Below are 57465 nucleotides of genomic sequence, written 5' to 3'. Positions count from 1 at the left end.
TGGCTTTCGATCCGATCTTCCAGGGCACGCCCGAGCATGCGCGCGAACGCCTGGTATCGCGCTTCTCGCTGGATACGACGCAGGAAGCGTACGCGCTCGGCTACGATTTCGACATCGTGCTGCGCGGCCCTAACGAAACCCCGATGGAGCGCTAAGTCATGACGACACTCAAGCAAACGCCGTCGCAAACGGTTGGACCGTATTTCGCGTATGGGCTGTGCCCGGAACAATACAACTTCGACTTCAAGAGCCTCTTCACGCCTGCAGTTGCCGACCATGAAGCAGCCGGCGACCACATCACGATTGTGGGCCAGGTATTCGATGGCGACGGCAAGGTAATCGGCGATGCAATGCTGGAGGTGTCGCAGGTGGATAGCCAGGGGCGGTATCCAGCCTCGCGGGCGGAAGTTGAAGCGAGCGGCTTCCGTGGATTCGCGCGGGTTGGCACCGGGACTGATCCGCACAAGCGCTTTGTCGTCGAGACGGTGAAGCCGGGACGTGCCGCTCCGAACGAGGCACCACATCTGAATGTGATCGTGACGATGCGCGGGATGTTGCTGCATACGTTCACGCGGATTTACTTCGATGACGAGACTGCGGCGAATGAAAGCGATCCGGTACTCGCTTTAGTGCCCGCGGATCGCCGTGCCACGCTGATCGCACGGCGCGAGCCCGGTACGAGCAAGACCGTGTACCGGTTCGATATTCGCATGCAAGGCGAGCAGGAAACCGTGTTCTTTGATTTGTAAGCTTTCACGCCGCCTTCACAATCGCGCGATAGGATCGCGGCTCGCGACTTCGATTGCGAAACTCCGAGTATTTTTAGGCCCGCGTCATGCGGGCCTTTTTTCGTCCTGGCGAGTCTTTAGCCGTCAGTCGAAACCGTGACGACCTCCCAGGCACGGATCTCCTCTTCCAGCGCCGACAACTTGTCCCTCACGAGCCCGAGTGCGTCGCTACCGAGCAAAAGATGCGCGGGTGGGTGGTCCGCAGCGATTGCGGCGAGCATCGCGCGCGCCGCCTTTTTGGGGTCCCCCAATTGCTTGCCGCTTTTCTCCTCACGGGCTTTGCGCACGGGGTCGAAAACAGGATCGTAGTCCGCAATCGAACGGGGCGTGCGCGTCATCGAGCGGCCCGCCCAGTCGGTGCGGAACGAGCCTGGCGCAACGGCTGTCACGGCGATGCCGAGCGGCTTGACCTCTTTACCCAGCGCCTCGGAGATACCCTCCAGCGCGAATTTGCTTCCGCAGTAATAGGCGATGCCCGGCATGGTGATATAGCCGCCCATCGACGTGATGTTCAGAATGTGGCCACGCCGGCGCTCACGCATGAAGGGCAAGACGGCCTTCATCATGGCGACTGCTCCGAACACATTCACATCGAACTGTCTGCGCATCTCGGACAAAGGCGATTCTTCCATGACGCCTTCATGCCCATAGCCGGCATTGTTGACCAGAACATCGATGGGTCCGACGGTCGTCTCAATCTCCGCCACGATGTCGTCGATGGCATCGAAGTCGGTCACGTCAAGCACGCGCGCAAATGCGGCATTCGCGGACAAAGACTCAAACTCGCGCTTTGCCTGCGCACTTCTCACCGTTCCGACGACTTTGTGACCCGAGGCTAGCGCCTCTTGTGCCAGCGCGCGGCCAAAGCCGCTGCTGACGCCCGTAATGAGCAGAATTTTGCTAGATGCCATTTAAGCTTCTCCCGAACGTGAACTTGAGAGTGCATACTAGTCTGAAGAGCGGGGCTGATTAAGCCGGATTTCGCTATCTTTCTTGCCTAAAACTATGAGTACGAAGCGAGCCTCTACCTATCATCCTGATCTCTCGCCGCGCAGCCAGAAGCGCATGATTGCGCTGCTTCGCGCACTGGCGCCCGAGGAGGGCTACAACCTCACGGCGCTGTCGAGCGTGCGCATCCTGCGTTCGAACCGGGCACTGTCACGCACGCCGGTTCTGTACGATCCCGGCATCGTGATTGTTTGCCAGGGTCGCAAGCGAGGTTACTTCGGCGACCAGCTTTACCTGTATGACGAACATCACTACCTGGCGGTGTCCGTGCCCGTTCCGTTCAGCATGGAGACCGATGCAACCCAGGAGCGCCCGTTGCTCGCCCTGTACCTCCACCTCGATTTCACCTTGGCCGCGGAACTGGCCGTGCAGATCGATCGGGCAGGCGCCAAGGAACACGTGCAAGCGCCTCAAAGCATGATGTCGACGCCAATGGACGACGCGATGCAGGCCTCCGTATTGCGCTTCCTCGAGGCGATGCATGCGCCGCTCGAAGCCGCTGTATTGGGCCCGGGCCTGCTGCGTGAACTTTACTTCCGTGTGCTCACCGGAGCGCAAGGAAGTTCGATGCGTGAGGCGTTGGCGATGAGAGGGCAATTCGGCCGGATAGGCAGATCGCTACGCCTTATCCATGCCGGCTACGCGCAACCGCTGGATGTGATGCAGTTGGCCGAGGAAGCGGGAATGAGCATTCCGAGCTTCCACTGCCACTTCAAGGCGATAACACAGGTTTCTCCGATGCAATACGTCAAGTCTACGCGGTTGCATCAGGCTCGTCTGCTTATGGTCCGCGAGGACCTGACCGCGGAGGCGGCGAGCTACGCAGTGGGCTACACGAGCGCATCCCAGTTCAGCAGAGAGTTCAAGAGACTCTTTGGCTTGACGCCGGCAGCGGAGACGAGGCGCATGCGCGCAAGCTTTGCCGTCCCGGCACCGTTTGATGATGCGATGTATGTGTCGTCTCATTGAGCTTGGCACGTTTTGTTTGAGGGCGGCGTCAAGGCGTCGCTAAGCCTCGATTGTTTCAGCGTGGTGAAAAATTTTCGCAACGATCATCCAGCGTCCGTCGAACTTCAGCAGGTTGAGGTTATCGATGAAGACTTTCTCGAAGATGCGGACACGAACCTGCGCGAACGCTATCTCCGACGACAGCATGGCAATCTGAAGAACCGCATCAATACGTGGCTGTGACACGCTCTTAGGCGGTGTACGCGCCGCAATCTCCGAGCGATATTGAGCAAACGGACGAACGTTTAGCTCACCGCTCCTCATTGTGAAAAGAGAACTTGTTGGGTGAAATATGAGGTCAAATTTTTCCAGATCGCATTCATACATGACGTCGAAATAGATTTGCAAAGCATGGGAGACATCGGTGATTTCCATACTGTATTAACTCCATGGCCGGTGAAATTCGGTTATTGGTAACCGCCGCGAACTACGTCGTGTACGAACTCATAGGTGACGGAAGCTGATACGACTATAGGTTTGACTGGCACTTTCAGAAAGGGTATGTTTTTATAAAAACATAGGGCCAGTTTATGGTTAACGCTCTCGCCGGTTTGTTCGATTTCAAAGTTGACCCGCAAAGCGGCGTTGCTCTCACACGGCAGCTATGCGATCAGCTAAGGCACGCCATTGCGGCGGGAACGCTTGCAAGCGGGAGGCGTCTGCCTTCCAGCCGGGAACTTGCGCTCCACCTGAGCGTGTCGAGAAACACCGTCTCTGCGGTGATCGAGCAACTCGCCATGGAGGGTTATCTCGACGTCTCACGCGGGCGCCGCCCTGTCGTAGCGCCAATGCCGTCGGCAAGCCTGATCGCGATTGAACCGCATACGCCTGCTTCAGACAGCGTTACAGGGATGTCCCAATGGGCGCAACAGATCGGCCGGAGCGGCTGGCCATTCACTGGGGATGGACGCCCGAAGCCATTTGCGCCCTGCGTGGCCGATGCACGGGAGTTTCCGCACGCGATGTGGGGGCGATGTCTGCGCACGGCCACACGCCATGCGCTCGCTCGACGAAGCATGGCCTGCAACCGGCCCGAGTTGCAGAAGGCACTGCTGCATCACCTTGTCGAATACCGCGGCGTCAACGCAGACGCGCAACAGGTTTTCTTGATGCCCACCGCACAGGCTGCCATCACGCTCATCGCCCGGATGGTGCTGGACCCGGGCGATGTCGCGTGGATCGAGAGCCCGGGCTACAGCGGCGCGCGCGTCGCTTTCGAAGCTGCGGGTGCAACGGTGCGAGGCATCGCGCTTGATCGAAGCGGTATGGCCTTCGAAGGATCGACGGACACGCCACGCCTGGTATTTGTCACACCCGCGCACCAGCATCCAACGGGATTGCTGATGCCGGCTCCTCGTCGACAGGCACTGCTGCGATTTGCTGCTCGAGTGGGCGCCCAGATTATCGAAGACGACTACGACAGTGAATTTCACTACGAGGGGCGTCCCGTAGCCGCACTACAGGGTTCCGACAAAGCAGACAGTGTGTTTTACGTCGGCACGTTTTCGAAGTCGCTGCACGCAGACATTCGGGTGGGTTACGTCGTCGTGCCCAGGCGTTTTGTGGAAGTATTTGCCAATGCACAAAGACACACCGGTCAGGTTGTCAGCATGACGTTACAGGACGCCTTGTCCGATTTCATTGGTGAGGGGCATTACGCCGCTCACATTCGCAAGATGACGCGTGTCTATCACGCGCGACGCGATTACCTGTGTCATGCACTGAAGAGCATCGGCACCGACTTGACCGTATCGTTACCGGACGGCGGTATGCAAGTGGTAGCCCAACTCGGACCACTGCACCGCGATCATGAAGTATGCAACCGCTTGGCCGAGGTGGGTGTGATAGTGCGCCCGCTGTCGCGGCATTACTTCGCCGAAACCAGCGCGCAAGGATTGTTCCTCGGCTTCGCAGCCTGGAACGAGAGCGAGATCGATGCAGGTATTCAGATTCTCGCCGACGTGATGCGCGAACAGGCGCGATCGAGTTAGCCGATCGCCGCATGTGGCGCGCTCAACTAGATGGCATCGGCACTAGCAATAAGGCTATCGCCTACGATCAGCGGGGCTTTGGCGAAACCTGCGCAGACGCGGAGGATTTTTCGGCCGTCGCGGACTTGATGGCGGTGATTGACGGCTTGTGATTTACGGTGACCTCGACCTTCCTAGCATTCAGGAACGAAGCCGTCATGTCGCAACTACGGTGCAGAACGGGTCGTACCATGAATTGTCCGGCGCCGCTCATCTGCCTAGCCTGGAGAGGCCCGAGGAAATCACGGGTCTGGTCGCGGAATTTATCGATCGTCTGAAGTAGCGCAAGCCTGCAGGCAACATTTGGGCAGAGTTCAACAGCCCGTAATGATTTATGGCGCCTCAAATAGTAGACGCGAAGGCCGACGCACGTAGGAATCTAGTCGCTGGAATCGGGAATCACTGCGTGCGAGGCCCGATGCGTTTCAATCTGGTCGAGATGATCCACGACCCACATTGCAAGCTGCATCAGCGGCAAGGAAAGTGACCCGCCAAGTTCGGTCAGCGCGTACTCGACTTGCGGCGGGACAGTTGGATAGACGGTACGCGTCACCATCCCGTCGCGTTCCAACGCCTTCAATGTGCGGGTCAGCATTTGCTGGGAAATTCCGCCAATCAGGCGTTTTAGCTCGTTAAAGCGCCGCGGCTTCTGCGCCAGCATGGTGATCGTGAGAATGGTCCACTTGTCACCCATGCGGCCAAGAATCTGGTTGACCTTCTGGCACGACTGGTTCGTGCCGGGTTGGCTCGGAGCGGTAGCAGGCATACGCATGTGACTAGGCCTCGAAGCTATGCGTTCTTGTGAGCATCTAGTCTATCAAGCATAGTTGGTCATTGAAACATACCACCCCCATGGAGTACTCAATGACTAGCAAGAAAACCATCGCTCTGTTCGGCGCCGGCACCGGTCTCGGCACTTCACTTGCACAGCGTTTCGGGCGCGCCGGGTATCGCGTCGCACTCGTCGCGCGCCGTGCCGCGCCGCTAGAAGAACGAGTCGCCGAACTCGCAGCCGCCGGTATCGAGGCGGTCGCCTTTCCGGCCGATCTCACCGATCTCGGAGGCATTCCCGCGCTCGTCCGTTCGGTCGAGGATCGGCTCGGCCCCATCGATGTAGCCGTCTATGCACCGGTCCCCTCCGATGTGAGCTTTGTCCCGGCAGTAGATCTGGATGCGTCGACACTTCAGTCCATGGCGAACATCTTCACGTTCTCGCCTGTCGAGCTATCGCATGCCTTGCTTCCAGGCATGCTTGCCCGCGGCGACGGCGCGATCGTGATCGTCGGCGGCTTGACGGCCGTGGTGACGATGCCAGGCATGAGCGGTGTGGGCCCCCTGATGGCGGCCACGCGTAACTATGTGCTCACGCTCAATGCCGAGGTAGGGTCCAGAGGAGTTTATGCCGGCACGGTGAACATCGGCGCGTTCATTGATCGCTCGGCGGGCCTGCGTGCCATGACCGCCAGCGGCGCACCGCTCGCCCCGAATATTCCGGTCATCGACCCGGACACGATTGCTGAAGAAATTCAGATCCTCATCGCGAGACGCGATCGAGCCGAGTCGATTCTTCCGCCCTTGTCACAGTCGTGATCTGGGGGGCGCCATGCTGAGAATCGTGTTTGGGGAGCGTGTAGCGATCAACAGTGGCCGTAGCGAAGACGAAGTCGCGTACTCGCTGCAAGAAGCTGCGAGGTTAATAGCGAACAACCCGATCTCTCATACAGGGGTCATTCACCGCCACGCGAATTAGCCAGCTTCCGCTTCCGCTTCTCGCGGTACATAGCCGCGTCTGCCAGCTCTAACGCCTGATCGACAGACACGAGCCTGACGGCGATCACACCAGCGCTCACGCCGGCGTAATCAATGGTCCTGCCAGCGAGCGCGTAGATGCCACGAGTCGCCTCGGAAGCGCGCCGCTGCAATTGATCCGCTACGCTGTGCGCCTGCTCTGCATCGACCGGGGCAGGCGCCACCAAAGCGAATTCATCACCCCCGACCCGCGCCAGCATATCCGTGTCGCGCACGATTCCAGCGAGGCGTTTTGCGCACTCGCGCAAGAAGTGATCGCCGACCACGTGGCCATACGAGTCGTTAATCCCCTTGAAGTCGTCGAGATCGATGATTCCAGCAATGACATAAGATCCGTCCCTCGCCGCTCGCGCCAATAGCCTGCCGAGTTCGCCATGGAGAGCCCGCCTGTTGGGTAAGCCGGTCAGGGAATCGGTCAAAGCGAAGTTCGCGAGATATTCGTTTGACTGCCTCAAATCCTTAAGCAATCGTTCCCGCTCAACATACTGCGCAATCAGCTTCGGGAATATGTTCAAGGCGCTAAACGCCTGCGGACCGATCGGCTGGCTGCTCTTGCTTGCCCCGCACAGCGTACCGATAACGGAGCCGTTACTTCCGCGAATGGGCGCGCTGGCGTATGTCTCGATCCCGAGCTCCCTCGCAGCCTGCGAGTCGCCCCAAATCTCGCTCGCGTTGGACGTAAAACGGCGGCCTTCTTCAAGGCAACGCTTGCACAGCGTGTCGGACCATGGGACAGACAGTCCCTCTGGGATAAAAAGTTCGCCAGCGTTTCTTACATAGTCGACGGACTGCAGACCCGCTTCTTCGTCGATCGAAGTCAGGTACAAGGACTCAAGGCCGGTGATCAGTTCGAGCATTTCGAGCAACGGCCTCGCGAGCTGCTCCAGACTTTCCGCTGAAGCAACCGACTCCGATAGCCGCTCAAGCATCAACTCCATGTGGACCTCTTCGTGTCTGTATTACATTTTTTGATTCAGGCTCGCTGGGGGCACCATCGGTCCAATTCTTCGGACGAAACTTCTCCGCCGGCTGACTGCGCGGCGGCAGCTTAGTATATTTGACTGCGAGTATTCCACAACACGCCAATTGCGACGACGCGGGTGGCGGGGTGTATCGTCTCAAACTGGCCGGAGACGGTTCTCAACCTCATCCCGCGTTCGGACGAACCAGCGGCCGATGGCCTCCTCCAGTCCATCTAAACCGCTCTCCTCACCAACCCACGCAACACAGGCATCGGGACGGATCAGCATCGAAGGTCCTGTGTCGACAGCGACGCAGCGTATCCTCCGCGCGGTAGCGGCAACAAGTCTGGAAGCCGCCCGCTCGCTTGAAGCGTCGAGAAAAACGCCCATGCCATCCTGCATGACATCGTAGAGCGAAGCACCGGCATCGCCATCGCTCACCGGCTTGTCGCCAATCAGCCTTCCAACGTCCCCCAACTCCGACCCGAGATCGTAACGGTTGGACAGACCGCTCATCATCTCGCCGATGAAGCGGTTGACCTCGTCGAGTTGCATGAGGTTCGCCACGATATCCCGCATCGCACCGGCTTGTGGATCGGGTCGCATGATGGCGACTTGGGCAAGGGTGTTGGCCAGCACGGCTTCGGCAACGGGCCGCCGCTCGGCCGTATAGGTGTCGAGCAGGCCTTCGGGCATCTCGCCGCGAATGACCGCAGCGAGTTTCCAGCCGAGATTGGCAGCGTCCACGAGTCCAAGGCTCAGGCCCTGCCCACCGAACGGCGAATGGATATGCGCCGCATCGCCGGCAAGCAGCACCCTACCCAGGCGGTAGGTATTCACAAGCCGCGTGTTGTCCGTCCATCGGCTCGCGCTTTCGAGCGCCTTCACACGGACGTCCGTCCCGCTGATGCGGCGCAGAGCGGCCTCGATCTCCTCACGCGTAACCGGAGCCTGCCGATCTTCCGGTGGACCGGTAAAGTCCAGCATGAACAATCGACCGGGAAACGGTCCATAGGCGAACACCCCACCCGATGCGCGGCGCCAGCCGATGGGCAGCAGCCGTTCGGGATGGTCGATCTCGGCGACCGCCTGATACATTGTCATGGTTGGAGGCGTGCCGGGGAAGTCAAAACCAGCCATCTTGCGGACCGCGCTGCGCCCTCCGTCGCAGCCAACAAGGTAGGAGCAGCGCATACGCTCCTCGCCGGCTTGAGAAGCCCACTCCACCTCGACGCCGCCTTCCCGCTGGACGAAGCCGGTAACCTCGCAGCCGCGGCGCACCTCGATCCCAAGCGCGCGTGCCCGCTCGGCCAGCATGGTTTCGACAGCCTGCTGATCCACCAGGCGGGCATGCCGTTCCGGCTCTCTCTGCGCATCCTTACGGATGAGGGACAAGCCACCGAAATGGCCGCTGAATCTGGACCCTCGACCGCGCAGGTTCGGGCCGCCCTTCCCAGTGAACTGCTCTATCACCGAGAAGGTGCGCGCCTCGGCGGCTGCGATGGCTTCGGTCATGCCGCGACGGCGCAACGCTTCGCTTCCAAGCGGTCCGATCCCCAACGCCTTTGTCACCGTGCTCGGCGCAGTCAGGCGCTCCAGCACAAGGACTCGCACGCCTGCCAAAGCCAACTCAATCGCGCTCAGGAGTCCGACCGGTCCAGCTCCGACCACCACCACATCAATTGCATTTCTCATATACCAAATCCAAATGTGTACTCAGTACATAAAATATGCGATAAAATAGCAGCATGTCAACACCATCAACCGACCGCCGCTCCCGTAAGCGCCTCGCCACGCGAGAAAGCATCTCCAATGCAGCCACGCGCCTGTTCCTCGAACGGGGCTTCGATCATGTAACGGTGGATGAAATCGCGGAAGCCGCCGACGTCGGGCGGATGACAGTGTTCAATCACTTCCCCCGCAAGGAGGACATGTTCTTCGATCGCGACGAAGAGGGCCGTGAGATCCTGCGCGAAGCTTTGCGGCAGCGCGATCCCGGCGTTACTCCGCTAGAGGCGCTACGCCTGCTCGCTCATAGGCTGGTTGCGGAACGAAGCCCGTTCGTCGAATTTTCTGGGAAGAGCCAGGGCTTCATAGAGACAATCGAAGGCAGTGAAACCCTCAAGGCTCGGGCAAGAGCCATACGCGACGAGCTCGCGCAAGTCGTCACAGTGGCGTTATCCGAATGCGCGGGACAAAAGCCTGGTGACCCGAACGCCCATCTGGCGGCGGATCTGCTTTTGGCGACGTGGAGCGTGGCCTTCATTCAGGCTCACCGGACGTTTCGACAGAGGCGAAACACAGAGGAAGCGAAAGCCGCCTTTCTCGCTATTGTCGACAAGGGAACCATGGGCCTGAAAGCGGCAATGGCGGGCACACCTTACGCCTGAGCAATCAACGCAAGGTCAATACTTCGGTATCCGGAACAAACAGAAGCTCGCTCCAGGTCTCTTCACCCCAACGGCCGAACCCCGATCCACCAGCCATGCAGCCAGAACGCAAACACCACCCAGGCCACCGCTCCACCCACTACCGCTATCCCGTCCCTAGCCAGCGTGCCGGCCGGATAAACCAGGCCTAGAGCCGTATCCCGCCCGCGAGCGGCGCGATAGGCCAGCACAGCCCAAACGAAGAAAGCCGCGAACAGGACAACCGCGTTCAACGTGCCATTCGCCAGCAAATGCGCGAATGCCCACAACGCCGCGCTGAGAGCCAACGGATGCCTGACCCAGGCTTTGAAGTGGTTACCGGGGATGTAAGCGGCCAGAAAGAGAATGAAGGCAATCAGCGTCAGCAGTGCCGTAAGGTGGGGCGCCCAAACCGGAGGCGCCCATAGCACGACAGGATCACGCCGCGCGATCCCGTAGCCCCAGATGATCAGCGCCAACCCCAGGGCGGAGGCCACCCCATACGCGCCCTTCCAGGGTTTCTCCCCCATCCGGGCAATCTGCCGTGCACGCCACGACTCGGCAAAGATTCGCACCGAATGCACGCCCAGAAAAATCACCAACCCCAGTACCAGTACCGACATGGCAGACTCCTCGCGACGGGTGTCGACAGATCGCCGCGATTGTCGCTCAAGATGCCGATCCTGCCAATGGCGGATTCAACTTCCTCGCGTGGTCACTCCGTGGCAGGAATCCATGCCGCATTTGCCGCGTCGCTCGAGCGGAAGGCCGGGAATTTAGCGCCCAGTTCGGCAATCGTCTTGATGTCGTTCTTCACCAGATCGTCACGCGTGATGAGAGTCGGCTTCACCACGATCCGATGCCCCGGATCCTGGCCCGCCACCTCCAACGCCGCCGCGCGCACCGAGACTGCGCCCACCACGGCCGGATTGGTGGCGGCAGTCGCGACCCAGGCACTATTGGGCGCGCGAATGGCCTCGATGTCCGCGGTCGAAATATCCGCGCTGTAAATGCGCAGCTTCGAGCCGAGGTTAGCCTCGTCCGCAGCGAGCTTGGCGCCCCGCGCGAATTCGTCGTAAGGCGCAAACACCACGCGAATCTCGGGATGCGCACGGTATGCAGCGGCCGCCTGATTCGCGACCGATTGTGCGATCGGATTGTCCACCGTACCCCAGCGTGCTTTCTCCTGCACCTGCGGATGAGCAGCCTTAAAGTCGCGCCACACGGCATCGCGGCGATCGAGCGGTGCGAAGCCCGCCACGTACACATACCCAGCCGCAAACGAGTCGCCGTTATCCTTCAAGGCCTGATTCAGAAGCAACGTGGCCAGATCATGATCGCTCTGCTCGATCTGCGGCACCTTCGGATTGTTCAGATCCACATCGAATGCAACTACCTTGATGCCCTTGTCGAGCGCGCGCTGCACCACGTCCTTCAGCGATTCCGGCAAGCCATGATTCACAATGATCGCCGACACGCCGAGGCTGATTGCCTGCTGAATCTGCTCGCGCTGTTCGGCCGCGTCTTGCCGTCCTTCGTATATACGCAGATCGATGCCGAGTGCTTTCGCCTGCTTCTGCGCACCCGCCTCGTAGGCCTGGAAGAAATCCCCTGTCGAGAGGTAATTGACCAACGCAATCTTCACACCGCCCTTGTCGAACGGCGCAGGGGCACCCGCGAGCGGTGCGGCGTGCGTGGTTTGACCCAGCAACACGCTCGCGGAAAGCAAAGTCAACGCGCCAATCATGCGGCGCACCTGGGATGTGTGACGGAACAACGATTTCATGAATGCTCCCCAGCTTGTCGTTAAGGTCGAATGGAACAATGTGTTATTTATTCGGTGGCTGCGGTATGACGTGCGCGGTACCGTGCACCAGGATGCGGTTCCGCGAGACGAGGGCCGACGCCGTGCAGCTTCTCGCGCAGCGAGCCCGGCGCATATTCGGTCTTGTACACGCCGCGACGCTGCAACTCCGGCACGACCAGCTCAACGAAATCGCTAAACGTCTCGTGCGTCAGCGCATACGCCAGGTTGAAACCGTCGACGTCCGTCTCCTCGACCCACGACTGCAGCTCATCGGCAATCTCTTGCGGGTCGCCAACCGACAGCGGCCCCAGGCCACCTATGCCGCCCCACTTCGCGATCTCACGCACGGTCCACACCCGCGTCGGATCGGCGCTCGACAGCGCCTCCACTGCGGATTGCACGGCGTTGCTCTCCACGTGGCGCAACGGTTCATCCAGATCGTATTTCGACAGGTCGATTCCCGTCCAACCGGACATCAAGGCGAGCGCGCCTTCATCGCTGGCGTAGCGGCGATAGTCCGCATGCTTGGCATGCGCTTCAGCCGACGTCTTGCCGGTAATCACGGTATGCAGATTGAAGATCAGCACGTCGTGCGGATCGCGCCCGAACGACTTCACACGAGCGCGAATGTCGGCCACAAACTGCTTCAGAATCGTGCGCGACGGCGCGGCAATGAAAATGCATTCGGCGTGCTGCGCGGCGAAGTCCTTACCGCGTTTCGACGCCCCGGCCTGATACAGCACCGGCGTGCGTTGCGGCGACGGCTCGCACAGGTGAATACCCGGCACATCGAAGTACTGTCCATGATGTTCAATCGGATGCACCTTGGATGGTTCCGTGAAAACCTGGCGTGCCGCATCGCGCACCACCGCGTCGTCTTCCCATGACGACTCCCACAGCTTGTAGCAGACGTCGAGATACTCTTCGGCCAGTGCGTAGCGTTCGTCGTGATTCGCCTGGCTCGGCAGGCCCACATTGCGCGCCGCGCTATCCAGATACGATGTGACGATGTTCCAGCCCACCCGTCCGTTGGTCAGATGATCGAGCGTCGACATGCGTCTCGCGAACGGATAAGGATGCTCGTACGAGAGCGAGCACGTCACGCCAAAGCCAAGATGCTCGGTCACGCCCGCCATCGCCGAAACCAGCAGGATTGGATCATTCACCGGCACCTGGGCGGCCTGGCGGATCGCGGCCTCGCCGTTACCCTTGAACACGTCATAAATGCCGAGCACATCGGCGATAAACAGGCCGTCGAATTTGCCACGTTCGAGCAGCTTCGCAAGCTCGGTCCAGTAGTCGAGGTGCTTGTAACGCCAGGAGGTATCGCGCGGATGCGCCCACAACCCCGGCGACTGATGCCCGACGCAGTTCATGTCGAATGCGTTGAGACGAATCTGTCTGGCCATAATCGGATTCACTTAGGTGAGGCCTGGATGATGCACAGCGAGCGCGTCAGAGCGCGCCGTGGCGCGGCGGCAGCACATCGTTCAGGTAGTAGTTGCCGACCGCAATGTATTTCCAGCGCACCGGGTCGTGCAGCGTATGAGTGCGCGCGTTACGCCAGTGCCGGTCGAGGTTGTGTTCGGCAAGCGTCGCCTGCGTGCCCGCCAGCTCGATCAGCCGCGTCGAAGCCTGCAAGGCAATCTCCGTGGTTGCCGCGCGGGCCTCGGCCACCGCGATCGAGGCCGCGGCGACCGTCTGTTCGTTCGACGCCTTGACCGCGTCGTCGACGCGGCGGCCCGCACGCTCGACCAGCGCCTCAGCGCCGTGCAACTGCAGCGTGAGCTTGCCGAACAGTTCGAGCGTCAGCGGATCATCACTCGCGCGCTCCACCCCGCTGTCGATCCACGGACGTGACCGTTCCCGCACGAAGCGACGCGCATCGGCAAGCGCCGCGCGCGCGATCCCAAGGTCGACGGCAGCGTGAATCAGTTGCCCAATCGGGCCCACCGTTGTAGGCCGGGCGGCGAACGCGGAACTGTATGGCACGACTGCGGAGGCTTCGACGTAGATGTTGTCGAGCGTGGTCGTGCCGCTGCCGGTTGTCTTTTGACCAAAACCCGACCAGTCGTCCACGACGCTCAAGCCGGGTGTCTGCGCACTCGCAAACGCCACATACAGGGTTTCGTCGGCCGCTTTGGCGACAATCGGAATCCATTGCGCAAACAATGCACCGGTCGAATAGAACTTGGTGCCGTTGATCCGAAAGCCTTCACCTTCCGGCGCAAGCGTGGTCCGGTAGTCGCTTACATTCTTCGTGCCACGCTCGGAAAGCGCATTGCCAAACCGTTCGCCCGCCAGCGCCCGCTCGAAGTAGAAGGCCTGCTGAGCATGTGTGCCGTTTACACGCAGCACATCGAGCATGAAAAAGTGATTCTGCGGAATCTGTCCGAGTGCCGGATCGGCCTCCGAAATGATCGCAGTGACCTCCGCAAGCGTGGCGTACGACACCGCCGCGCCACCGAACTCGCGCGGCACGGCAATGCCCCAGAGGCCGCTCGCCGAATAGGCTTCGATCTCGGCATACGGCAAACGACGCTCACGATCGCGCTGCGACGCGCCTTCGGCCAACGTGGGCGCCAACGCGCGGGCCACTTCTAGTGCGTCCTCGTCGTTCTCGATACGCGCGGCCTGCTGCGCCCCACGGGCGACGGATTCTGTCAAAGCATTCATGGCGTCAATTCCACGGATGGCGGGCCGGTTTAACGCCGTTCAGATAGAAGTTGCCGACGAGATGATATTTCCAGCGCACCGGATCGTGCAGCGTGTGGGTGCGGGCATTGCGCCAGTGACGGTCGAGGTTATGCTCGGCGAGCGTCGCCTGGGTGCCGGCCAGTTCAAAGAGCTTTTCGCTCGCCAGCAATGCGATTTCGGTGGTTAGTACTTTGGCCTCTCCCACCGCGACCGAGGCCCGTGCGACATCGTCCTCACTGGTTTCTCCCTGCGCGGCGATCACATCCAGTGTGCGCGCCGCACGCTCCAGCAGTGCCTCGGCCGCATGCAACTGGATATGCAAGTGGCCGATTTCGCGCACCGTCAGCGGGTCGTCGCTGGCACGCTCGACACTGCTGTCAATCCACGGTCGGGAGCGCGTGCGAACAAACGTGAGCGTGTCTTCCACCGCTGCCTTCGCAATCCCCGCGTCGATCGCAGCCTGAATGATCTGTGAGACCGGGCCGTTCAGTGTCGGGAAGTCGGAGACGCGGTGCGCAGGAAAGACATGCGATGCGGGTACGCGCACGCCTTCGAGCACCACTGTGCCGCTTGCCGTGGTGCGCTGCCCGAAACCCGACCAGTCGTCGATCACGTTCAGACCCGGCGTTCCCTTCGGGATATAGGCAAGCCAGCCTTTGCGGTCGTCGTCGAGTCCCAGCACCGGCACAAAGTGTGCAAACAACGCACCCGTCGAATAGAACTTGGTGCCGTCCACCACGTAGTCGTCGCCGTCTTGCCGCACGCGCGTTTTCAGATCGAGCACATGCTTGGTGCCTTTTTCGGAGAAGCCATTGCCGAAGCGCTTGCCGCTTAATATCTGGGAAAAGAAGTAGCGCTTCTGTTCTTCAGTGCCCGTGAGTGAAATCACATCCACGAGGCCGAAGTGGTTCTGCGGCAACTGTCCCAATGAAGGATCGGCCGCCGCGATGATCTTGATCACTTCGGTCAGCGTGACGAACGACACACCCGCGCCGCCATAGGTTTTCGGCACAGTGATCGCCCATAACCCAGACTGTGAGAACCATTCGATCTCGTCATGCGGCAAACGACGCTCGCGGTCACGCACAGCCGCATCTCGCGCGAGACGCCCCGCCAGCTCGTGTGCCACGGCAATAGCCTGGGCGTCGTCCTGAATGATGCGCACGGCATGTTGGTCCGCATCGCTCGTATGCGATGAGGTCGCTTCGTAAAGCTCGGCCATACGAATCTCCGCTTGAGTGACTGTTCGCACAATCTATCAGCGGGTACGAGACACGCAAACTGAACGATTCTGAAATGGATATTCCTTCGGATGGCAAACGAACTCATGTTAAATCGCACATAAGCACTTCGCCGTATAGCTGATAAAGATAGTTTGATTTGATGGTTTCATGCGCAGCGGGTTGTTGATTAGAGTCGTCGCAAGCTGGACACCTTTGCCTCTTTGATTTGGACACCATGAAACGCTTGCACACCACTCTCTCTTCGTTGTTGGCCGCGACCGTCTTCAGCATGACCGGCGGCATTCTTACTCACGCTTACGCCCAAGGCACGGCGGCCACGGCCGATGCAGCCGCCGGTGGCGACAACGCGGCGGCCGTGCCGTCACTCAAAGGCAAACGTATCGGCATCACAGCGGCAGGCACGGATCACTACTGGGACCTGAAGGCTTACCAGGGCGCAGTGGATGAAGTGAAACGGCTCGGCGGCACGCCAATCGCACTTGACGCCGGCCGCAACGACAACCGCCAGATCGCGCAGATCCAGACACTGATCGCGCAGAAGCCCGACGCCATCGTCGAACAATTGGGCACTGCAACGGTGCTGGAGCCGTGGTTGCAGAAAATCCGCCAGGCCAACATCCCGTTGTTCACGATCGACACCGCATCGCCGTCGAGCATCAACGACACCACGTCGGACAATTTCTTCATCGGCGAGCAGCTCGCGCTTAAGCTCGTCAACGACATTCACGGTGAAGGCAACATCCTCGTCTTCAATGGCTTCTACGGCGTGCCGGTGTGCGCAATCCGTTACGACCAGCTCAAGGCGGTGCTCAAGTACTACCCGAAGGTGCATATCATCCAGCCCGAGCTGCGCGATGTGATTCCGAACACGGTGCAGAGCGCCTATGCACAGGTGAGCCAGTTGCTCGCGAAGTACCCGAAGGGACAGATTGCCGCGATCTGGGCCGCATGGGACGTGCCGCAGGTCGGCGCCACCCAGGCCGTGGACGCCGCGCACCGCGACGAGATCAAGACCTACGCGGTCGATGGCAGCCCGGACGTCGTTACGCTCGTGAAGGATCCGAAGTCGAGCGCCGCCGCGGTGGTCGCGCAGCAGCCCGCGTTGATCGGCAAGACCGCAGTGGATAACGTCGCGAGATATCTTGCGGGTGATCGCACGCTGGCGCCATATACATATGTACCGTCGATTCTGGTCACCAAGGACAACGCCGGCACGATCCAGCAGACTCTCGGCCAACTCAGTGCAAAATGAGTTCCGCAACCCCACCTGCCGCGCTCGAACTGCGTGAGCTCGTCAAGCATTTCGACGGCGTGCCCGCGCTGCGCGGCGCCTCGCTGACGGTTCCGCGCGGCAGCGTGCATGGCCTGATTGGACAAAACGGCGCGGGCAAGTCGACGCTCATCAAGATACTCGCTGGCATTTACACGGCCGACTCCGGCACCATCACTGTCGACGGTGTCGCACAGGCGCTCAACACCTCACCTCACGGCGATGCCTCGGGGATCGGGTTCATTCACCAGGAACGCTTGCTGCCCGCCACGTTCACCGTGGCCGAAGCGCTGTGGCTAGGCAACGAACGAACCGTCGGCCCGCGTGTGGCAGGCGGCTTCCGCTTGCTCGACGTGCGGCGCATGCAGCGCGACGCTCGCGATGCGTTGCACACTCACTTCGGCGTCGAGATAGCGCCGAACCGGCTCATCGGCGATCTGAGCGTCGCCGAGCAGCAGATCGTACAGATTACCCGCGCACTGATCCGCGAGCCGCGCATTCTGGTGTTCGATGAGCCAACCGCAGCGCTGGTCAGCCGCGAAGTGGAGCGTTTGTTGCAGACCATCGAGCGACTGCGGCAACGCGGCCTGACGATCCTCTACGTGTCGCACTATCTCAACGAGATCGCCGCCATCTGCGATCATGTCACCGTGCTGCGCGATGGCGTAGACGTCGCGCACGTCGACGCGCGCTCGACGCCGACCGAAGCGCTGGTCACGGCGATGATCGGCACGCAGGCTGAGGTGCGAACCCAGGCGGCGGCACGCACGCCGGGAAACGTCGTCCTGAACGTGCAGAAGCTGAGCGCTCCTGGCCGCTTCGAAGACGTATCGTTCGCGGTGCGGCGCGGCGAGATCGTCGGCATCACCGGCTTGCTGGGTTCCGGCGGCAAGCCCGTGGTGCGCAGCCTGTTCGGACTCGAACGCGGCGTGCAAGGCGGCATCGAAATCGAAGGCAAGGCGGTGCGTCTGCGCCGTCCGCAAGACGCCGTGCGCCAGCAGATTGCGTTCGTGCCGGAGGACCGGCGCGCGCATGGGGTCGCACCCGCGCTCTCGGTGCGCGAGAACACGACGCTCGCGAGCCTTGCTCGCTTTAGCCGCTTCGGCCTGCTCGCGCGACGCCGCGAAACCAGCACCGTTCAACGCCTGATCGAAGAACTGGCCGTGCGCACTTCCAGTACGGAAACGCCCGTGCGGCATCTCTCAGGAGGCAACCAGCAGAAGGTCGCGCTCGCCAAGTGGTTGAGCCGCACATCCTCGCTCTATCTGCTCGACGAACCTACAGTGGGCGTCGACGTTGGCGCCAAGACCGAGATCTATCGGCTGCTCGACCGGCTGGCCCGCGACGGCGCCGGCGTCCTGCTGTTCTCCAGCGATCTGATCGAACTGCTCGGCGTCACCGACCGCGTACTCGTGATGGCCCGCGGCCGTATTGTGCGTGAACTCGTCTCGCGCGAAGCGGATAGCCAGGAAGTGCTGGCATGGGCCACCGGAGCGCGCGGCACGCACGATTCGACCGCACAACAGGAGATCGCTGCATGAGCAAGGTCCTGGATGCTGCACCGCGTAGCGGAAAACTCGAACTGCCCGAGCGGTTGTTCGGCGCCCAATGGTGGTTGAGAAGCGGCGCGGCGCTCGCCTTCGCGGTGGTGTTTATCGGCTTCGCCGTGAGTTCGCCGCTGTTCTTCACGCTCGCGAATCTCGCGAACGTGTTGCAGCAATCGGTCGTGGTCGGGATTCTCGGCTTCGGACTGACGGTTGTGCTTATCGGCGGCGGTGCTGATCCGCTTAGAGGGGGCCTCGATCTTTCGGTGGCGGCCAACCTCGGACTCTGCGCGGCTGTTTATGCCGTTGCGCAGCGCGATGGCGCAGCACCCGGAACGGCCGTGCTGTTGACGCTTGCCGCGGGCGCAACGGTGGGCGTACTTAACGCGATTGCTGTCATCGTCTTGCGCATCTTTCCTTTGCTTGCGACCCTGACCACGATGAACCTCTGCGCCGGCTTTGAACTGGTGCTGACGCAAAACACCTCCGTGCCGGCAAGCGGCGCGCTGCTCAGTTTTCTGCTCGATAACGGCGCATTCGGCGTGCCGCATCTCGCCTATGCGCTGCTCCTCGTTGCAGCGCTGTTCACCGTGCTGGTCCACTACACCCCATTCGGGCTGCGACTGCGCGCCACCGGCGCACATCGGGATGCGGCCCAGGCCGCCGGCATACGGACGAACCGCTACGTCGCGGCAAGTTACGTCCTGAGCGGAATTGCCGCAGCGCTCGCCGCGCTGGCGTCCAGCGCGCTACTCAGCGGCAGCTCGCCCGGCGCGGGTGAGAATCTGCTTGCCACCGTCGCCGCGGCGCTTTTGGGGGTGGTGTTTTCGAGGCGGCTCGTACCGACCATTCCAGGCACCCTGCTCGCGGTCCTCTTCATTGGCGTTATCAGTAACGGCTTTCAGCTCGATAACGTGTCGAGCTACTGGGTCAACGGCGTGGAAGGCGCGCTGATCCTGTTCGTCGTCGCCACTACGGCGCTGGTGCGCCGCCATGCCGGAAATCACGCTCATGATTGAACAGATAGGCCGCTTGCAGCGCTTCGCGCTGGTCGGGGCACTGCTTGCAGTGATCGCATTTTTTGCGGCGTTCGCGCCGGGTTTTGCACGGGCGGACAATCTTGCCGATGTACTGTTGAACAACTTCGCGCTGCTGGCGATCGCCGCGCTTGGCATGACGCTCGCGTTGTCGTTCGGCGCCATCGATCTGTCGCTCGGCACCTCCATCGATGTCGCCAGCCTCGTCTTCGTGCTGCTGAGCGCGCATCACGTTGGCGTGGCACCGGCTGCGCTTGGCGGCCTTGCTGCGGCGTTCGTCGTCGGTGCGTTCAACGGCGTACTGACCGGGTGGCTCGGAATCGCGCCGTTTCTCGCGACGCTGGGCACACTCTTCATCGGCCAGACGGTCCAGCAGCTCGCCACTGATGGCGGCCAGCCGGTGTATCTGCTCAACATCGCTTTGCCACCGCTGTTCAGCGCACTGGCACACGGCACGGTCGCGGGCTTGCCCGTGCCGCTATGGATCGTTGCAGTGCTCGCGCTCGCCGTGCACGTCACGCTCGCGCACGCCAGGCTGGGGCGGCAACTCACCGCGCTTGGCGCACAGCCGGGCGTGGCCCGCTATTCAGGTCTGCCGGTAGCTGCCATTACGGCCGTGACCTTTATCGCCAGCGCGTTGATTTACGGTGTGGTCGGTCTGCTGCTGTCGTCGACCGTCAAGGCCTACGTCCCGCAGGCGGGCAACGGTTATCTGCTCAATGCGATTGGCGCAACCTTTATTGGCACCACGCTGTCGCCGACGCGCCGCCCAGGCGTCATCGGCACACTGCTGGGCGTTTTGCTATTGAGCCTCGTCGCCAACGGCCTGTTGTTGATCGGCTGGAATTTCTATTGGCAGCAGGTGGCAACCGGCGCGCTGATCTTCGCCGTGCTGGCCATCAGCTTCGCGCAGCGGCGTGGCCGCTATGCATGAGACTCTGTGCCACGCCCCACGCTAAACGTGAAGGCCAGCGCACCCACCAGCAACACACCTTTGATGAAATCCTGCATGTAGTACGGCGCATTCAGCATCGTCAATCCGTTGAGCAACACGCCCACAAACACCGCACCGACGACCGTGCCGAATACGTTAGGGCGCTTCGCGGCCCAGACCGCGTAGCCGACCAGCGCGGCGGCCACCGCATCGAGCAGCATCGAATGGCCGGCGCTGACATCGCCACGTCCCACGCGCGCAGCAATCAGCACGCCGCCGAGCGAGGCGATCGCGCCCGAAGCGACATACGCGGCGACGCGGTATCGCGCGGTCGGCGCACCGGCGAGGCGCGCCGCGGTTTCGTTGCCGCCGATCGCGTAGATAACCCGCCCCCAACGCGTGGTTTCCATCACGATGCAGGCTACCAGCGTCAGAACTGCCAGCACGACAACCGGCAACGGCACAACGTCGAATAGCCGCAAGCGTCCGAGCGCGAGAAACGCGTCCGGAAACACGCCGGTGGTTTCGGTGCCGTCGGGCAAGATCGTACCCGTTGCGAGCGAGCGGCCGCCGGTCGGAATCAGTTGCAGACCGGCCAGCAGAAACAGCGTACCGAGCGTCGCCAACTGGTCCGGTACGCGCAGGCGCGTAATCAGCACGCCGTTGAACAGCCCCGCCGCCACACCCAGAGCGAGGCATGCCGCAACCGCTTCGAACGTGTTGCCATGCCAGACGATCAGCACATAGCTCGCCGCCATCTGCGCCGATGCAGCCACGCTGCCCACCGAAAGATCGAAGCCACCGGCGGCAAGCGTCACCGTCACGCCAATACCGAGCAGCGCCACAATCGACACCGCCTGCAAAATGCTAAAGAGGTTGTCGATATTCAGGAAGGCCGGCTGATTGACCGCGAACACGATGACGAGGATCGCCAGCACGACGAACATGCCGGTGCGTTCGAGATGGCCCCGCAGCGCATGCAGCCGGTTGCGCCGGATAGCCGGTGCGTGGGGCGCCGTTTTGCTTTCAGACGCGATTTCAGACGTAATTTCAGACGCCACTGCGGAGGCCCCCTCGGACGTGATCGAAGGACTGGTTTTCATAAGCGAGCGAAAGAGGTGAGGTCAGAGTGGGAAGCAGGGTCGAGCGTCGAACGGTCAAAGCGCACGACGCGATCTGCGATCTCGAACGCCTCTTCGAGATCGCTAACAAAAACGAGGGTGGCGCGCTCCGGTGCGTGACGCCGCAGCGTATCGACGATATCGGCGCGCGCACCGGCATCGACGCCCTGAAACGGTTCGTCCAGCAGCAGCAGGCGCGCCGCTTGCGCATGCCAGCGCGCCAGCACCACTTTCTGCTGATTGCCGCCGGAAAGGCGCTCAAGGCGGTCGTCGGGTCCCGTACAGCGAATTCCGAAGCGTGCGATCGCGTCGAGCGCGACACGCCGCTCGCGCCCCCGCCGGACCGCGCCATACTTGAACCAGCGCGACAGAAACGGAAAACTGAGCGTGCCGGCAATCGAGGCGAACGGCACGCTGCCCGGAAACAGCGAGGTTCGCCAACGGTCTTCGCCTGCGAGAAACACGCTGGCGCGAATCGCCTCGGCGGGTGAGCGCGGGCGCCACGGTTTGCCGTCGAGCGTCATCGTGCCTGATGCGGCCCGCGCAGCGCCGAAAATCGTGCGCGCAAAGCGTGACTTGCCACCGCCAACCGGGCCCGCAATTGCGACGATTTCGCCACGCTGTACGTCGAGATCGAACGGAATGCTGCCAGGTGTCAACTGCAGGTCCCGCACGCTAAAGCAAGGCACATGCGTAGCGGCCGCCGCAGTTGCCACGCCGAATGCAGTACGGCTGCGCAAGGGACGCCCGATCATTGTTTCGACCGCGGCGTCGAAATCGATCGGCGCGTGCAGATCGGCCACGATGCGACCGTCGCGCATCACGGCCACACGTCCGGCAATCCGCCGCAGGTCTCCCAGCCGGTGCGACACCAGCAGGATCGCAACACCTTCGTCACGTAAGCGCTCGATAAGGCCGAACAGACGCTCGGCTTCCGGCGCCGACAGGCTTGCGGTAGGCTCGTCGAGAATCAGCAGGGCGGGCCGCGTTGCCAACGCGCGTGCGAGCGTGACGAGTTGCTGCGCCGCGAGCGACAGTGAAGCAAGCGGCGCAGCCAGATCCGCGTCGAGCCCCACCCTCGCAGCCAGCGGCGCCGCAGCCTGAACCCGGGCGGCCGACGGTACTCGCCAGGCTGAGCTCGAGTCGCACAAACGGTCGAGCAGCAGATTGTCTGCAATCGAAAGCGTGGGCACCACCGCATCTGCAATGGATTGATGCACCGTCGCAATCCCCAACTGTTTGGCATCGTGAGGCGAAGCGGGGTGGAACGGCTGTCCTCGCAGCGACAGCTCGCCGCCATCGGACCGATAGACGCCGCTCAGTATCTTCACGAGGGTCGACTTGCCCGTGCCGTTCGCACCCATGAGCGCAACAACCTCGCCCGCATGGATCGACAGATCGACGCGATCGAGTGCAGCGGTAGGACCAAAGCGTTTGGAAAGCGCGTTAGCGCTCAGAATGGGAGAGGTCATCGAAGAAGAGGCGCTACGCTCGTGCCGGATGACCGACCATCCTAGCCACCCGTTAAGGGTGTGCCAACGAAGCGTTGCTCATATCGATAGCATTGTCTGGGGGTGACAAGGCCTTTGCCTCGACGAGGAGACAGCGAGAAATAACGCACCCCATACGGTGCGTAGTCAGCATTCGCCTAAAAAACGATTCAGCGGGGATTTAAACCCGGAAATGATCGATATTCTGTCCGGCGTAAATCGCCCGCGCCAGCCAATCCGGTTTATCGCCCTGGCCGTCCCACGTGTTGCCGTAGGCGTCACGGTACATCACGGCTCGCTTCGCATTAGCGTCGGCTTCAATCGCCCCGGCCAATGCTTCCAGCGTAATGCCGTATTCTTCCATGCGGCGACGTATCCACAGGACAAGGCGCTCGCGCGCGTTCCCGTCGAGGTCGAACATCCGTTGTTCTTCTCGCTCTTTCATAACGTACCGATGCCGCGGCTGAAATTGCGCGCGTTTTGAAAAATAAAAGGCTTCGCTGAAAAACGCGAAGCCTATACATGATTCGGGTGAGCCGAACGCCGTTCGACCGCACGTGGCTTGACTGCACGTGTGTGCGCCCCCGGAAATGATGCCCGACCAATCTATTGTTCAGGAAATCCGTTCGGCAAGCGGCTCGAATCGTCGCCCGTCTGGCCCTTTACCCGCAAGGGCTGCTTCAGCGTCTATAAGACAATTTTAGCACCCATTTTTTCTGCCGCGCACAGCTATATATCGCATCCGACGGCGAAATTTCCAATGGCCCGGCAAGCGGCGTGCTATTTTTATGCACTCGGCTTTCTTTCATCGACCCGCAAAGGACGAAGCAACCATGTCACCGTCAGCCGCCGTCTTCACCATTCTCACTGCGCTTCTGATTGGCGCGATGAGCCCTGGACCGAGTTTCGTCATCGTCGCACGCAATGCGATCGGCCTGTCGCGCCGCGACGGCCTGGCTACCGCGCTAGGCATGGGGATCGGCGGCGTGTTCTTTAGCGGTATCGCATTGCTTGGGCTCTATACGCTGCTTGCCGCCGTCACCTGGCTCTATGTGAGCCTCAAGGTAGCGGGTGGCCTTTACCTCATTTATCTGGCCTCGAAGATCTGGCGCGGCGCCAGCCGCCCGCTCGCCTTCACTCAGGACAACGCGAATGCCGGCAGTACTCCGCGTAAATCATTCTGGATTGGCTTGAGCACCCAACTCAGCAATCCGAAAACCGCTATCTATTACGGCAGTATTTTCGCGGCACTCCTGCCGCAGCATCCGCCGCTCTGGTGTTATCTCGCGCTGCCGCCGGCAATTTTCTCCATCGAAGCCGGCTGGTATACGGTGGTCGCCGTGTGCTTTTCCAGCAAGCGGCCACGTGAAATGTACCTGCGGGCAAAGACGTGGGTTGACCGCGTTGCAGCCGGTGCGATCACCGCACTCGGCCTGCGCCTGATCTTCGCGGCACATCGAGTCGGCCTGTGATTCGCCACCGCAAAACTGAACGCGCAGGCCTTGCCGCGATTCCTTCAATGTCACGCCGGGCAAGGCGAACGGGGAATCGCGGCGTGCCGTTTTCGTAAGGGGGCCTGACCGTTTCTCGCGGCTCTGCATTGCGCGTGTCGCCACGCCTGACGAAAGCGTTACAAGAAAGTGCTTGACTGAAACGGCCCCGAACCGTTATCGTGCCTGCCGAAGTTCAAGAAGTTCGATTGCTGTTCATCAATTGCTCGCTCCCCCCTCAGCGGTATTCGTTGTCCTCTCCCTCCTTGATGCTTTCCGTGCTCCCTCCGGAGCGATCTTTTACTATTTCTATCTCAAGGATTCTTTATGGATACCGGTACCGTTAAGTGGTTTAACGACAGCAAAGGCTTTGGCTTCATTACCCCGGACAAGGGCGGCGACGACCTGTTCGCTCACTTCTCGGAAATCAGCGGCAACGGCTTCAAGACGCTGGCTGAAAACCAGAAGGTGAGCTTCGAAACGAAGCAAGGCCCCAAGGGTCTGCAAGCGGCTAACATCAAGCCGCTGTAAAGTTTGACGGGTCCGGTATCCGGGTGACGGATACCGGACTGCAGCGACATCTTCGCGGAGTTCGTTCTCCCACAGTTGGCGTAATCGCTTAGCAGTCTTCGTTGCGCCAAACGCCTCGCTTGCCCCCTCACACTCCCTGGCTGGACCGGCTTTAACGCCCTTCCCATACGCGTTCGCCCTGCATTCGCCCGGCATTCGCTTCGGCTCGATCTGGCTCGTCCTGATCGCCGTGCTCGCGTACGAATATTTAAAATTAAAAATGCAAACTAAACACATTCATCATTACAACGGCTATGCCGTTCAACCTTCGGCACATCGTTTGCCTGACGGTACATTTTCATCCAATCTGCTGCTCGAGCGCGCCGGCAGTCAATCTGCTGAAGCGCGCTATCAGTTCTACTCGCTTGACTACTTCAGTAGCGAAGAGCAGGCATTGCAGCACTCGAGCCGTTGGGCCCTTCGTTGGATTGACAGCCGCGGCTAAGCCCCGGCGGTCGACGGTTCGCACCGACGCCGCGTTCACGACGAAAGGCAATTCGCGCTCCATACAGCGCGAATTGCCTGCCAATGCGGCGTCTCGACAGTTTCACGGTTTGTCCTGCGAAGGGCTGCCGCTCTCGCCTGCCAAATCGATTGCGCTGACGGATTTGACACGCGCACGCAGTTCGAACTTCTGGATTTTTCCGGTCGACGTTTTAGGTAGCTCTCCGAAGCAGACTGCCTTGGGCAACTTGAAGCTTGCCAGAAACAGCCGGCAATGCGCGATGATCTCTTCGGCGCTAGCCTCTGCACCCTCTCTGAGTTCGACGAAGGCACACGGCACTTCACCCCATTTCGGATCGGGCATCGCCACCACGGCGGCCACCGCGACTGCGGGGTGCCGGTACAGCGTGTCTTCGATCTCGATACTCGAGATGTTTTCTCCACCTGAAATAATGATGTCCTTGCTGCGATCGCGAATGCGAACGTAGCCGTCCTCCATCAGCACGCCCAAGTCGCCGGTGTGGAACCAGCCGCCCCTGAAGGCGTCTTCAGTGGCGCGCTCGTTCTTCAGATAGCCCTTCATGCAGATGTTGCCGCGAAACATGATTTCGCCGAGCGTCTCACCGTCGTTCGGCACCGGATCGAGTGTGTCGGGATTCAATACCGTTACCGCCGCTTGCAGGTGGTAGCGCACACCCTGGCGAGCGTTAAGCCGTGCAAGTTCGTCATCGCTTGCGCTTTCCCAGTGCTCCTGACGGGCGCATACGGAGGCGGGGCCATAGACTTCGGTCAGGCCATAGACATGCGTCAGATCAAAGCCGATTTCCTTCATTTTGGCGATGACCGCGGGTGCCGGCGCCGCACCGGCCACCATGGTGGCAACCCTGTGCCGGATGCCCTCGCGCCAAGCCTCTGGGGCATTGGCCAATGCGCTCTGCACGATCGGCGCGCCGCAGTAATGCGTCACGCCCTCGCTGCGGATCAGGTCAAAGACGGCTTTCGCGTCGAACTTGCGCAAGCAGACATTGACGCCGGCGCGCGCCGCCACGGTCCATGCGAAGCACCAGCCGTTGCAGTGAAACAGCGGCAATGTCCATAGATAGACCGCGTGCTTGGGCATATCCCATTCGAGGATATTGCTCACGGCGTTAAGGTAAGCGCCGCGATGATGATAGACCACGCCCTTCGGATCGCCGGTTGTGCCCGATGTATAGTTCAGCGCGATCGCATCCCACTCGTCTGCGGGCAACTGCCACGCGAATTGCGGGTCGCCGCCTTGCAGGAAGGTCTCATAGTCGACGGCGCGCGGAAACCTGTGCGGGTCGGCCGGCATCACATCCTCGACGCTGACAATGCGCAGTTCGGGAAACTCCAGCGAAGCACGGTGCGCCAGCTCCGCATACTCGGTATCGACGATCAACGCCTTCGCTTCGCCGTGCCGCAACATAAACAGGATCGACGGCGCATCGAGCCGTGTGTTCAGCGTATTGAGCACGGCTCCGGCCATCGGCACGCCGAAGTGGGCTTCAATCATCGGAGGAATGTTGGGCAGCAGCACAGCCACGGTATCGCCGCGCCCTATCCCCGCCCGCTGCAGCGCGCTGGCGAGGCGCCGGGCGCGCTCATAGGTCTCGCGCCAGTTGCGCCGGATCGCTCCATGCACCACCGCCAAGCGCTCGCCGTAGACCTCGGCTGCGCGCGCAATGAAATCGACTGGCGTGAGCGGAACATAGTTGGCTTCACAGCGGCCAAGGCCTTCCTCGAACATATGCGTCATCGAAAAGTCTCCTCAGGAGCCCAAAGCCCCATTCGTTTTCAGCATCTTATGGTCAAATAGGCTAACAATAGCCATGGTGCGCTGTCTGTCGTTCAAATGACAGACTGGTATTCCGTGGCGCCCTGCCTGAACCATTTTTCTTGAAGAGCGACCTATGGACGACGTCCACGATACCGTCGCCGCTCCCCGGGCGAGCAAGCCGGAACCGCTCGAGCGCGCCGAGCTGCTGGATCTTTTTGGTCAATGTGCGTGGTTTCGCGCGCTCGCCGAGGAACATCAGGCACTGGTTCTCGCGACTTCGCATGCGCAATACCGCGAAGGCGGCGCGTGGATTGCCCGGCGTCAGGCGCCGTCCGACTACTGGATCGGCGTGCATAGCGGGCTGCTCAAACTGGCCATTTACAACACATCGGGGCGTAGCTGCACCCTCTCGGGGGTACCGCCCGGCGGCTGGTTCGGCGAAGGGAGTGTGATCAAGCGCGAGCTGCGCAAGTATGACGTGGCGGCAATTCAGCCGTCTCTGGTGATGTTCGTGCCGTCGGCCACGTTCCATGCGTTGCTGAGTTCCAGCTTGCCGTTCACGGGTTTCGTGATCCGCCAGCTTAACAATCGCATGGGCGAATTCATCGCCTCGATCCAAAATAGCCGCTTACTCGACGTAGATGCGCGGGTGGCTCAAGCGCTCGCGCAACTGTTCAATCCGGATCTCTACCCGGAGACTGGCCGCACGTTAATGATTTCGCAGGAAGAAGTCGGCCTGCTCGCCGGTGTCTCGCGTCAGCGCATCAATCAGGCACTACAGAGCCTCGAGAAGCAGGGAATCTTGCGGCTGGCGTACAACCAGATCGATGTTGTCGATCTTGAACGTCTCTGCGCGTTCGGCCAGGAACAGATTTAACGATCTCAGGCGGCCTTGCCTTCGTGCGCTTCGCGCTTGCGCGAGACGTAGCGGGCCAGGATGGCGTCGGTATGAAACAGCTCGAACGCGATATCCGATAGCACGCCGCCCTCGCGCCAGCGCAAGTAATACCGATGAGAGGTCTGGTACGGCGGATAATTTGCCGGCATCGCATTCCATGGCTTGCCGGTCCGCAGAACCCACAAGACACTGTTGACCACGCCACGCAGGTTGACGCAAGGACGCCCCCGGCGCACGACGCCCTGATTCAATTCTGGCAAAAGCGGAACAATCCGTTCCCATTGCGCATCGGTCAGGTCATGAACCGGAAGTGCAAACGATGCCGGCGAATGCGATTGAGTCGACTCGAGTGTATTCATGCAAGTGAGGAACGCTTACTTCGCTACTAAGGTTCGCAAAGGCGTCGTGGACGATCGCCCACGACGCCAAATGCCTTGCATTCAGCTTAACTTAAGCGCCGCTCGAAGAAAGTCAAATCTTGTTAGATTTGCGGCTTGAAATTCGCATACCGAAGAATGTTAAACGGCAGCGCGGCGTAAGCGCTATACGCCGCGCGCAGCACGATAGCCAGGCAATTAACCGCGGGTGTCCACGACCTCGTCGCCGATCTGCTCAAGCCGGTATCCATAGCCGTAGATCGGCGTCAGGCGATAGCCGTTTTCCGGCCGCAAGCCGAGCTTCGAGCGCAGCATCGACACGTGCGTGTCCATGGTCCGCGTCGGAATATCGGTGGTCTGCTTCCAGACCATATCGACGATATGCGCCCGCGACAGCGGGCGGTTCAAATGCTGGAACAGCAGCAAGGCAAGTTCGAACTCCTTCTGCGTGAGACTCACCAATTGCTGCTTCACAGATACTTGTTTAGCGTTCAGGTCGAATTCGAAATCGCCAAACGTTGCTTTAACCGCCGCCGCATTGAGCTGATACGTGCGCCGCAGCAGCGAGCTGACGCGGGCCAGCAGCACACCGGCGGCGACCGGCTTGACGACATAGTCGTCGGCACCCGCGTTCAGGATGGAGACAATATCGCTCTCGCGTCCGCGCGAGGTCATGAAGATCACCGGCACGCGCTCGCCGAGCGTCGAGCGAACCCAGCGCAGGACTTCCTCGCCGGACAGGTCCGGCACGATCCAGTCGAGAATCAGGAGATCGAAGGTCTGGCGGTGCAACTGCTGAACGAGTGCGCGGCCTTCGGAAAAGGTGTGGCAGACATGGCCCGCTGCCGACATCGTCTCATGCACGAATGCGGTTTGAGCGGGGTCGTCGTCGAGTACTGCGATTCTCATGCTCGCCTCTTGGTGTGACAGGGCGCGGTGCGCTGAGCGGCGCCACCCGCCGACGCCCTGGATAATCCGTTGCACAAGCTTGACGAAAGCACCCGATATTCCGGGCCGGTCGACCTAAGCAACCTAGGCGTGAAATTATTGTAGCCTGGAGGCGAGCGAAGCTGCAGATAGCATCTGCTAAACGCTATCCGCCCTCGCATTGGCTCACCCCGCCGCGTCACCCCCAAACCCCGCCATCAAACCGCTCGCGCGCTGCACCTTCGCGAACACCGCCTGGTCGAGCACCGGCTTGCCTTCCGGAATCGCCAGCGTCAGAAAGGCGCGGGCCCGCGTAATGCCGGTGTACACCAGCTCACGCGTAAGGATCGGGCTGAAGGTATCGGGCAACACCAGCGCCGCGTGCATGAACTCCGAACCCTGCGACTTGTGCACGGTCAGCGCGAGCACCGTCTCCACCGCTTGCAGGCGGCTCGGCAGCACCCATTTGATGCCGCCTTCGCCGTCGCCGGCGGGAAAGGCGACCCGCAGTACCGAGCCGTCACCCGAGCGGTTGGGAAGCTCCAGCGTAATGCCAATGTCACCGTTCATCAGGCCGAGTTCATAATCGTTGCGGGTTACGAGCACCGGGCGCCCCGGATACCATTCGCCGCGCACGGCGATCAGACCGTCTTCCTGCAGCAGCCGCGCCACGCGTTTGTTCAGCCCTTCGACGCCCCATGGCCCCCGGCGCAGCGCGCACAGGAGCTGGAACTCGCCGTGTGCCTTGAGCACTTCGCCCGCCCATGCGTCGAATGCCGCTAAACCCGCATAACGATCGGGCTGCTGCGCGTGCATCGTTTCAAGGTAATGCCGGTAGCCGTGGCGTGGACGGCCCGGTTCGCCGTTGGCGCCGAACAGTTGAGGCGACGCCGCCGCCCCACCGTATCCGTCGATCACGAGAGCCTTGAACGCGGTATCGTCATTCGCCGCGCAGACCAGCAAGGCAAGATCCGCGTGACCGTGCGTCCAGACCCGTGCGACCGCGGCTGCATCGCCCGCGTTGACGAGCGCAGCAAGCTGGCCGATGCCGCTCTCGGCAGAAAACCGATGGCTCTGCCGCAACATCGCCACCGACTGATCGAGCGCCGTGCCTTGCTCGTCGAGCATCGCCGCGTCGATCCGCTCGCCGGTCGCGGCCAAGAGCCAGTCGCGCGTGGCCGGCGTGTAATGCCCCTGGGCCGCGCGCTGGCACAACTCGCCCAGCACGGCGCCCGCTTCGACCGACGCCAACTGATCCTTGTCGCCCAGCAGAATCAACCGGGCCGAAGCGGGCAGCGCATCGAGCACGGCCGCCATCATCTCCAGATCGACCATCGACGCTTCGTCGATCACCAGCACGTCCACCGGCAACGGATTGCTCGCATCGTGGCGAAAGCGGCGGCTCTCGGGGCGGGTACCCAGCACCCGGTGCAACGTGGTCACGACGGTGGGAATAGCCTCACGCACCGCCGCGCCGTTCGGCAATGCGTCGACCGGCAACTGCGCCACGGCGCCCGCAATCGATTCGTTCAGGCGCGCCGCCGCTTTACCGGTTGGCGCCGCCAGACGGATCCGCAAAGGCCGCGCGGGACGCAACGGGTTCGCCGCAGCGCCGAGCGCCAGCGTCTGCAGCAACGCCAGCAGCCTGACCACGGTGGTCGTCTTGCCGGTGCCCGGACCACCCGTAACGATGCTGAACGCACTGCGCGCCGCCAGCGCGCAGGCGAGCTTTTGCCAGTCCGCGCCCGTCGCGCCGGCTGGACGCGGTGGAAACAAAACGTCCAGCGCGGTGCGCGCCGCATCGGCCTGCAGCGAGGCTTCCATCTGCGCCGAAGCCGCGAGCCGCCGCTCGATGCCGGCGCGCACATCCTGCTCGTATTGCCAGTAACGGCGCAGGTAGAGCCGCGTGCCGACCCGCACCAGCGGCGTATTGCCCGCCTCCTCGCCGACCAGCGCGGGATGCTCGAGCGCCGCCAGCCAGCGCGCCAGATCGACGCCGCTCAGCACGTCGGCCGGCGCCTGGGGCGGTTCCGTCGTCGTATTCGCTTGCGGTCCATCGGGTGGCAACGAGAGTGCGAAGGTCGGGTCGTCGAGTGTCGCCTGCAGGTCGAGGCACACGTGGCCGCGTCCCAACTGGTGACTCGCCAGCGCGGCGGCAAGCACCAGCAATGGCGGAGTCTGCGGCTTCTCCGTCCAGAGAAAGCGCGCAAAGCCGGCATCGAGCGCGCGCAGCCAGCCGCGCTCGACCCATTGGTCGAGCACACCGAGCATGCGCGCGGTGTCGCCTTTGGCGTCGATAGCGGCGAGGGTGTTGGCTGAGCGGGTCGTCATTCTGCTTCCTTCAACGCATACTCCTCGGCCTCTTCACCATCGGAGCGGCGCGCAAACAGCGCGTCCAGTTCTTCGATCAACTCTCGCGGCGGGCGCTCGACATGCAAACCCTGGCCGGGTGCGTGGCCGCCACGCAGAAACAGATAGACCGCGCCGCCCACGTGGCGGTCGTAGTCGTAATCGGGCAGGCGCACTTTCAGGAGCCGGTGCAGCGCGAACAGATACAGCACGTACTGCAGTTCGTAGCGCGAGTGCAGGATCTGCGCCCGCATCCTCGCCGGCGTGTAGGCTGAATCATCCGGACCGAGCCAGTTCGACTTGTAGTCCGCAACGTAATAGCGGCCATCATGCTCGAACACCAGATCGATAAAACCCTTAAGCATGCCGTTCAGGCGCGCAGGTTCGAGCGCGGGGCGCGCTTCGCCGTTGAGCGTGAGGTCGCAGACGAGCTGATCGAGCACAAGGGTGTCGACTGTATGCGCTGCCAGCCAGAATTCCATTTCGGCCATATACGTAGCGGGCTGCAGCTTCGCCAGCACCACTGGCGGCACGGCCTCGTCAACGACCGCGGGCAATACCAGCGGCGTGCGCAGCAGGTATAGCAGCCATTGCGTAAGCGGCTCGATCCAGCGCGCCCAGCCGCGCAGATTGCAGCGGCGTGCGACCGTATCCCGCGCCGCTTGCGGATTGGCGGCGAGCCTGGCAAAGCCCTCGTTGGCGGCCCATTCCATCAGATCGTGCAGGAAGCTGCCGGCATCCGCGCCGCGCTGGAAGCCGTGCAAGGTCTGGTCCGCGGGCAAAGCAAGTGCAGCCGGGGTCGAAGCAGACGCCTCTACCGAAGTTGAGACCGGCGCCGCTGCAGACGAAATGCCCTCGTCATCTTCGAGCGCTTCGGCCTCCAGCAATTCATGGAAGACGTCTTCGCTACGCGTCTCCGGAGCCACGCGCGACTCATCACTAGTTACATCACCCACTGGCGCGGGGGCGAGATGGGCAACGGCACCGCCGATCACGCCTTCCTCCTTGCGCAGGCTCGAATAGCTGGCGATCCACCACGGTTCACGCACGCGCCGCGTCAGGCGGCGAGCGTCGCCACGCACCTGCTGCGCGCCGCGCGGCACGAACGGGTCACTGCTAGCCGGTGGCGCCTCGGTGACGCGAATCTCAGCACATGGGCCGCGCAATTGTTCGAGCAGCGCAGCCAGCTCCGTCGTGGCAATCGGCTTGCCGCCGCTCAGCAGGTAGCCGAACGCGCTCAGTTCCACGCTTTGGATCGGCGCAATCCCTACCCAGGTGGCGTACCGTGCCCGCGTCAGCGCTACATAGAGCTTGCGCAGGTCTTCACCGAGCCGCTCGCGGTCCGCGCGCGGCAACACCTCGGCGTCCGGGTCGCCCAACGCGATATGCAGCTTGCCGGCCTCGTCGTGCCATTTGAGCGGCATGTCCGTGTCTTTCACCGGCCGGTAGGTGCAGGCAAACGGCAGGAACACCAGCGGATACTCCAGGCCCTTCGACTTGTGAACCGTCACCACCTGCACGAGGCCCGCATCGCTTTCGAGCCGCAATTGACGCGCGTCGCCACCCGCACCGGCGCCTTCGTCCTGGCGCTGTTCGTCGAGGTAGCGAATCAGCGCGTGTTCGCCGTCGAGTTGCGAGCTGGCCTGCTGCAGCAGTTCAGCCAGATGCAGCAGGTTGGTCAGCACCCGTTCGCCGTTGACCGCAGCACCAGCAGTGTGTCCCAGCAGCCGCTGCGGCACATGAAAATCGTTGAGCAGGCGGCGCAGCATCGGCAACACGCCCTTCTTGCGCCAGCAATCGCGGTAACCGCGGAACTGCAGCACGCACGATTCCCACCTTAGTTCGTCGCGATTGAACGCATCGAGTTCGGCCCAGTCGAGTCCAAGCGCGACCGTGGCGAGCGCCGTGCGCACCAGACGTCCGTCGTCGGGATCGGCGCAGGCCGCCAGCCAGTGCCGCAATTCCAGGGCCTGCTCGGTCTGAAACACCGAGTCCCGATCAGACAGGTAGACGCTGCGCACGCCGCGTTCGGCCAGCGCCGCGCGAATTGCGCGCGCCTCCGTGCCGTTGTTGACCAGCACCGCCATATCGCCGGGTTGCAGCGGGGTCGTGCCGCGCGGGCCCACCACGCCGGCATCGCGTGCCTGGCCAAGGTTGAGGAGGCGCACCATCTCGGTCGCGCAACTCGCGGCCATGTTGCGCAGGTACGCTTCCTTGCTGAGCGGCTTGCTCTCTTCTGCCGGCGGCAACCACCATGCGCTCAACGCCGGCACCTTCTCGCCGCTCGCTTGCAGCGTTTCCTTGCGGCCGTATGCTTCGGCGTCGATAAACGGTAAGGGGTTGTCGCCGCCTTCGGCGCTGCGGAACAGGAAAGCGCCTTCGCCGTCCTGGCGTTGTTCGGCGGCATCGAAGCAGCGATTCACGGCAGCCACCATCTCGCGCGTCGAGCGGTAGTTCTTCTTCAGCGTAAAGAGCCGCCCGGCACAGGCGCGGCGTGCCTCCAGGTAGGTGTAGATATCCGCGCCACGAAACGCGTAGATAGCTTGCTTCGGATCGCCAATCAAAATGATCGCCGTGTCAGGATCGTTCTTTGCGATGCGATAGACGGCATCGAAGATGCGGTACTGCACCGGGTCGGTGTCCTGAAACTCGTCGATCAATGCAACCGGAAATTGCTGACGGATGATCTCGGCGAGACGTTCGCCGTTCGGCTTGTGCAAGGCGTCGTTGAGCCGGGTAAGCAGATCGTCGAAACCCATCTGCGAGCGCCGGGCTTCTTCTTCCGTGAAGCGCTGCGCCACCCAGCGCGCCGCATGACACAGCAGCGCGTGATAGGCCGTCGGCCGGGCCGCGAGTGCGTCGCGCAGCGTCTCCATTGCGATGAACGCGGGATGCGCCGGTGGCTCGCCGATCAGCCAGATCTCGGCAAGGCCCGCGGGTGTGAAGCGGGTCCAGACTGCGGCGGTGTCTTCGAAGTCGGGCCGCTGCATCTCGGGATCGTTGGCCCAATCGCGCAGCTTGTCGAGCCACTTCTTGCAGTTCGGCGCATTCAGGCTCGTGGCCTTGAACTGCTTCTTCGCGCGCGCGTCGTCGAACAGCACCTGCAGTTCGTCAGCCCAGGCTGACCAGTTTGCCTTCAGCCGGTCGAGATGTTCGCGCTGCTTTTCGCGCGCGTCCTGCAGTGCGTCGAGCGGCGGCGGCGCTTCGTCCAATAGCGCGGCATGGCCGAGCAGACCGCGCAACTCCGCCTGCAATGCGGCCGGACTGCCGAACCATTGCCGCACTTCGGCGGCCGAAGGCGCGTCGAGCGGGGCGAGGAAGGTACGCCAGTAATCGCGCACGACTTCCGCGTGCAGCTCGCTCTGGTCGGTTTCGAGCGTTTGCGAAAACAGGCTGTCGCTATCGAACGCGTGCTCGCTCAGCATGCGGTTGCACCAGCCGTGAATCGTGGAGACCGCGGCCTCGTCCATCCATTCCGCCGCGAGTTGCAAACGACGCGCGCAGGCAGCCCACTGCTCCTCCGGGTACGCGTCACGCAGGTCGTGAAGCAGGTCTTCGCCAGCCGGGCGCGCCTCAACCTCCTCCGGTGCGACGCGGAAGTATTCAGCCGCTTCGATCAGGCGAGCCCGGATACGTTCGCGCAGTTCCTTGGTTGCGGCATCGGTAAACGTGACGACGAGGATTTCCGGCGGCGTCAGCGGCCGCGCCTCGCTATCCTGGCCACGATGGCCGAGCACGAGCCGCACGTACAGCATCGCAATCGTAAAGGTCTTGCCGGTGCCCGCGCTCGCTTCGATCAGGCTGCTGCCCGCCAGCGGAAACGCAAGCGGCTCCAGCACCGCGACCGGGCCGCCGGACGGCGGCGTCAGGGATGTGTTCATACTGCGTCTCCCGTTTGCGTCGGTGTGCTCTTCGATTTCGACGATGACGATGATGACGACGAAACCGGAATCGCGCGATGCAGCGGCAACAGCAGCGCAACGGCAAGCGTCTCGAACTCGCCGCTTGCAGCCAATGCGCTGAAATCGGGGTAGGCGCGATACAGATACGGGTTGGTTTCGCGCTCTCCCTGCTGGCGCCCTGCACCGTCGTAGGTGAGGCGAGCGGCTTCGCTGGCTTCGCCAAGTTGCGCGGCCAACGCGTCGTTCCCGCCGCTTGCGCCTGCGCTGACGTCGGCGGAGGCATCCGCGGCCTGGGTGAAATCGAGCGCACCGGGCCGCTTTCGCAGCCACGCGAACGCCGTTTTCGCGGCGAGCGGCAACGGCCTGCGCGTGCCTTCATCCCAGGCGCGCAGCAGCGTCAGAAGATGCATTCGCGCCTGCTCCACAGTCAGCGGTGCAAATTCGACACTCCCCACCTTGCTGACAATCACAGTCGTGACGGCGCCTGCCGCGAGCTGCGCAGCCAGATGCCCCACCCAATAGGCGATGAGCCGGTCGCCGCGATACTTGCGATCCTTGATCAGCGTGCCGGGATCAAGAAATACGCGGCCGCGCGTATCGTTGGGGCCAGCGCGCACTTCGCCAATCCAGTCTTCGACCGTCAGCGCCTCCAGCCCCGGGCCGCCTTCCACGCGCAATTCGAACTGTTCGTCGAGCAGATCGGGCCAACGTGCGAGTTCAGCGCGATATCGCTCGAACAGATCGGCCATCGGTTCCATCAGCTCGCCGGCAATCACCTCGCCGAAGCCGCCGGTCGCCAGATCGCCACTGCGATGCATGCGTTCGAGGCGGCTCAGCGCAGCCGGCAGGACATCCTCATCGCCCCGCTCCAGCGCGGCCGTCTGGGCGCGGATCAATTCGTTTTGCAATTGCCACGCTTCGAGCTGGTCGACTTCGAACGGCTCGTGATTTTCGCTGGCGGCATCTTCAGTTTCGAAGGCGACCCGCAGGCGCTGGCGGAAAAAGCTCTTGACCGGGTCCTTGAGGAAATCAGCCAGATCACGCACCGATAGCGGTTCTTCCCGTTCCAGCGGCAGCAGCGGTGCGTCATTCGAGTCCACGGCACTCACGGTTTGCGTGGCCGCGTCGAAGCGCGCCGGCGGTGCGGATTGATTCCATTCGCGTGCATACGTGAACAGCTTCGACTCATCCGGACGCAGCGGGAAATAATCCGCGCTGAACGGCTGCAGCCGATGCTCGACCGTCAGTGCATCGAGAAGCGCCTCCGCATCGTCGTCTTCCGCGCCTTCGAGACGCCAGCCCGCTTTCAGATGGTCGCGCAACTGGCCGACCAGCACCGAGGGCGGGCGCGCCGTGTTGTCGTTGACGCTGCGTCCGACCCAGGACACATGCAGATGCTCGCGCGCCGACAACAGCGCCTCCAGGAACAGATAACGATCGTCCTCGCGGCGCGAACGGTCCCCAGGTCGGTAGTTGCGGCGCATCAGGTCGAAGTCCAGCGGCATGCGGTTACGCGGATAGTCGCCGTCGTTCATGCCGAGCAGGCAGACGACGCGAAACGGAATCGCGCGCATCGGCATCAGCGTGGCAAAGGTGACGGCGCCGGCAAAGAAGCGCTGCGTCAGGCCGCCGCCTTCGAACTGCGAGAGCCAGTAGTCGGCGACAATCGAGAGCGGCAACTCGCCGGTGAGCGCCGCCTCGTCGCAGGCATCGCGCCACGCTTCGAGCTCGGCATCGAGCCGTTCGAGCGTGTAGGCGTCTTCGCTGTCGTCCGCCGCGAAGAACGTGCTCTTCAGGTGGCGCAGACGCACGCACCATCCTTCGACGGTGGCTGGGCGGCGCAGCGTCTGCCAGGTGTCGTCGAGCGCATCGACGAGGCGCGTGAGCGGTCCCAGCAAGGCCGCATCGAGACCGCCGATTTCCGGGTACGGTTCGATATCGCGCCACGCCCCCGCCTTGTCGCCGGCCGCGTAGCCGAGCAGCATCCGGCGCAGACCGAACGCCCAGCTATTGGGGGCGTTGTCGTCGCCAGTCTGCGGCAGACCCAGGCTCGCGCGCTGTTCGGCGTGCAGCCCCCAGCGGATGTTCGCGCCGCTTATCCAGTTGCGCAGCTTGGGCAGATCGTCCGTGGTGATATCAAAACGCGCGCGCAATGCGGGCACTTCGAGCAGATCCAGCACGTCGCTGACGGTCAGGCGCGATTGCGGCAGGGCGAGCAGCGTTTCGAGCGCGCCGATCAGCGGATCGAAATCGCGTTGGCCGCGGTCCGCCACGCTGAACGGAATGTGGCGCGGATCGTCCGTATCGAGCAAGCCGAATACGGCTTGAATATGCGGCGTATAAACCTCGATATCCGGCACCATCACGATCACGTCGCGCGGACGCAGCGTCGGGTCCGCGGCAAAAGCAGCCAACAACTGATCGTGCAGGATCTCGACTTCACGCTGCGCGCTGTGCGCAACGTGGAAGCGGATCGACCGGTCCGCCTGCGGGTCTACTTCGGGCCAAAGCTCGCGCGTTTCCCGCAGCGGACGCAGATCGCGAATGTCGTCCTGCAGTTGCTGCAGCATGGTCAACGCATCGTCGCTTTCGAACAGGTCGATACGCTGGCCGATGCCGGTGAATTGCGACGAGTAGCGCTCGCGCTCTTCTGCGCTGTCGTACTCGTCGAGCAGGCCGATGAAGTCGCGGCCCTGCTTGCCCCACGCCGCCAGCAACGGCTGCGCATGCAGATGCAACTGCGCGTCGTCCATCGTGGCGGGCGCGCCCTGGCGGCGCTGCTGGCGCGAGCGCTGCGCGCGCAGCAGATCCTGGTCGGCGACGATATCGGCCCAATAGTGAGCGCAGGGGTTGTGCACGCACATCAGCACCTGGGTCCAGCGCGACAGCGCGGCCAGCACTTCCACGGCCTGGCGCGGCAAGCTCGAAATCCCGAAGATGATCGCGCGGCGCGGCAATCCCGCAGGCCGCTCGTCTTCAGGCAACCCGGCAGCGCGCCGCAGGAACTCGTCGTGCACCGCCGCGCGTCCGGCCGTCGCCATCTCGATGCCATCCGGCGCATGCGCCTCGACATCCACCAGCAGTGCGCGCCACAGCGCCGCCTGCCAGCGGTATTCGTCCGGCAGCGGTGTGCGGTTGTTACGCGCGTCGATCTGCACGTCCTCGCCTTTGGCCCACGCCGCCAGCCAGTCCGCGCGGTACACCTGGTACTGGTCGAACAGATCCGCCACGCGCTGCGCAAGCTGGAAGCGCTTGCGCTGATCGTCGTCGCGGGCCATGAAGCGCTTGAGCGGTGCGTACTCCGGCGTCTCCAGCAACTCCGGCAGCAAGCGCGTCAGCCGCCACACGAGGCGCGATTTGTCGAACGGCGAAATGGCCGGCACCGAGTCCTCGCCCAGCACGGCGCGATAGACCTGCCACAAAAAGCTCGCGGGAAGCGACACATCGAGCGCCGCCGAAATGCCGCAACCGCCATCCTCCGGATCGGCGGCCAAGGCGAGCTTCAGCCATTGAGCAATACCATTGCTCTGAACGAGGATGATCTCTTTTTCCAGCGGTGCGAGCGGATTCTGGCGAATCCACTGCACCATCAGGTCGCGCAAGCGTTCCGGCTGATTGCCGTGAACCAGCATCAAGCCTGTGGGAATCGCGCTCATGCAGCGGCCCTCAGGTCGTCAATGGCGCGCTGCCTGACGCCGAGGTCATCCCATAGCTCAGGATGGCAGGTGAACAGCAGGATCTGATGCCGGGTCGCGGCGTCGAGCAGGGCGCGCTTCAACGCATCGCGCCGCATGCCGTCCGTGTGGACCGCCGCGTCGTCGAGCATCAGCAGGGTGGGACGGCCCGAGGCCTTCAGCAAGTCGGCATAGGCGAGGCGCGCGAGAATCCCCATCTGTTCGCGCGTGCCGAAACTGAGGGCGTCGAGCGTGTCGATGCGGCCATCGCGCTGCAGGGCCACCGGGCTCAGGTCGTCGCCGAGTTCGAGCGCGGACTGCGGAAACAGCCGCTTCAGATAGTGGCCAAGCCGCTCGGTCAACGGTGCACGCAGTTGCGCGACCGCCGAGTCGCGTTCTTCCACCAGCACCTTATCGAGCAGCCTTAGCGCGCCGGCCCGCAAGCTCAGTTCGGCGTGCCGCCGCTCCATCTGTTCGAGCGATGCGCACACTACAGCGAGCCGCTCGCCGAGGCCCGAGGCGCCCATCGTTTCAAGCTGGCTGCGCAGCTCGGCGATCCGCACCTGCCGTTCCTGTTGCTCGTTGCGCGCAAGCTCCGCGGAGACGCGATAACGCTTCGCTTCCGCGGCCGGGTCGTCGGTGCGCGCGGCGCTCAGCGCCTGATTGCGCTCATCGCGCTGCCGGGTCAACGACGCCACATGCGCGCGTTGTTCGACGATTTTCGCCTGCCATTCGGAACGCCGTGCGCGGAACGTTTCGTCCTGCAACTGCGCTTCCTTGCGCTGTACCTGCTCGGCGAGCGAGCCGCTTGCCGCCAACGCATTCGACCGTCGCTCGCCGGTTTGGGCCAGCGCACGGGTTGCCGATTCGAGCGCCTGCCGCGCGCCATCCGCAGCGCGGCGCGCCTCGTCGACCGCCGGCGCACCGGTCGCATCCGGCAATCCGGCAAGGCGCGCCTCGGCCGTTTGGCGCCGCGCCAACGCGCTGGCCAAGTCTGAGCGCAGCGGCTCGATGCCCTTGGGTGCATGCACCGCGAGAATCTTCTGCTGGCTCTGCAGATGCGCGACCTGCGCTTTCCATTGCTCATGCCGCGCCTGGGCGTCGCCGAGCGACGCCACGCCGAGCGAGCGCAACAGTTCCGTCTGTTGCGCCTCGGCGCCCGACAGTTCGGTGCGCAAGGCCGCAAGATCGGAAACGCCCGGCACGATGCGCAGTTCGCCCAGACCCGGCAGCTCGATCGTCTGCTCATCGTCCAGGCGCAACGTGCCATCGCCGGTCAACGTTGCGCCATCCACGACGATCGCGCCACCGCTCAAGCGATAGTCGATGCGCGTCATCGCGGCTTCCTTGCGGGTGCGCAGCACGCTGACGCGCGCTTCGAGCGTTTGCAGCTTCTGCAACTGGGCCACGTCGATCTCAAGCGACGCTGCGCTGCGCGTGGCCTCCAGCACTGCGGCCTGGGCTGCCTCAGCAGCGGCGATCGCCGTTTCGAGGCGCGCAGTCTCGGTGCGATACAGCGTGATCTGGTTGTTCAACTCCTGCGCCATCACAGCGGCATTGGCGAGTTCAAGCGCGCGGTTCGCGGCGTCATTGACTTGCTGGCAGCGTGCCACTGCGGCGCTCGCCTCGCCATGCTCGGCCTCGGCGGCGAGCACCGACGCTCTCGCCTCCGCGAGTTTCTGCCGGTCGTTGGCTAGCGTCGCTTCCTGTTCCGCTGCGCTTTGTTCCTGCTGCAAAGACATGGTCAGTTCGACTTCGCTCACACGCAGCGTTTGCGCCAGGCCTTCCAGACTGCGCTCGAGTTCGGCAAGCGCAGCGGCGCGTGCCTGCGCCTCAAGCGCTTTCTGCTCATGCGCTTCCCAGGGCCGTTTGCGCTGCGCGTCCTCGAAGGCTTCCTGCTGCGTCGCGAGCCGCGTGAGGTTCTCGTCGAATTGGCGGCGTTGCGTATCGAGCGTGTCGCGCTCGGCCGCGAGCGCAGCGAGCGCCTGCTCCGCTTCGGCGAGCGGACCGGTAGCGCGTTGTGTGCGAGCCGTGAGCAGTTGCCGCAATTCGCCCTGCACTGCGCCGATCAACACATCCTCGCCCGCTGAACTGTTGCCGCCGGAAAGCTGCGTGAGCGCGTCGCGCAAATACAGCGCTGCGTGGCCGCTGGCGTCACGCACATCATGCGTCTCGCCTTGCTGCACCCACAGCAGTCCCGGCACGCCGGCCTGGTCCGCTTTCATGGCCCCACGCGTGGCACGCGAAAAGCCGAGCAATGCAGCGAGCCGGTCTTCCGCCTCATCTTCGCCGAACACCTGCTGACCGATACGCAGATCGCAGCGCTGACGGCTCACGAACTGCTTGGCAAGCGTGCAGGCCACGCCGTCGAGATTGAAACTGACTTCGACCGTCGGCTGTCCGCTTGCCTTGCCCCACGGCAGCAGGTCTTTCAGATGCGACGCCTTGTAGCGTTCGAGAAAAACCGTACGCACCGCTTCGGCAATCGTGCTCTTGCCGGCTTCGTTGGGGCCGGTGAAGAGGTTCAGCCCCGGCTGCAGATCGCCGATGACAAGACGCCCGTTGAACTGCTTGAACTCCTGGATCGCAATGCTTTCGAGCTTCATGCGGGCCTCGCTTCACGCTGAAACTGGGCGAGCAGCAGCAACGCTTCCGCCGCGAGCTTCGCTTGCTGGGGGTCCGCCTGCAGATCGCGCAAACGCGTGACCACTTTGCCGAGATAACCGCTTTGCGCACCGAGTGCCGCAAGGTCGTCCGCGGTAGGCTGCACCTGCAGTTCACTCATATCCACGCGCATGGCCCGCACTCGCGCACGGGCTTCGTCTACCGCGAGACGCACGGCTTCGGCGGAGCCGAGATCGGTGCTGCCACGCACGTCGAGCTTGAGCACGTCCGTCGCACCGAGCGCCTGCAAACGCGCTTTCAACGCATCCACGTCGCTCGGCACCACGATGTCCTCTTCCCAGCGCAGCCAGCGATACTTGCCCACCGACACCGCCTGCACCGCAGGCAGCGCGCCCGGTTCTTCGAGCGTGACGTCGAGCATGAAACCCGGATCGTTGGCGCGGAACCGGTCCTGTTCATGCGTGCCGGCGTACCACGTGCGGCTGTTCACCTCGAAGTGGCCGTGCCAGTCGCCCAGCGCGAGATAGTCGAGGCGCGCGGTCTCGGCTCGGGTCGGCGCGATTGGATTGCTCGAATCGATCCCCTCCTGCAGGATGCCGCTCACGCTGCCATGGGCGAGCCCCACGCGAAAATAGCCCGGCGGTGTCTCGGCCTGATCGAAAAACGCCGTGGTGTCGTCATAGGTGATGCGCTGCGTGAGCGGCGCGCACAGAAAGGCGCACTTGAGCGCATCGAGCAGGACCACGCCCGGTGTCAGCACGACGTGCACATTGGCCGGGACACAGTTCAAACGCTGGGCCCGCGTCCAGACGCTTTCGACCAGTGCGGCATCGTGATTGCCCGGCAGCATGATCCACGCGCCGGTAAAACCCGCCAACGCGCCGAACAGGCGCCGGATGACGGTATCGGAGACGGTCTGCAGATCGAATACGTCACCGGCAACCAGCACGGCGTCGGCGCGGCGCGCGGCCGCCTCGCTGGCGATCCGGCGCACCGTTTCGAAACGCGCCTCCGCGAGATGGGCGGCTTCCTCGGCCTCGAACTGGCCGAATTGAGTGCCGATCTGCCAGTCCGCGGTGTGCAGGAATCTGATCATGAATTTCCGTTCTATGAATGACGAGCGAAGGACGTGCCTCGTGGATCATGGATGTTACCGTGACAGAGCGCTAAACCGGAGCCGCACCGGCCATCTCGACAGGCATTTTTTATACTGAAATTCGATAAAAATACAGTAACAAAACCTGAAAACGACGATTTATCCTAGTGCCCGAAACTGGGCTGCACGCAAAAGCTGGTTGAAAAGCGGGCCGATAGCCGCTCCCCTGACCGGCTTCGATCCGGCTCCCCGCCCCTGCAAGCGGCCTGCTCGCCGACTCTCTCCACCTACTCCCAACGAGGACATCAATGCCCCGCCCGATTGCTGCCCGGATTCACCCGGATGCTGTTCGCCACAATCTTGAACTGGTCCGCCAGCGCACGCCCGGCGCGCGCATCTGGGCGATCGTCAAGGCCAACGCTTATGGGCATGGCATCGAGCGCATCTATCCGGGGCTGAGCGAGGCCGACGGCATTGGCCTGCTCGACCTCGACGAAGCGGTGCGGGTGCGCGCCCTCGGCTGGACCAAGCCCGTGCTGCTGCTCGAAGGAATCTTCACGCCGGATGACGTCGCGGTGGCCGACGAGTTGCGCCTGAGCGTCGCCGTGCATTGCACGGAGCAACTCGACCTGCTGTGCGCAGCCAAGGTAAAGCAGCCGATCGATATCAATCTGAAGATGAACTCCGGCATGAATCGCCTGGGCTTCCGGCCGGATGCGTTCCGGGCTGCGTGGGAACGCGCGAAAGCGTCGGCGTCGATTGGCGAGATCACGCTGATGAGCCACTTTGCCAGCGCCGACGAAGGCGACCTGGACTGGCAAGTGGAGCGTTTCGACGCCGCTACCCGCGAGATTCCCGGCGCGCGCTGTCTCGCCAACTCAGCAGCGGCGCTATGGCATCCGCGCGCGCACCGCGACTGGGTGCGGCCAGGCATCGTGCTTTATGGCGGCTCGCCCTCGGGCGTATCGAGCGATGTCGCGGATATTCCGCTGCGCGCGTCGATGAGCTTGACGAGCCAGATTATCGGCACGCAAACCTTGTCGCCGCAGGAGACGGTCGGCTACGGCCGCAAGTTCGCGGCGAACGAGCCCATGCGCATTGGCGTGGTGGCTTGCGGCTACGCAGACGGCTACCCGCGGCACGCGCCGACCGGCACGCCGATCGCCGTCGACGGCACGCTGACGCGAGTGGTCGGACGCGTGTCGATGGACATGCTGACGGTCGATCTCTCGCCCTGCCCCAACGCTCGCGTCGGCTCGCAGGTCGAACTCTGGGGCAATCGGGTCAAGATCGACGACGTGGCGCACGCCGCCGGGACGATCGGCTATGAATTGATGTGCGCCCTCGCACGCCGGGTTCCGGTCGAGGCCGATTGATCCGCTGACGCGGCGCGTCATATATGACGTCCCGCGCCGCGCCTCTTCCCGTTACACTGTTTCGCCTGACCTCAACATCCGGTCCCCGCTCAGGGCGGCGTGGACCGCCTACCAGGAGATGAAGATGCGAACCAGTGCGCGCAATCAGTTTGAAGGGACCGTAGCCGAAGTGAAGCACGGCGCGGTGAACGACGAAATCGTACTGCGCACCAAGGACGGTCTCGACGTCGTCGCGGTGATCACGCACGGCAGTGCGACCTCACTCGGCCTCGCGCAAGGCAAGGCGGCCTTTGCGCTGGTGAAAGCCTCGTCGGTGCTGGTGATGGTGGATGTCACGAGCAGCCAGGTGTCGGCGCGCAATTTCATTTCCGGCACCGTAACCGCCGTCACCAAGGGCGCCGTCAACTCCGAGGTCACGATTGCCGCTGCAGGCGGCGCGCAGATCGCCGCCATCATCACCAACGAAAGCGTCGACCGCCTCGGCCTCGCCAGCGGCAAACCCGCTACGGCGATTTTCAAGGCGTCGAGCGTGATCGTCGGCGTGGATCAGTAAGCGTCCCGCTGCGCGCACTCGCGCAGCGTCAAGCCAGGCTCTCAGGCACGCGCGGTCTGGGCGACGTTGGCCGTCGGCAGTTCGAAGGCGAAGCTCGTCCCCGCGCCGGCGCGCTCCACGAGGCGGATCCGGCTATGGTGCAACTGCAGCATGCGCTGCACGATCAGCAGTCCGAAGCCGCCGCCACGATGCGCACCGCCCCCACCCAGCGGGCGCTCGAATAGCCCTTCGCGCAATTCCGCCGGAATGCCTGGGCCTGTGTCGCTGACCGTCACCTGCACCTTGCCGTCGCGGTATGCAAGTTCCACGTCGATTGCGCCTTCGGGCGGCGTATGGCGAATCGCGTTGTCGAGCAGGTTGGTCAGCACCCGCTCGATCATGCCGAGGTCCGCGCAGACGGCCGGCAGACGCTGCGGAATGTCGGCCCTTAGCTGGATGCGGCGAGCCTCGGCCGGCAACTCGAATTTCTGGAACACGTCCTGCACCAGATCGACCAGCGAAAAGTCCTCCAGCGCCGGCTGCACGTTGCCATGCTCGAGCCGCGCCAGCTCGAACAGCGCCTGTGCAAGCCGCCCGACCTTGACGCTTTGCGCGAGCGCGATCCCGAGATAGCGTTTGCGCTCGGTCTCGCTGAGCGTGTCCGCCTTTAGCGAGAGCGTTTCGAGGTAGCCGTGCAGCGATGTGAGCGGAGTGCGCAGATCGTGCGAAATATTGGCGAGCAATTCGCGCCGCTGCTGATCCTGGCGCGTCAGCGCGCGCCACTGCTCGCCGATGCGGTCCGCCATCTGCGCGAAGGTGGCCTCCAGCACGGCGATTTCATCGCGCCGTCCAGCTGCGGTCGAGCGCGGCACCTGAGGTTGGGTGTCCGGCTCGCCGTTGGCGTCGAACTGGCGCATCGCCTCGGTCAGGCGGCGCAGCGGCCGGGTGATCAGGCCGAACGCCACCAGGCCGGCGACGAGCCCCAGCAAGGCCACCAGCGCCATCGACCAGAGCGTGGTGCGCAACACCGAACTGGCGGCGACGCGCGCCGCCAGTTCATCGTGCGCCTCGCCGAGCAGCACCACGTAGATATAGCCCGACGGCGGGTGCCCCGCCATTTGCAGCGGCGCGGCGCTGAACACCTTATGGCCGTCCATGCTGCGCGGATCGTCGCCGAGGATCGGCAGTGCGCCGCCAGCAATGAAACGCCGGATCGGCCCCAGATCCACCCGTTCCCGCTTCACGCGTCCGGCGGGCGCATCGTCGCCTTCAATGCGCCCCTCGTTGTCGAGCAGATAGACCTCGACGCTCGGATTCACCGCCATCAACTGCCCGAACAGTTGCCGCACGGCGTCCGGGCGCAAGCCGTTCGCGTCGGTCAGCGACGTGCTGCTGGCGATGTGCGCGGCCAGGCCGCGCGAGAGGCCCTGCACGACCTCTTTTTCATGCAGGTCACTCGAACGGATCTGCAGCCAGGCCGACGCACCCGAGCAGGCGAGCAGCAGCGCCGAGAAGACGATCAGGAGCCGCTGGGTCAGGGTCAGGTTCACGGCGCATCCTTCGGGCGGGCGTCCGGCGCCGGCGCTGACGCTGCAGCGCTTTCGGACGGCACCGCCAGCTTGTAACCGTGCCCCCAGACGGTCAGGATGCGCGAAGGTTGTGCCGGATCGGCCTCGATCTTCGCGCGCAGACGGTTGATATGCGTATTGACCGTGTGTTCGTAGCCTTCGTGCTGATAGCCCCACACGGCGTTCAGCAGATCCATGCGCGAATACACCTTGCCCGGATGCTGGGCGAAGAAATACAGCAGATCGAATTCGCGCGGCGTCAGCTCGATGCGGCGGCCTTCGACGGCCGCCTCGCGCGTCAACGGATCGATCGTCAGGCCGGCGAGCTGCAAGGTGCCGGCGTCGATGCGCGAGTCTTTCGCCATGGCATCGACGCGCCGCAGCAACGCCTTCACCCGCGCCACCAGTTCGAGCACCGAAAACGGCTTGGCAAGGTAATCGTCAGCGCCGAGTTCGAGGCCGAGAATCCGGTGCACTTCGCTCGAGCGCGCACTGGTGATGATGATCGGCGTATAACGGGTCATGGCGCGAGCGCGCCGGCAAATCTCCAGGCCGTCGACGCGGGGCAGCATCAGGTCGAGAATCAGCGCATCCCAGCCGCCCTGCTCCAGCAGCCGCAGCCCTTCGTTGCCGTCGGCGCTGTGCACGACTTCATAGCGTTCGTCGCGCAGATGCAGGCTCAGAACGTTGGCAATGTCGACGTCGTCTTCGACGATCAGTACGCGCTTCGGATGATCCATGGGGCTTGGGATGCCGGTCGGGCCGTGGTTAGCGTCAGGGGAGCGGTTAGCGGCGCGCGCCGCGCAAGGCTGCTGTTACAGAACTGCCGTTACGTCATTGTGCAAAATTTCCCAGCTGCGAGTTGTCACATTTAATTTAACTTTTCGTGAGGACTTCGACACCGCCCGCGACCTAGCATGACGGCACTAACCGCACATTGGCACCCAGGAGCCCATCATGCAGAGTCGCAGACGCTTTCTGTTCACCGGCACAGCCGCCGTGGCGGCGCTCGCTGCCGTGAGCCGCTGGCCCCGGCTGTCCGCAGCGCCGGCGGACGCCGGCCAGCCCGCCGGCGGCTTCGAATTCACCCGCACGAACGCCCAATGGCGCCAGATGCTGACCCCGGAACAGTATATGGTTCTGCGCGGGGAAGGCACGGAACGCCCGTATTCGAGCCTGCTGAACGTCGAGCATCGCGCCGGGGTGTTTTCCTGTGCGGGATGCCGGCTTGACCTGTTCTCGTCGCGCACCAAGTTCGACAGCCATACGGGCTGGCCAAGTTTCTGGGCGCCGCTCGACCACGCCGTGGCGACCCGGGAAGACGGTTCGTTCGGCATGGTGCGCACGGAAGTGCACTGCCGGCGCTGCGGCGGCCATCTCGGACACGTGTTCGACGACGGCCCCAAGCCCACCGGCCTGCGCTATTGCATGAACGGCGTGGCGATGAACTTCACGCCGGCGGCAAGCTGATCCCACTGAGCCCGCCTGCGAGCGGCTGACGCCCTGACCCAAGCCTCTATCCTCTGGAAAAATCATGCTTCTCATCGTTCTCGCCTACCTCGGCGGCGCCCTGACGATCCTCAGCCCGTGCATCCTGCCGGTGCTGCCGTTCGTCTTTGCGCGCGCCGATCAGCCGTTCGTGCGCAGCGGTCTGCCGCTACTCGCCGGTATGGCGCTCACCTTCGCGCTGGTGGCGACGCTGGCCGCCGTCGGCGGCGGCTGGGTAACCCAGGCCAACCAGTACGGCCGCTGGCTCGCCATCGCGCTGTTGGCCGTGTTCGGGCTCACCTTGCTGTTCCCGCGCTTTGCCGATCATCTGATGCGTCCGCTGGTCAGCGCCGGCAACCGGCTCTCGAACTTCGCCCAGGCCGACGGCCAGCAGGTGCGCGCCAGTTCCTCGTTCCTGCTCGGCATTGCCACGGGGCTGCTGTGGGCGCCCTGCGCGGGGCCGATCCTTGGCCTCGTGCTGACCGGCGCAGCGCTGCGCGGCGCGAGTATCGGCACCACCTTGCTGCTGATCGCCTATGCGGCCGGGGCGGCCACCTCGCTGGCAGTCGCGCTGCTGATCGGCGGCCGGGTGTTCACAGCCATGAAGCGCTCGCTCGGCGCCGGAGAATGGATTCGCCGCGGCATCGGTGCGGCGATGCTGGCCGGCGTGGTCGCGATTGCGTTTGGGCTCGACACAGGCGTGCTGACACGGGTGTCGACCGTAGCCACCGGCGGCATCGAGCAGAAGCTGGTCGACCGGCTGTCGCCGGGCGCGAAGATGACGGCCAACGCCGCCGCTGTTGCAAACCCTAACGCTGCCTCCGATACAGCCGCTGCCAACCCAGCCAACGCAATGGTGGCGACATCGGGCAGCATGATGCGCGCAGCCCAGCCTGTGAGCGACACGGCGCCGCCGTTGCCCGTCGAAGGCGAGCTGCCCTCGCTGAACGGTGCCGTCCAGTGGCTGAACTCGCCGCCGCTCACGGCACAGAGCCTGCGCGGCAAGGTCGTGCTGGTCGACTTCTGGACTTACTCGTGCATCAACTGCCTGCGCTCGCTGCCGTATGTGAAAGCGTGGGCGCAAAAGTACAAGGATCAGGGGCTGGTTGTGATCGGCGTACACGCGCCGGAATTCGCCTTCGAACGCAATGTCGACAACGTCAAGAAAGCTACGCATGACCTCGGCATCGACTATCCGGTGGCAATCGACAACAACTACGCCATCTGGCGCTCGCTCAACAACGAGTACTGGCCGGCGCATTACTTTGTCGACGCACAGGGACGCATTCGCTACCACCACTTCGGTGAAGGCGACTATGCGCAGTCGGAAAAGGTCATCCAGCAACTGCTGACCGAAGCGGGCCACGCGGGCGCAGCGGATGTCCCGACCGGCTTGACCAGCACCAGCGTCCAGGGTGTGGAGGCAGCCGCCGACAACACCGATATGCGCTCGCCGGAAACCTATATCGGTTACGCGCGTGCCGAGAACTTCGTTTCGCCGGGCGGTGAAACCGAGGACAAGCTGCACACGTACGCGGCGCCGGCACAACCCGCGCTCAACGAATGGGGTCTCGACGGCAAGTGGCGCGTCGGCGCCGAGCACGCAACGCTCGCGGCGGCATCCGGCGGCATCGTCTACCGCTTCCATGCGCGCGATCTGCACCTGGTGCTGGGTCCGGACAAGGACGGCAAGCCCGTGCGGTTTCGCGTCAGCATCGACGGCGCCGCGCCGGGCGCTGCACACGGCAGCGACGTGAGCCCCGACGGCACGGGCACGGTGACGGAGCAGCGGCTCTATCAACTGGTGCGGCAAAACGGCGACGTCAAGGATCACACGTTCTCGATCGAGTTTCTCGACCCGGGCGTTGAAGCTTATTCGTTCACGTTCGGCTAATGCCGCGTGGAGCGGCGCTGTATCTGAATTTGAACTATCCGATGGACGTCATCACAGTCATCATCTAAGGAGTGACAATCGTGAGCAACATCTCCAGCAACGCGGCTTCTTCGCGCAAGCGTTCCTCCTTCGCCAAACTGGCTGGCGTCGTGGCGCTCGCCCTGGGTGTAGTCGCCGTGCAGCGCGTCGCGAACTCGGCCGAGGAGGCCACGCAAATCCCTCCGCCCGCGCAGGACGAACAGGTCACTGCTGCAACGCATAGCGAAACCGCCGTATTCGCCGGCGGCTGTTTCTGGGGTGTGCAGGGTGTATTCGAGCACGTGCGCGGCGTGAAGCAGGTCGCCGCCGGCTACACGGGCGGCGCGGCCAGCACGGCGCAATACGAAACAGTCAGCGACGGTGACACGGGTCACGCCGAATCGGTGCAGATTACCTACGACCCGACGCAGATCACCTATGGACGGCTGCTGCAGATTTTCTTCTCGGTCGCCCACAATCCGACCGAGCTGAACTACCAGGGCCCGGACCACGGCACGCAATATCGCTCGGCGGTGTTCCCGGTCAATCCGCAGCAGCGTACCGTCGCGCAGGCGTATATCGCGCAACTCGACAAGGCCCATGTGTTTTCAGCGCCGGTGGTCACGCGAGTGGAGGATTTCAAGGGCTTTTATCAGGCGGAAAACTATCACCAGAATTACCTTGTGCTGCACCCGGGCTATCCGTATATCGCGATCAACGACTTGCCCAAGGTCGCTAACCTGAAACGGATGTTTCCGGATCTCTATCGTAACGACCCGGTGTTGTTGAAGGTCGCATCGTCGTAGAAAGGCGCACGGCGGGCGCTGCGCACGCATGACCGGCGTGCGCAGTGCTTTTTACCGCACAGGCCAGGCAAATTACGTTATATCCTCAGGCAAATGACACTCCGCTTGCTCAGCCAGGCGGCACACACTTGAGGACTTCATGACGACACCCGCTCAATCGCCCATCCTGCTCTTCTCTTACGGGACGCTGCAGGACAAAGCCGTGCAACTGGCTAACTTCGGCCGCGAGTTGAAGGGGCGTCCCGACGCGATGCTCGGCTACGAACAGACCTGGGTGGAAATCGTCGACCCGCAAGTGCTCGCGACCAGCGGCAAAACACACCACCCGATCATCAAGCCCGGCGCCAATCCGAGTGAGGAAATTGCCGGCATGGTGTTTGAAATCACCCAGGCAGAACTCGAAGCGGCGGACCGCTATGAGGTGGCCGACTATAAACGCGTGAGCGTGACGCTGAAATCCGGTGCCGAGGCCTGGGTGTACGTGAGCGTTTGAGCGCCGAGGCCGGATGATGAAGCGCCTCCTGCAAATTGTCAGCATCGTGTTGACCGCGCTTTTTGCCATCGGGCAGGCGTGCGCCGCCGATTCGTTCTACACCGATCCCAACTCCGAGGCCGCCGTCTGGGTACGCGCGCACGCGGACGATCCACGCGCGGCAAAGCTCGCCGCCGCTATCGTCCACGTGCCGACCGCCCAATGGTTCGGTAGCTGGAACCGCGACGTGCAGGCGGCCGTGCGCCAATATGTCGACGCCGCCAACGCCGCACACCAGACGCCAATGCTGGTCGCCTACAACATTCCCGGCCGCGACTGCGGTGGAGCGTCGGCGGGCGGGTCGGCCGATGCTGACGCGTATCGCGCATGGATCGATGCGTTCTCGCAAGGCATCGGCAAGAGCAAGGCAATGGTGGTGGTCGAGCCCGACTCGCTCGCCCAACTCGACTGCTTCAAGACGGCCGAGGCTCAGCAAGCCCGGCTGGATCTGCTGCGCTATGCGGTTTCGCGCTTGCGCCTCAACGCGCCCGAGGCCGACGTTTATCTCGACGCCGGCAACGCTCACTGGATCGCCGCCGACGTCATGGCGGGCCGTCTTCACGACGCCGGCATCGACGAGGTGAAGGGATTCGCCTTGAACGTATCGAATTTCTACACGACGCAAGAATCGCTGGCGTATGCAAACGCCGTCAACGAACTGCTGTCGAACCGCTACGGTTTTACGAAATCGGTTGTGGTGGATACCAGCCGCAACGGCAATGGTTCGGAAGGTCAATGGTGCAACCCCGCGAGCGCCAGACTGGGCGAGCCGACTGGAGAGCCGTCCGGGCAGATCTGGCTCGCATGGATCAAGAATCCGGGCAATTCCGATGGGCCGTGCGGTATCGCGCCGACCGTGAAAGCGGGGGTGTTTAGTCCGGATCTGGCTGCGCACCTGATTGACGGGGAGTGAAGCGGGGGCCTCAGGTCTCTTCCGACGCCCCCGCCCCAATCTCCTTCGCAAGCGTAACGAACAGCGCCTCCTGCGGTGACAACTCGCCGGCGCGCAACACCATCCACATGGCGGAGCGTGCGCCCTTGCCGCGCAGCGGCCGGTATGCCACGCCGTCCACCTTGATGCTGCGCAACGAGGTCGGCACAAGCGCGACCCCGAGTCCGGCCGCCACCAGGCCGATGATGGTCGGCGATTCCCGCGCCTCCTGAGCAAGCTGCGGCGTAAAGCCTGCCTGCTGACACAGCGCGACGATCTGGTCGTACACACCGGTGCCGCTCTCGCGCGGGTACATCACGAACCCTTCGTCCTTCAACGCGCCCACCGCGAGCGCGCCTCCCTGCAAAGCCAGCGGGTGACGCGCAGGCAGAACGGCCACGAGCGCGTCCTCGAAAAGGCGGATGACCTGCAAAGTCGGCGGTAAATCCGGCCGCGCCGTGTCGCGCACGAAAGCGACTTCCATCCGCCGCTCCAGCATCGCCGTCAACTGTTGCTGCGTGGTCAGTTCCTCAAGCCTCAAATGTACTTCCGGCAAGCGGCGCCGGAATTCGAAAATCAGCTTCGGGATGACCGAACTAAAGGCGGACGAGCCGGTAAAACCCACCCGCAACTCACCGAGTTCGCCGCGCTGGGCCCGCCGCGCCACCTCGCCCGTGCGCTCCGCCTGCGCCAGCAGAGTACGCGCTTCGGGCAGCAGCGCCTTGCCTGCGGCCGTCAATTCCACGCGCCGGTTGGTCCGCTCGAACAGGCGCGCACCCAGCTCGTCTTCGAGCACCCGGATCTGCTGGCTGAGCGGCGGCTGCGCGATATTCAGGCGTTGCGCGGCCCGCCCGAAATGCAGCTCTTCGGACAGGACAATGAAATAGCGAATTCGGCGAAGGTCCATGATATCCATTATGTATCATTTGCAGCCAAATCGATATTGGACACCCGCATGATCCGACCTCATGATTGGGCCACGATTGGAACTGCATATGGAGTAACCGAAACATGGGCAAGCACGACGTCAACCTGTTGACGGCCGTCATCTCGACCGCTGGCGAGGCGCCTCGCGAACGGACAGGAAAAATCGAGCACGGCACGCCGGCGTTCTGGCAAACCAACTTCGCGCTGTTCGCCGCCGGGTTTGCGACTTTTGCGCTGCTCTACTGCGTGCAGCCGCTAATGCCGCTCTTTTCGGCGGATTTCGGCGTCAGCGCCGCGGGAGCAAGCCTTGCCCTCTCGCTGACCACGGGGCTGCTGGCAGTGACGATGCTTGTCGCGGGCGGGCTATCGGAGGCTTGGGGACGCAAGCCGATCATGGTGGCTTCGCTGTTGCTCTCGGCGGTGTTGACCGTTATTTGCGCCACGGTTCCGCACTGGCCGACCCTGCTTGTCATGCGCGCGCTGATGGGGATCGCGCTCAGCGGTCTGCCGGCGGTGGCGATGGCATACGTCGGCGAGGAAATGCATCCACGCTCGCTCGGTCACGCGATGGGACTGTATGTCGGAGGAACCGGTCTGGGCGGAATGGCGGGACGTCTTTTGACCGGCGTGATTACCGATGTCTGGGGATGGCGCTCGGCGGTGCTGGTGATCGGCCTGCTCGGCATACTGAGTGCGGCGATCCTGTGGCGGTGCTTGCCGCCGTCGCGTCACTTCGTGAAGCGCGAGCTGCGCGTGGCGCCTTTGGTGCGCGCCTTCGGCACTCACTTGCGCGACAGCATTCTGCCCTTGCTGTTCGTCGAAGGTTTCCTGCTGATGGGCAGCTTTGTCACCGTGTACAACTATGTCGGCTACCGGCTGGTTGCGGCGCCCTTCTCGCTGAGCCAGACCAAAATTGGCCTTATTTTCGCGGTGTATCTGTTCGGTATCGTCAGTTCCGCGTGGGCAGGCAGTCTCTCCGGAAAGCTCGGGCGCCGGGTCGTGCTGCCGGCCTCATTGATCCTGATGCTGGTTGGAACGGCTATCACGCTGTCGAACCAGATATGGGTCATCGTGTTTGGGGTCGCAGTGTTGACGATCGGCTTCTTTGGCACGCATTCGGTTGCCAGCGCCTGGGTCGGCGCACGGGCCCAGGTCAGCAAGGCGCAGGCGTCGTCGCTGTATCTGTTTGCCTACTACCTGGGGTCGAGCGTGGTCGGTTCGCTCGGCGGAGTGTTCTGGAATGTGCGCGGCTGGCACGGCGTGGTTGCGATGGCTTGCGCGCTGTTGCTGGTCGCGATTGGGATCGCGCTGTGGTTGTACCGGTTGCCGGCGCGGGAGGGGTTGGCGGTGGGGGGTGGGGTGAAGTGAAGTAGTGGAAGCTCCTGAGGTGCACGCCTTGAGGATTCCTCGTCACGGTTTCAGGTCAAGCCCGATTGTCCGGTTCGCGGAAGAGATTGTCCGACCCGTGCTAGCATTCCGTGCTCTTGCGGTCTTGTTCGCCGAGTGATCTGAATATTGTTGTAAGTCTGGAGGTTGTTGTGGCGTTGGAACATCGTGGCTTTCGAGTAAATGTTGATGTGGTGCCGGATGAGCTTGGCGTGCAGTGGGTGTGCCGGGCCCTGATTGAACGTATCGATGGCGATAGCCAGAAAGGGGCCCCCGTTGGCCCGGAACTGACCATCCCGCGGGTCAAGATCGACCCGCTGATGGCCATCAGCACGCTCGAGCATCGGGCCGCAGTGGTGATTGACGAATTCTGTGACCAAGGCCACGTTGCGGCCTGATACAGACCACTCCAGTCAATGCGCGAAGCGGATGTCGAGCGCTCGCAAGTAAGTCTGCAGGCCGGCATCCTGAATCGGAATCACGTAGCCGTTCTGGTCCGATTCGTTGAAATGGGCATGCCAGTAGCCCGGAGGCGTCACGAAGACCATGCCCGGCTCCCAGTCCACACGTTGCGGATTGAGAATGTTGCCGTTCTCGTCCAGTTCGGTGCCGACCAGTGTGTAGCAGCCGGGCTTGCAGTCCGAGATGAAGTCCAGCGCGATCGACTGATGGCGATGCGGCTTTTGCATCGTCTTCGCTGCGACAACACCGAACATCGCCCAAAGCACGTGCGTTACGGTACGCGTCTGCGGGAAATTCGAGTTGCCCAGCAGAATGCTCACGCGGTTGCGTTGGCCCGCACCGGTCGCGCTTGATACCTTTTTCAATTCCTCTTGCGCGCGCGATGCCGGGTAATGCGTCGGTTTGAAGCGCGGTTTCTGCACGCTAGCGCCCATGTAGGCGAGCAGCGGCGCGTCGTTGACGTAGTACAGGCGAGCCGTCGATTCGGCCGTCAGTGTCATCGATTCGCCGCCGGGGAACGTAAAGAAGTCGCCCTTGCTGAACTGGAACGCGCTCTTGCCTTGCGACGCGATGCCGGAACCGTCCACCGCGTAGAACACCATCGAAGTAGCGTTCGGCTTGAGCGTCGCCTTCTCGCCGGCCAGCACGCGTACGAAGTTGGCCGACAGGCCCGGACCGGTTGCGGGACCTTCGCAGCCGAGCTCGGCTGAAAGATCAAGCGGGATCACGCGGGTCGGACCGCTGTCGTACAGCGAAGCGGAAAACGAATGGTACGGAACGCGCGAGATCAGCTTCGCGCCGATCGGATTCGCCGATGAGGTGTATTCGAAGTACTGTGCGTCCTCGGTTGTCGCCGAAGCATCCCGTTCCAGCGTAGGGAGTGCGGTCCTCTCGAGCATGTCGATCTCCTATAAAGGGTTTAGCAGAAGCCACCGCATGTGCGGTGGGTTCGTCAGCTCGCGCCAACGTCTGGAACCCACTATAAAAAGAGACCGCTTCCGCGAGAACGACTCGCCTCGGGAATCAGTTTTGCGGAAAGGGGCCTACCGCAGCGGAGGCTGATCGGTCCGGCCGGTTACGGATGGACCCAATAATCGTCACTGCCGAAAATCTTGGCGTAAAAGTCGACAAAGGCTCGCACCTTGGATGAGACCACTTTCTTTGGTGGATAAACGGCCCAGATTGCCGGGTCCAGGCGCGTAGGCCGCGCTTCCCAGTCGACTAGCAGCGCCATTAGAGTGCCGGCACGCAACTCGGCGCCGATGCTCCATTCAGGCAGCAACGCAATGCCGCAACCGGCGACGGCAAGATCGATGATGGCGTCGGTATCGTTCGCCCTCACCTGGCCGCTGAGCTGAACCGTCACGTCCTTCGCTTTCGATTTGGCCTTTCGGCGGCTAAGGATCCATTTGTCGTCGACGGCGCGCGAGAAACGCAACGCCGTGTGACGGCTCAGCTCCTCCGGCGTCTCGGGTGCACCGTGAGCGGCGACGTATGCAGGGCTCGCGCAGACGATGCGCCTATGTGCGGCAAGACGCCGTGCCATGAGTTGCGAATCGGGCAGCACGCCGATCCGGATAGCGAGATCCACTTCGCTCTCGATGAGGTTGATCACCTCGTCCGAAAAAATCATGTCCACGCCAATGCGTGGGTGCTTTTGCAGAAACTCCGGTAGATGCGTCACCACATGCTTGCGGCCGAACGAGGTCGGCATGGTGACACGCAGCACGCCTTGAGGCGAGGCATTCAGTGACGACGTCACGCTGCGCGCTTCGTCCATGGCGTTCATCGCCACCAGCGCATGCTCGCGAAAAACGCGGCCGCCTTCGGTGAGCACAAGACCACGCGTGGAACGATTGAAGAGAGCAATGCCCAGATCACCCTCGAGCTCCGTGACGTAGCGGGAGACGGTGGAGGTCTTCAGCTCCATTTGCTGCGCGGTCTTGCTGAAGCTCTGCAAGTCGGCAGCACAGAGGAAAGCGCGTACGGCGGCGAAATAGTCCATTAGTCGGAGACACGCATGCGACGTCAATGGGGGATTTATAGCATGGCTGGTACTGGTGTGTTTTCCGGACGCGTAAACGCAGAAACCCCACCGGTTAGGGTGGGGTTTCTGGTCTTGCTGGGGAGCCTGACGATTACCTACTTTCACACGGGTAATCCGCACTATCATCGGCGTGGAGTCGTTTCACGGTCCTGTTCGGGATGGGAAGGGGTGGGACCGACTCGCTATGGTCA

Annotated in this window: 49 protein-coding genes and 1 rRNA gene (1 of these 50 only partly in view); 23 read left to right on the top strand and 27 right to left on the bottom strand. The window is 62.9% G+C overall.

Going from position 1 to position 57465, the window contains the following annotated elements; genetic code table 11:
* Together pcaH and pcaG are read left to right on the top strand one after the other, a co-directional pair.
* Window positions 1-155, top strand: the final stretch of a protein-coding gene (gene pcaH, locus FFS45_RS28735) for a protocatechuate 3,4-dioxygenase subunit beta (RefSeq protein WP_137958023.1). The gene continues 550 nt to the left of window position 1, outside the view; the window shows 155 of its 705 coding nt (coding positions 551-705); the start codon falls outside the window, past its left edge; it ends in the stop codon at window positions 153-155.
* A gap of 3 nt (window positions 156-158) precedes the next feature.
* Window positions 159-749 carry a protocatechuate 3,4-dioxygenase subunit alpha gene (gene pcaG / locus FFS45_RS28730; RefSeq protein ID WP_137958022.1) on the top strand — a complete coding sequence of 197 codons (591 nt, stop codon included), beginning with the start codon at window positions 159-161 and terminating at the stop codon, window positions 747-749.
* A 116-nt stretch (window positions 750-865) separates the two neighbouring features.
* Here the strand turns inward: pcaG and FFS45_RS28725 are convergent, their stop codons facing one another.
* Window positions 866-1699: an oxidoreductase gene (locus tag FFS45_RS28725; RefSeq protein ID WP_137958021.1), complete on the bottom strand. Its 834-nt coding sequence runs from the start codon at window positions 1697-1699 to the stop codon at window positions 866-868.
* A 94-nt stretch (window positions 1700-1793) separates the two neighbouring features.
* On the opposite strand from FFS45_RS28725, the gene FFS45_RS28720 reads away from it, so the two are divergent.
* Entirely contained in the window at window positions 1794-2765 is a 972-nt protein-coding gene (locus FFS45_RS28720; RefSeq protein ID WP_137958020.1) for an AraC family transcriptional regulator, read from the top strand.
* 39 nt (window positions 2766-2804) lie between these two features.
* Here FFS45_RS28720 and FFS45_RS28715 read toward each other — a convergent pair whose 3' ends face one another.
* The gene (locus tag FFS45_RS28715) at window positions 2805-3179 is read right to left on the bottom strand and encodes a nuclear transport factor 2 family protein (RefSeq protein ID WP_137958019.1); all 375 of its coding nucleotides are present in this window, start codon (window positions 3177-3179) and stop codon (window positions 2805-2807) included.
* Window positions 3180-3334: 155 nt separating this feature from the next.
* Between FFS45_RS28715 and FFS45_RS28710 the strand changes: the two genes are divergently transcribed.
* Window positions 3335-4795, top strand: coding sequence for a PLP-dependent aminotransferase family protein (locus FFS45_RS28710; RefSeq protein WP_137958018.1), 1461 nt, complete (start codon window positions 3335-3337; stop codon window positions 4793-4795).
* Between the two features lie 418 nt (window positions 4796-5213).
* Here FFS45_RS28710 and FFS45_RS28705 read toward each other — a convergent pair whose 3' ends face one another.
* Complete coding sequence (locus FFS45_RS28705) at window positions 5214-5606, bottom strand: helix-turn-helix domain-containing protein (RefSeq protein ID WP_137958017.1); 393 nt, start codon at window positions 5604-5606, stop codon at window positions 5214-5216.
* A gap of 92 nt (window positions 5607-5698) precedes the next feature.
* On the opposite strand from FFS45_RS28705, the gene FFS45_RS28700 reads away from it, so the two are divergent.
* Window positions 5699-6424: an SDR family NAD(P)-dependent oxidoreductase gene (locus FFS45_RS28700; RefSeq protein WP_137958016.1), complete on the top strand. Its 726-nt coding sequence runs from the start codon at window positions 5699-5701 to the stop codon at window positions 6422-6424.
* A gap of 137 nt (window positions 6425-6561) precedes the next feature.
* On the opposite strand, the gene FFS45_RS28695 is transcribed toward FFS45_RS28700, so the two are convergent.
* Together FFS45_RS28695 and FFS45_RS28690 are read right to left on the bottom strand one after the other, a co-directional pair.
* Window positions 6562-7581, bottom strand: coding sequence for a sensor domain-containing diguanylate cyclase (locus FFS45_RS28695; protein ID WP_137958015.1), 1020 nt, complete (start codon window positions 7579-7581; stop codon window positions 6562-6564).
* Window positions 7582-7761: 180 nt separating this feature from the next.
* A complete protein-coding gene (locus tag FFS45_RS28690; RefSeq protein WP_137958014.1) occupies window positions 7762-9300 on the bottom strand; it encodes an FAD-dependent oxidoreductase in 1539 nt (512 codons plus the stop codon).
* A gap of 53 nt (window positions 9301-9353) precedes the next feature.
* On the opposite strand from FFS45_RS28690, the gene FFS45_RS28685 reads away from it, so the two are divergent.
* Window positions 9354-9995, top strand: coding sequence for a TetR/AcrR family transcriptional regulator (locus tag FFS45_RS28685; protein ID WP_137958013.1), 642 nt, complete (start codon window positions 9354-9356; stop codon window positions 9993-9995).
* 62 nt (window positions 9996-10057) lie between these two features.
* Here the strand turns inward: FFS45_RS28685 and FFS45_RS28680 are convergent, their stop codons facing one another.
* From FFS45_RS28680 to FFS45_RS28660, 5 genes are all read right to left on the bottom strand, one after another.
* The gene (locus FFS45_RS28680; protein WP_137958012.1) at window positions 10058-10636 is read right to left on the bottom strand and encodes an NnrU family protein; all 579 of its coding nucleotides are present in this window, start codon (window positions 10634-10636) and stop codon (window positions 10058-10060) included.
* A 92-nt stretch (window positions 10637-10728) separates the two neighbouring features.
* Window positions 10729-11799 carry a substrate-binding domain-containing protein gene (locus FFS45_RS28675; RefSeq protein WP_137958011.1) on the bottom strand — a complete coding sequence of 357 codons (1071 nt, stop codon included), beginning with the start codon at window positions 11797-11799 and terminating at the stop codon, window positions 10729-10731.
* 47 nt (window positions 11800-11846) lie between these two features.
* Window positions 11847-13229: an LLM class flavin-dependent oxidoreductase gene (locus FFS45_RS28670; RefSeq protein WP_137958010.1), complete on the bottom strand. Its 1383-nt coding sequence runs from the start codon at window positions 13227-13229 to the stop codon at window positions 11847-11849.
* 46 nt (window positions 13230-13275) lie between these two features.
* Window positions 13276-14496, bottom strand: coding sequence for an SfnB family sulfur acquisition oxidoreductase (locus FFS45_RS28665; RefSeq protein WP_137958009.1), 1221 nt, complete (start codon window positions 14494-14496; stop codon window positions 13276-13278).
* A gap of 4 nt (window positions 14497-14500) precedes the next feature.
* Window positions 14501-15739 carry an SfnB family sulfur acquisition oxidoreductase gene (locus FFS45_RS28660; RefSeq protein WP_137958008.1) on the bottom strand — a complete coding sequence of 413 codons (1239 nt, stop codon included), beginning with the start codon at window positions 15737-15739 and terminating at the stop codon, window positions 14501-14503.
* A 236-nt stretch (window positions 15740-15975) separates the two neighbouring features.
* Here FFS45_RS28660 and FFS45_RS28655 point away from each other — a divergent pair, with 236 nt between their 5' ends.
* Genes FFS45_RS28655 through FFS45_RS28640 form a run of 4 tightly spaced genes read left to right on the top strand, consistent with a single transcriptional unit; the run spans window position 15976 to window position 20546 of the window.
* Window positions 15976-17013 carry a sugar ABC transporter substrate-binding protein gene (locus tag FFS45_RS28655; protein ID WP_249362968.1) on the top strand — a complete coding sequence of 346 codons (1038 nt, stop codon included), beginning with the start codon at window positions 15976-15978 and terminating at the stop codon, window positions 17011-17013.
* Entirely contained in the window at window positions 17010-18572 is a 1563-nt protein-coding gene (locus tag FFS45_RS28650) for a sugar ABC transporter ATP-binding protein (RefSeq protein WP_137958007.1), read from the top strand. The genes FFS45_RS28655 and FFS45_RS28650 overlap by 4 nt, the downstream gene beginning before the upstream one ends.
* Window positions 18569-19594: an ABC transporter permease gene (locus FFS45_RS28645; protein ID WP_137958006.1), complete on the top strand. Its 1026-nt coding sequence runs from the start codon at window positions 18569-18571 to the stop codon at window positions 19592-19594. Before FFS45_RS28650 ends, FFS45_RS28645 begins: the two co-directional genes overlap by 4 nt.
* Window positions 19587-20546 carry an ABC transporter permease gene (locus FFS45_RS28640; protein ID WP_137958005.1) on the top strand — a complete coding sequence of 320 codons (960 nt, stop codon included), beginning with the start codon at window positions 19587-19589 and terminating at the stop codon, window positions 20544-20546. The genes FFS45_RS28645 and FFS45_RS28640 overlap by 8 nt, the downstream gene beginning before the upstream one ends.
* Here FFS45_RS28640 and FFS45_RS28635 read toward each other — a convergent pair.
* The 3 genes from FFS45_RS28635 to FFS45_RS28625 all read right to left on the bottom strand — a co-directional run bounded on the left by FFS45_RS28635 (window position 20537) and on the right by FFS45_RS28625 (window position 23602).
* Window positions 20537-21493 carry an ABC transporter permease gene (locus FFS45_RS28635; RefSeq protein WP_249362971.1) on the bottom strand — a complete coding sequence of 319 codons (957 nt, stop codon included), beginning with the start codon at window positions 21491-21493 and terminating at the stop codon, window positions 20537-20539. The two genes, FFS45_RS28640 and FFS45_RS28635, sit on opposite strands and share 10 nt — an antisense overlap.
* Before the next feature lie 152 nt (window positions 21494-21645).
* A complete protein-coding gene (locus FFS45_RS28630; protein ID WP_137958003.1) occupies window positions 21646-23139 on the bottom strand; it encodes a sugar ABC transporter ATP-binding protein in 1494 nt (497 codons plus the stop codon).
* 199 nt (window positions 23140-23338) lie between these two features.
* On the bottom strand, window positions 23339-23602 hold the full coding sequence (locus tag FFS45_RS28625; protein WP_137958002.1) for an H-NS family nucleoid-associated regulatory protein: 264 nt from the start codon (window positions 23600-23602) through the stop codon (window positions 23339-23341).
* 388 nt (window positions 23603-23990) lie between these two features.
* On the opposite strand from FFS45_RS28625, the gene FFS45_RS28620 reads away from it, so the two are divergent.
* From FFS45_RS28620 to FFS45_RS28610, 3 genes are all read left to right on the top strand, one after another.
* A complete protein-coding gene (locus tag FFS45_RS28620) occupies window positions 23991-24629 on the top strand; it encodes a LysE family transporter (RefSeq protein ID WP_137958001.1) in 639 nt (212 codons plus the stop codon).
* Between the two features lie 345 nt (window positions 24630-24974).
* Window positions 24975-25178 (top strand): cold-shock protein, encoded by a 204-nt coding sequence (locus tag FFS45_RS28615; protein WP_137958000.1) that lies wholly within the window; start codon window positions 24975-24977, stop codon window positions 25176-25178.
* 259 nt (window positions 25179-25437) lie between these two features.
* Window positions 25438-25662: a hypothetical protein gene (locus tag FFS45_RS28610; protein ID WP_137957999.1), complete on the top strand. Its 225-nt coding sequence runs from the start codon at window positions 25438-25440 to the stop codon at window positions 25660-25662.
* Between the two features lie 102 nt (window positions 25663-25764).
* Here the strand turns inward: FFS45_RS28610 and FFS45_RS28605 are convergent, their stop codons facing one another.
* Window positions 25765-27438 carry an acyl-CoA synthetase gene (locus tag FFS45_RS28605; RefSeq protein ID WP_137957998.1) on the bottom strand — a complete coding sequence of 558 codons (1674 nt, stop codon included), beginning with the start codon at window positions 27436-27438 and terminating at the stop codon, window positions 25765-25767.
* A 154-nt stretch (window positions 27439-27592) separates the two neighbouring features.
* On the opposite strand from FFS45_RS28605, the gene FFS45_RS28600 reads away from it, so the two are divergent.
* Window positions 27593-28336, top strand: coding sequence for a Crp/Fnr family transcriptional regulator (locus FFS45_RS28600; RefSeq protein ID WP_137957997.1), 744 nt, complete (start codon window positions 27593-27595; stop codon window positions 28334-28336).
* A gap of 5 nt (window positions 28337-28341) precedes the next feature.
* On the opposite strand, the gene FFS45_RS28595 is transcribed toward FFS45_RS28600, so the two are convergent.
* The 7 genes from FFS45_RS28595 to FFS45_RS28565 all read right to left on the bottom strand — a co-directional run bounded on the left by FFS45_RS28595 (window position 28342) and on the right by FFS45_RS28565 (window position 43307).
* Window positions 28342-28716 carry a transposase gene (locus tag FFS45_RS28595; RefSeq protein WP_137957996.1) on the bottom strand — a complete coding sequence of 125 codons (375 nt, stop codon included), beginning with the start codon at window positions 28714-28716 and terminating at the stop codon, window positions 28342-28344.
* A 216-nt stretch (window positions 28717-28932) separates the two neighbouring features.
* Window positions 28933-29643, bottom strand: coding sequence for a response regulator transcription factor (locus FFS45_RS28590; RefSeq protein WP_137957995.1), 711 nt, complete (start codon window positions 29641-29643; stop codon window positions 28933-28935).
* 204 nt (window positions 29644-29847) lie between these two features.
* The gene (gene recD / locus FFS45_RS28585) at window positions 29848-31992 is read right to left on the bottom strand and encodes an exodeoxyribonuclease V subunit alpha (protein WP_137957994.1); all 2145 of its coding nucleotides are present in this window, start codon (window positions 31990-31992) and stop codon (window positions 29848-29850) included.
* Window positions 31989-35891 carry an exodeoxyribonuclease V subunit beta gene (gene recB / locus FFS45_RS28580; RefSeq protein WP_137957993.1) on the bottom strand — a complete coding sequence of 1301 codons (3903 nt, stop codon included), beginning with the start codon at window positions 35889-35891 and terminating at the stop codon, window positions 31989-31991. Before recB ends, recD begins: the two co-directional genes overlap by 4 nt.
* Complete coding sequence (gene recC / locus FFS45_RS28575) at window positions 35888-39568, bottom strand: exodeoxyribonuclease V subunit gamma (RefSeq protein WP_212745771.1); 3681 nt, start codon at window positions 39566-39568, stop codon at window positions 35888-35890. Before recC ends, recB begins: the two co-directional genes overlap by 4 nt.
* Window positions 39565-42192, bottom strand: coding sequence for an AAA family ATPase (locus FFS45_RS28570; protein WP_137957992.1), 2628 nt, complete (start codon window positions 42190-42192; stop codon window positions 39565-39567). The genes recC and FFS45_RS28570 overlap by 4 nt, the downstream gene beginning before the upstream one ends.
* Window positions 42189-43307 (bottom strand): DNA repair exonuclease, encoded by a 1119-nt coding sequence (locus tag FFS45_RS28565; protein ID WP_137957991.1) that lies wholly within the window; start codon window positions 43305-43307, stop codon window positions 42189-42191. Before FFS45_RS28565 ends, FFS45_RS28570 begins: the two co-directional genes overlap by 4 nt.
* A gap of 308 nt (window positions 43308-43615) precedes the next feature.
* On the opposite strand from FFS45_RS28565, the gene alr reads away from it, so the two are divergent.
* Both alr and FFS45_RS28555 read left to right on the top strand, forming a co-directional pair.
* Window positions 43616-44683 carry an alanine racemase gene (gene alr / locus FFS45_RS28560; protein WP_137957990.1) on the top strand — a complete coding sequence of 356 codons (1068 nt, stop codon included), beginning with the start codon at window positions 43616-43618 and terminating at the stop codon, window positions 44681-44683.
* Between the two features lie 124 nt (window positions 44684-44807).
* The gene (locus FFS45_RS28555) at window positions 44808-45236 is read left to right on the top strand and encodes a TOBE domain-containing protein (protein WP_137957989.1); all 429 of its coding nucleotides are present in this window, start codon (window positions 44808-44810) and stop codon (window positions 45234-45236) included.
* 41 nt (window positions 45237-45277) lie between these two features.
* On the opposite strand, the gene FFS45_RS28550 is transcribed toward FFS45_RS28555, so the two are convergent.
* Together FFS45_RS28550 and FFS45_RS28545 are read right to left on the bottom strand one after the other, a co-directional pair.
* Window positions 45278-46765 (bottom strand): HAMP domain-containing sensor histidine kinase, encoded by a 1488-nt coding sequence (locus FFS45_RS28550; RefSeq protein WP_137957988.1) that lies wholly within the window; start codon window positions 46763-46765, stop codon window positions 45278-45280.
* Window positions 46762-47523, bottom strand: coding sequence for a response regulator transcription factor (locus tag FFS45_RS28545; protein WP_137957987.1), 762 nt, complete (start codon window positions 47521-47523; stop codon window positions 46762-46764). The genes FFS45_RS28550 and FFS45_RS28545 overlap by 4 nt, the downstream gene beginning before the upstream one ends.
* Before the next feature lie 217 nt (window positions 47524-47740).
* Here FFS45_RS28545 and msrB point away from each other — a divergent pair, with 217 nt between their 5' ends.
* The 5 genes from msrB to FFS45_RS28520 all read left to right on the top strand — a co-directional run bounded on the left by msrB (window position 47741) and on the right by FFS45_RS28520 (window position 52434).
* A complete protein-coding gene (gene msrB, locus FFS45_RS28540) occupies window positions 47741-48253 on the top strand; it encodes a peptide-methionine (R)-S-oxide reductase MsrB (protein WP_137957986.1) in 513 nt (170 codons plus the stop codon).
* A 64-nt stretch (window positions 48254-48317) separates the two neighbouring features.
* A complete protein-coding gene (locus FFS45_RS28535) occupies window positions 48318-50165 on the top strand; it encodes a cytochrome c biogenesis protein DipZ (protein ID WP_137957985.1) in 1848 nt (615 codons plus the stop codon).
* A 137-nt stretch (window positions 50166-50302) separates the two neighbouring features.
* Complete coding sequence (gene msrA, locus FFS45_RS28530) at window positions 50303-50989, top strand: peptide-methionine (S)-S-oxide reductase MsrA (protein WP_249362970.1); 687 nt, start codon at window positions 50303-50305, stop codon at window positions 50987-50989.
* A gap of 139 nt (window positions 50990-51128) precedes the next feature.
* Window positions 51129-51482 (top strand): gamma-glutamylcyclotransferase family protein, encoded by a 354-nt coding sequence (locus FFS45_RS28525; protein WP_137957983.1) that lies wholly within the window; start codon window positions 51129-51131, stop codon window positions 51480-51482.
* 13 nt (window positions 51483-51495) lie between these two features.
* Window positions 51496-52434, top strand: a complete 939-nt coding sequence (locus FFS45_RS28520; protein WP_137957982.1) for a glycoside hydrolase family 6 protein — start codon at window positions 51496-51498, stop codon at window positions 52432-52434.
* A 10-nt stretch (window positions 52435-52444) separates the two neighbouring features.
* On the opposite strand, the gene FFS45_RS28515 is transcribed toward FFS45_RS28520, so the two are convergent.
* On the bottom strand, window positions 52445-53359 hold the full coding sequence (locus FFS45_RS28515) for a LysR substrate-binding domain-containing protein (RefSeq protein ID WP_137957981.1): 915 nt from the start codon (window positions 53357-53359) through the stop codon (window positions 52445-52447).
* A gap of 104 nt (window positions 53360-53463) precedes the next feature.
* Between FFS45_RS28515 and FFS45_RS28510 the strand changes: the two genes are divergently transcribed.
* Both FFS45_RS28510 and FFS45_RS28505 read left to right on the top strand, forming a co-directional pair.
* Window positions 53464-54747, top strand: coding sequence for an MFS transporter (locus FFS45_RS28510; RefSeq protein ID WP_137957980.1), 1284 nt, complete (start codon window positions 53464-53466; stop codon window positions 54745-54747).
* Between the two features lie 170 nt (window positions 54748-54917).
* Window positions 54918-55163, top strand: coding sequence for a hypothetical protein (locus FFS45_RS28505; protein ID WP_137957979.1), 246 nt, complete (start codon window positions 54918-54920; stop codon window positions 55161-55163).
* A gap of 15 nt (window positions 55164-55178) precedes the next feature.
* Here the strand turns inward: FFS45_RS28505 and FFS45_RS28500 are convergent, their stop codons facing one another.
* From FFS45_RS28500 to rrf, 3 genes are all read right to left on the bottom strand, one after another.
* Window positions 55179-56126 (bottom strand): cupin, encoded by a 948-nt coding sequence (locus FFS45_RS28500; protein ID WP_137957978.1) that lies wholly within the window; start codon window positions 56124-56126, stop codon window positions 55179-55181.
* Window positions 56127-56302: 176 nt separating this feature from the next.
* Window positions 56303-57232, bottom strand: a complete 930-nt coding sequence (locus FFS45_RS28495; protein WP_137957977.1) for a LysR family transcriptional regulator — start codon at window positions 57230-57232, stop codon at window positions 56303-56305.
* A 124-nt stretch (window positions 57233-57356) separates the two neighbouring features.
* Window positions 57357-57465 (bottom strand): 5S ribosomal RNA (gene rrf, locus FFS45_RS28490); the annotation flags it as partial.

This window comes from Burkholderia sp. 4M9327F10, assembly GCF_005503145.1.
GTDB lineage: Bacteria > Pseudomonadota > Gammaproteobacteria > Burkholderiales > Burkholderiaceae > Paraburkholderia.
This window is presented reverse-complemented; position numbering and strand designations above follow the sequence as displayed.

Coding starts and splice junctions, on each gene's coding strand:
- pcaG (WP_137958022.1), top strand. CDS start 159: ATGACGACACTCAAGCAAACGCCGTCGCAAACGGTTGGACCGTATTTC.
- FFS45_RS28725 (WP_137958021.1), bottom strand. CDS start 1,699: ATGGCATCTAGCAAAATTCTGCTCATTACGGGCGTCAGCAGCGGCTTT.
- FFS45_RS28720 (WP_137958020.1), top strand. CDS start 1,794: ATGAGTACGAAGCGAGCCTCTACCTATCATCCTGATCTCTCGCCGCGC.
- FFS45_RS28715 (WP_137958019.1), bottom strand. CDS start 3,179: ATGGAAATCACCGATGTCTCCCATGCTTTGCAAATCTATTTCGACGTC.
- FFS45_RS28710 (WP_137958018.1), top strand. CDS start 3,335: ATGGTTAACGCTCTCGCCGGTTTGTTCGATTTCAAAGTTGACCCGCAA.
- FFS45_RS28705 (WP_137958017.1), bottom strand. CDS start 5,606: ATGCGTATGCCTGCTACCGCTCCGAGCCAACCCGGCACGAACCAGTCG.
- FFS45_RS28700 (WP_137958016.1), top strand. CDS start 5,699: ATGACTAGCAAGAAAACCATCGCTCTGTTCGGCGCCGGCACCGGTCTC.
- FFS45_RS28695 (WP_137958015.1), bottom strand. CDS start 7,581: ATGGAGTTGATGCTTGAGCGGCTATCGGAGTCGGTTGCTTCAGCGGAA.
- FFS45_RS28690 (WP_137958014.1), bottom strand. CDS start 9,300: ATGAGAAATGCAATTGATGTGGTGGTGGTCGGAGCTGGACCGGTCGGA.
- FFS45_RS28685 (WP_137958013.1), top strand. CDS start 9,354: ATGTCAACACCATCAACCGACCGCCGCTCCCGTAAGCGCCTCGCCACG.
- FFS45_RS28680 (WP_137958012.1), bottom strand. CDS start 10,636: ATGTCGGTACTGGTACTGGGGTTGGTGATTTTTCTGGGCGTGCATTCG.
- FFS45_RS28675 (WP_137958011.1), bottom strand. CDS start 11,799: ATGAAATCGTTGTTCCGTCACACATCCCAGGTGCGCCGCATGATTGGC.
- FFS45_RS28670 (WP_137958010.1), bottom strand. CDS start 13,229: ATGGCCAGACAGATTCGTCTCAACGCATTCGACATGAACTGCGTCGGG.
- FFS45_RS28665 (WP_137958009.1), bottom strand. CDS start 14,496: ATGAATGCTTTGACAGAATCCGTCGCCCGTGGGGCGCAGCAGGCCGCG.
- FFS45_RS28660 (WP_137958008.1), bottom strand. CDS start 15,739: ATGGCCGAGCTTTACGAAGCGACCTCATCGCATACGAGCGATGCGGAC.
- FFS45_RS28655 (WP_249362968.1), top strand. CDS start 15,976: ATGAAACGCTTGCACACCACTCTCTCTTCGTTGTTGGCCGCGACCGTC.
- FFS45_RS28650 (WP_137958007.1), top strand. CDS start 17,010: ATGAGTTCCGCAACCCCACCTGCCGCGCTCGAACTGCGTGAGCTCGTC.
- FFS45_RS28645 (WP_137958006.1), top strand. CDS start 18,569: ATGAGCAAGGTCCTGGATGCTGCACCGCGTAGCGGAAAACTCGAACTG.
- FFS45_RS28640 (WP_137958005.1), top strand. CDS start 19,587: ATGATTGAACAGATAGGCCGCTTGCAGCGCTTCGCGCTGGTCGGGGCA.
- FFS45_RS28635 (WP_249362971.1), bottom strand. CDS start 21,493: ATGTTCGTCGTGCTGGCGATCCTCGTCATCGTGTTCGCGGTCAATCAG.
- FFS45_RS28630 (WP_137958003.1), bottom strand. CDS start 23,139: ATGACCTCTCCCATTCTGAGCGCTAACGCGCTTTCCAAACGCTTTGGT.
- FFS45_RS28625 (WP_137958002.1), bottom strand. CDS start 23,602: ATGAAAGAGCGAGAAGAACAACGGATGTTCGACCTCGACGGGAACGCG.
- FFS45_RS28620 (WP_137958001.1), top strand. CDS start 23,991: ATGTCACCGTCAGCCGCCGTCTTCACCATTCTCACTGCGCTTCTGATT.
- FFS45_RS28615 (WP_137958000.1), top strand. CDS start 24,975: ATGGATACCGGTACCGTTAAGTGGTTTAACGACAGCAAAGGCTTTGGC.
- FFS45_RS28610 (WP_137957999.1), top strand. CDS start 25,438: ATGCAAACTAAACACATTCATCATTACAACGGCTATGCCGTTCAACCT.
- FFS45_RS28605 (WP_137957998.1), bottom strand. CDS start 27,438: ATGACGCATATGTTCGAGGAAGGCCTTGGCCGCTGTGAAGCCAACTAT.
- FFS45_RS28600 (WP_137957997.1), top strand. CDS start 27,593: ATGGACGACGTCCACGATACCGTCGCCGCTCCCCGGGCGAGCAAGCCG.
- FFS45_RS28595 (WP_137957996.1), bottom strand. CDS start 28,716: ATGAATACACTCGAGTCGACTCAATCGCATTCGCCGGCATCGTTTGCA.
- FFS45_RS28590 (WP_137957995.1), bottom strand. CDS start 29,643: ATGAGAATCGCAGTACTCGACGACGACCCCGCTCAAACCGCATTCGTG.
- recD (WP_137957994.1), bottom strand. CDS start 31,992: ATGACGACCCGCTCAGCCAACACCCTCGCCGCTATCGACGCCAAAGGC.
- recB (WP_137957993.1), bottom strand. CDS start 35,891: ATGAACACATCCCTGACGCCGCCGTCCGGCGGCCCGGTCGCGGTGCTG.
- recC (WP_212745771.1), bottom strand. CDS start 39,568: ATGAGCGCGATTCCCACAGGCTTGATGCTGGTTCACGGCAATCAGCCG.
- FFS45_RS28570 (WP_137957992.1), bottom strand. CDS start 42,192: ATGAAGCTCGAAAGCATTGCGATCCAGGAGTTCAAGCAGTTCAACGGG.
- FFS45_RS28565 (WP_137957991.1), bottom strand. CDS start 43,307: ATGATCAGATTCCTGCACACCGCGGACTGGCAGATCGGCACTCAATTC.
- alr (WP_137957990.1), top strand. CDS start 43,616: ATGCCCCGCCCGATTGCTGCCCGGATTCACCCGGATGCTGTTCGCCAC.
- FFS45_RS28555 (WP_137957989.1), top strand. CDS start 44,808: ATGCGAACCAGTGCGCGCAATCAGTTTGAAGGGACCGTAGCCGAAGTG.
- FFS45_RS28545 (WP_137957987.1), bottom strand. CDS start 47,523: ATGGATCATCCGAAGCGCGTACTGATCGTCGAAGACGACGTCGACATT.
- msrB (WP_137957986.1), top strand. CDS start 47,741: ATGCAGAGTCGCAGACGCTTTCTGTTCACCGGCACAGCCGCCGTGGCG.
- FFS45_RS28535 (WP_137957985.1), top strand. CDS start 48,318: ATGCTTCTCATCGTTCTCGCCTACCTCGGCGGCGCCCTGACGATCCTC.
- FFS45_RS28525 (WP_137957983.1), top strand. CDS start 51,129: ATGACGACACCCGCTCAATCGCCCATCCTGCTCTTCTCTTACGGGACG.
- FFS45_RS28520 (WP_137957982.1), top strand. CDS start 51,496: ATGATGAAGCGCCTCCTGCAAATTGTCAGCATCGTGTTGACCGCGCTT.
- FFS45_RS28515 (WP_137957981.1), bottom strand. CDS start 53,359: ATGGACCTTCGCCGAATTCGCTATTTCATTGTCCTGTCCGAAGAGCTG.
- FFS45_RS28510 (WP_137957980.1), top strand. CDS start 53,464: ATGGGCAAGCACGACGTCAACCTGTTGACGGCCGTCATCTCGACCGCT.
- FFS45_RS28500 (WP_137957978.1), bottom strand. CDS start 56,126: ATGCTCGAGAGGACCGCACTCCCTACGCTGGAACGGGATGCTTCGGCG.
- FFS45_RS28495 (WP_137957977.1), bottom strand. CDS start 57,232: ATGGACTATTTCGCCGCCGTACGCGCTTTCCTCTGTGCTGCCGACTTG.